Source organism: Paenibacillus piri (assembly GCF_004354045.1).
In the GTDB taxonomy this organism is placed as follows: Bacteria; Bacillota; Bacilli; order Paenibacillales; family NBRC-103111; genus Paenibacillus_S; species Paenibacillus_S piri.
In genome coordinates this window covers 173,015-230,685 of the sequence record NZ_SMRT01000007.1, presented here as the reverse complement: position 1 = coordinate 230,685, position 57,671 = coordinate 173,015, and the positions used below count along the sequence as shown (strand labels likewise).

52 protein-coding genes and 1 other RNA gene (1 of these 53 cut by a window edge) are annotated in these 57,671 nt (G+C 52.3%); 46 read left to right on the top strand and 7 right to left on the bottom strand.

What is annotated here, in order from left to right; all coding sequences use genetic code 11:
* The 5 genes from rpoD to rnpB all read left to right on the top strand — a co-directional run.
* Nucleotides 1-889, top strand: partial view of an RNA polymerase sigma factor RpoD gene (rpoD, locus tag E1757_RS16715; RefSeq protein WP_133230104.1) — the 3' portion only. 230 nt of this gene lie to the left of the window's left edge; only the last 889 of its 1,119 coding nucleotides appear in the window; the start codon falls outside the window, past its left edge; the stop codon is at nucleotides 887-889.
* A gap of 149 nt (nucleotides 890-1,038) precedes the next feature.
* Nucleotides 1,039-1,875: a hypothetical protein gene (locus E1757_RS16710; protein WP_133230102.1), complete on the top strand. Its 837-nt coding sequence runs from the start codon at nucleotides 1,039-1,041 to the stop codon at nucleotides 1,873-1,875.
* Nucleotides 1,876-2,646, top strand: a complete 771-nt coding sequence (locus E1757_RS16705) for a tRNA (adenine(22)-N(1))-methyltransferase (protein WP_133230100.1) — start codon at nucleotides 1,876-1,878, stop codon at nucleotides 2,644-2,646. It begins immediately after the preceding gene.
* Complete coding sequence (locus E1757_RS16700) at nucleotides 2,613-3,728, top strand: Nif3-like dinuclear metal center hexameric protein (RefSeq protein ID WP_133230098.1); 1,116 nt, start codon at nucleotides 2,613-2,615, stop codon at nucleotides 3,726-3,728. Before E1757_RS16705 ends, E1757_RS16700 begins: the two co-directional genes overlap by 34 nt.
* A gap of 134 nt (nucleotides 3,729-3,862) precedes the next feature.
* Nucleotides 3,863-4,272: RNase P RNA component class A (gene rnpB, locus E1757_RS16695), an RNA gene on the top strand.
* 167 nt (nucleotides 4,273-4,439) lie between these two features.
* On the opposite strand, the gene E1757_RS16690 is transcribed toward rnpB, so the two are convergent.
* Nucleotides 4,440-6,347, bottom strand: a complete 1,908-nt coding sequence (locus E1757_RS16690; RefSeq protein ID WP_133230096.1) for a S8 family peptidase — start codon at nucleotides 6,345-6,347, stop codon at nucleotides 4,440-4,442.
* Nucleotides 6,348-6,536: 189 nt separating this feature from the next.
* Between E1757_RS16690 and E1757_RS16685 the strand changes: the two genes are divergently transcribed.
* The 12 genes from E1757_RS16685 (at nucleotide 6,537) to E1757_RS16630 (ending at nucleotide 15,944) form a co-directional block, all read left to right on the top strand.
* The gene (locus tag E1757_RS16685) at nucleotides 6,537-7,037 is read left to right on the top strand and encodes a YpuI family protein (protein ID WP_133230094.1); all 501 of its coding nucleotides are present in this window, start codon (nucleotides 6,537-6,539) and stop codon (nucleotides 7,035-7,037) included.
* Between the two features lie 221 nt (nucleotides 7,038-7,258).
* The gene (locus E1757_RS16680; RefSeq protein ID WP_133230092.1) at nucleotides 7,259-7,462 is read left to right on the top strand and encodes a DUF1540 domain-containing protein; all 204 of its coding nucleotides are present in this window, start codon (nucleotides 7,259-7,261) and stop codon (nucleotides 7,460-7,462) included.
* A gap of 27 nt (nucleotides 7,463-7,489) precedes the next feature.
* A complete protein-coding gene (locus E1757_RS16675; RefSeq protein WP_133230090.1) occupies nucleotides 7,490-7,900 on the top strand; it encodes an MFS transporter in 411 nt (136 codons plus the stop codon).
* Between the two features lie 241 nt (nucleotides 7,901-8,141).
* The gene (locus tag E1757_RS16670) at nucleotides 8,142-8,846 is read left to right on the top strand and encodes a lytic transglycosylase domain-containing protein (RefSeq protein ID WP_133230088.1); all 705 of its coding nucleotides are present in this window, start codon (nucleotides 8,142-8,144) and stop codon (nucleotides 8,844-8,846) included.
* Nucleotides 8,847-8,927: 81 nt separating this feature from the next.
* Complete coding sequence (locus tag E1757_RS16665; RefSeq protein WP_133230086.1) at nucleotides 8,928-10,097, top strand: cysteine desulfurase family protein; 1,170 nt, start codon at nucleotides 8,928-8,930, stop codon at nucleotides 10,095-10,097.
* A 2-nt stretch (nucleotides 10,098-10,099) separates the two neighbouring features.
* Entirely contained in the window at nucleotides 10,100-11,323 is a 1,224-nt protein-coding gene (gene thiI / locus E1757_RS16660; protein ID WP_133230084.1) for a tRNA uracil 4-sulfurtransferase ThiI, read from the top strand.
* An 85-nt stretch (nucleotides 11,324-11,408) separates the two neighbouring features.
* Nucleotides 11,409-12,077 carry a TerC family protein gene (locus E1757_RS16655; protein WP_133230082.1) on the top strand — a complete coding sequence of 223 codons (669 nt, stop codon included), beginning with the start codon at nucleotides 11,409-11,411 and terminating at the stop codon, nucleotides 12,075-12,077.
* Between the two features lie 210 nt (nucleotides 12,078-12,287).
* Complete coding sequence (gene typA / locus E1757_RS16650) at nucleotides 12,288-14,135, top strand: translational GTPase TypA (RefSeq protein WP_133230080.1); 1,848 nt, start codon at nucleotides 12,288-12,290, stop codon at nucleotides 14,133-14,135.
* 166 nt (nucleotides 14,136-14,301) lie between these two features.
* Nucleotides 14,302-14,574: a YlaH-like family protein gene (locus tag E1757_RS16645; protein WP_133230078.1), complete on the top strand. Its 273-nt coding sequence runs from the start codon at nucleotides 14,302-14,304 to the stop codon at nucleotides 14,572-14,574.
* Nucleotides 14,575-14,589: 15 nt separating this feature from the next.
* Entirely contained in the window at nucleotides 14,590-15,033 is a 444-nt protein-coding gene (locus E1757_RS16640; protein ID WP_133230076.1) for a hypothetical protein, read from the top strand.
* 5 nt (nucleotides 15,034-15,038) lie between these two features.
* Nucleotides 15,039-15,314 (top strand): hypothetical protein, encoded by a 276-nt coding sequence (locus E1757_RS16635; protein WP_133230074.1) that lies wholly within the window; start codon nucleotides 15,039-15,041, stop codon nucleotides 15,312-15,314.
* Between the two features lie 177 nt (nucleotides 15,315-15,491).
* Nucleotides 15,492-15,944, top strand: a complete 453-nt coding sequence (locus E1757_RS16630) for a pyridoxamine 5'-phosphate oxidase family protein (protein ID WP_133230072.1) — start codon at nucleotides 15,492-15,494, stop codon at nucleotides 15,942-15,944.
* Nucleotides 15,945-15,999: 55 nt separating this feature from the next.
* Here the strand turns inward: E1757_RS16630 and E1757_RS16625 are convergent, their stop codons facing one another.
* Nucleotides 16,000-16,545 (bottom strand): YhcN/YlaJ family sporulation lipoprotein, encoded by a 546-nt coding sequence (locus tag E1757_RS16625; protein ID WP_133230263.1) that lies wholly within the window; start codon nucleotides 16,543-16,545, stop codon nucleotides 16,000-16,002.
* Nucleotides 16,546-16,652: 107 nt separating this feature from the next.
* On the opposite strand from E1757_RS16625, the gene E1757_RS16620 reads away from it, so the two are divergent.
* Nucleotides 16,653-17,987 (top strand): PhoH family protein, encoded by a 1,335-nt coding sequence (locus tag E1757_RS16620; RefSeq protein ID WP_133230070.1) that lies wholly within the window; start codon nucleotides 16,653-16,655, stop codon nucleotides 17,985-17,987.
* A 131-nt stretch (nucleotides 17,988-18,118) separates the two neighbouring features.
* Here E1757_RS16620 and E1757_RS16615 read toward each other — a convergent pair whose 3' ends face one another.
* The 4 genes from E1757_RS16615 to E1757_RS16600 form a co-directional block, all read right to left on the bottom strand.
* A complete protein-coding gene (locus E1757_RS16615; RefSeq protein ID WP_133230068.1) occupies nucleotides 18,119-18,622 on the bottom strand; it encodes a hypothetical protein in 504 nt (167 codons plus the stop codon).
* A gap of 235 nt (nucleotides 18,623-18,857) precedes the next feature.
* Nucleotides 18,858-21,065 carry a hypothetical protein gene (locus E1757_RS16610; protein ID WP_133230066.1) on the bottom strand — a complete coding sequence of 736 codons (2,208 nt, stop codon included), beginning with the start codon at nucleotides 21,063-21,065 and terminating at the stop codon, nucleotides 18,858-18,860.
* Nucleotides 21,066-21,177: 112 nt separating this feature from the next.
* On the bottom strand, nucleotides 21,178-22,275 hold the full coding sequence (locus tag E1757_RS16605) for a hypothetical protein (RefSeq protein ID WP_133230064.1): 1,098 nt from the start codon (nucleotides 22,273-22,275) through the stop codon (nucleotides 21,178-21,180).
* 198 nt (nucleotides 22,276-22,473) lie between these two features.
* Entirely contained in the window at nucleotides 22,474-23,451 is a 978-nt protein-coding gene (locus E1757_RS16600) for a hypothetical protein (protein ID WP_133230062.1), read from the bottom strand.
* 177 nt (nucleotides 23,452-23,628) lie between these two features.
* On the opposite strand from E1757_RS16600, the gene E1757_RS16595 reads away from it, so the two are divergent.
* Nucleotides 23,629-24,756 (top strand): class I SAM-dependent methyltransferase, encoded by a 1,128-nt coding sequence (locus E1757_RS16595; protein ID WP_246079225.1) that lies wholly within the window; start codon nucleotides 23,629-23,631, stop codon nucleotides 24,754-24,756.
* Between the two features lie 42 nt (nucleotides 24,757-24,798).
* Here E1757_RS16595 and E1757_RS16590 read toward each other — a convergent pair whose 3' ends face one another.
* On the bottom strand, nucleotides 24,799-25,029 hold the full coding sequence (locus E1757_RS16590) for a DUF2626 domain-containing protein (protein WP_133230060.1): 231 nt from the start codon (nucleotides 25,027-25,029) through the stop codon (nucleotides 24,799-24,801).
* Between the two features lie 346 nt (nucleotides 25,030-25,375).
* Between E1757_RS16590 and E1757_RS16585 the strand changes: the two genes are divergently transcribed.
* The 27 genes from E1757_RS16585 (at nucleotide 25,376) to sigG (ending at nucleotide 57,671) form a co-directional block, all read left to right on the top strand.
* The gene (locus tag E1757_RS16585; protein ID WP_133230058.1) at nucleotides 25,376-26,023 is read left to right on the top strand and encodes an RsfA family transcriptional regulator; all 648 of its coding nucleotides are present in this window, start codon (nucleotides 25,376-25,378) and stop codon (nucleotides 26,021-26,023) included.
* A gap of 143 nt (nucleotides 26,024-26,166) precedes the next feature.
* On the top strand, nucleotides 26,167-27,171 hold the full coding sequence (locus E1757_RS16580; protein WP_165972154.1) for a ketopantoate reductase family protein: 1,005 nt from the start codon (nucleotides 26,167-26,169) through the stop codon (nucleotides 27,169-27,171).
* A 22-nt stretch (nucleotides 27,172-27,193) separates the two neighbouring features.
* Nucleotides 27,194-27,589, top strand: coding sequence for a DUF3397 domain-containing protein (locus E1757_RS16575; protein ID WP_133230054.1), 396 nt, complete (start codon nucleotides 27,194-27,196; stop codon nucleotides 27,587-27,589).
* 15 nt (nucleotides 27,590-27,604) lie between these two features.
* A complete protein-coding gene (locus E1757_RS16570) occupies nucleotides 27,605-27,880 on the top strand; it encodes a late competence development ComFB family protein (RefSeq protein ID WP_220446506.1) in 276 nt (91 codons plus the stop codon).
* Between the two features lie 291 nt (nucleotides 27,881-28,171).
* Nucleotides 28,172-29,812, top strand: a complete 1,641-nt coding sequence (gene bshC, locus E1757_RS16565; protein WP_342774573.1) for a bacillithiol biosynthesis cysteine-adding enzyme BshC — start codon at nucleotides 28,172-28,174, stop codon at nucleotides 29,810-29,812.
* Nucleotides 29,813-29,870: 58 nt separating this feature from the next.
* On the top strand, nucleotides 29,871-31,133 hold the full coding sequence (locus E1757_RS16560; protein WP_133230050.1) for an adenosylhomocysteinase: 1,263 nt from the start codon (nucleotides 29,871-29,873) through the stop codon (nucleotides 31,131-31,133).
* 274 nt (nucleotides 31,134-31,407) lie between these two features.
* Entirely contained in the window at nucleotides 31,408-32,523 is a 1,116-nt protein-coding gene (locus E1757_RS16555; protein WP_133230048.1) for a DUF4349 domain-containing protein, read from the top strand.
* A 111-nt stretch (nucleotides 32,524-32,634) separates the two neighbouring features.
* Nucleotides 32,635-33,072 (top strand): division/cell wall cluster transcriptional repressor MraZ, encoded by a 438-nt coding sequence (mraZ, locus tag E1757_RS16550; RefSeq protein WP_133230046.1) that lies wholly within the window; start codon nucleotides 32,635-32,637, stop codon nucleotides 33,070-33,072.
* Between the two features lie 31 nt (nucleotides 33,073-33,103).
* The gene (gene rsmH, locus E1757_RS16545; RefSeq protein WP_133230044.1) at nucleotides 33,104-34,054 is read left to right on the top strand and encodes a 16S rRNA (cytosine(1402)-N(4))-methyltransferase RsmH; all 951 of its coding nucleotides are present in this window, start codon (nucleotides 33,104-33,106) and stop codon (nucleotides 34,052-34,054) included.
* A gap of 40 nt (nucleotides 34,055-34,094) precedes the next feature.
* Complete coding sequence (ftsL, locus tag E1757_RS16540; protein ID WP_133230042.1) at nucleotides 34,095-34,532, top strand: cell division protein FtsL; 438 nt, start codon at nucleotides 34,095-34,097, stop codon at nucleotides 34,530-34,532.
* A gap of 63 nt (nucleotides 34,533-34,595) precedes the next feature.
* Nucleotides 34,596-36,959: a peptidoglycan D,D-transpeptidase FtsI family protein gene (locus E1757_RS16535; protein WP_133230040.1), complete on the top strand. Its 2,364-nt coding sequence runs from the start codon at nucleotides 34,596-34,598 to the stop codon at nucleotides 36,957-36,959.
* 177 nt (nucleotides 36,960-37,136) lie between these two features.
* Nucleotides 37,137-39,089: a stage V sporulation protein D gene (locus E1757_RS16530; RefSeq protein WP_133230038.1), complete on the top strand. Its 1,953-nt coding sequence runs from the start codon at nucleotides 37,137-37,139 to the stop codon at nucleotides 39,087-39,089.
* A gap of 90 nt (nucleotides 39,090-39,179) precedes the next feature.
* Nucleotides 39,180-40,673: a UDP-N-acetylmuramoyl-L-alanyl-D-glutamate--2,6-diaminopimelate ligase gene (locus E1757_RS16525; RefSeq protein WP_133230036.1), complete on the top strand. Its 1,494-nt coding sequence runs from the start codon at nucleotides 39,180-39,182 to the stop codon at nucleotides 40,671-40,673.
* A complete protein-coding gene (locus E1757_RS16520; protein ID WP_133230034.1) occupies nucleotides 40,666-42,066 on the top strand; it encodes a UDP-N-acetylmuramoyl-tripeptide--D-alanyl-D-alanine ligase in 1,401 nt (466 codons plus the stop codon). Before E1757_RS16525 ends, E1757_RS16520 begins: the two co-directional genes overlap by 8 nt.
* Nucleotides 42,067-42,135: 69 nt before the next feature.
* The gene (mraY, locus tag E1757_RS16515) at nucleotides 42,136-43,098 is read left to right on the top strand and encodes a phospho-N-acetylmuramoyl-pentapeptide-transferase (protein ID WP_133230032.1); all 963 of its coding nucleotides are present in this window, start codon (nucleotides 42,136-42,138) and stop codon (nucleotides 43,096-43,098) included.
* A gap of 3 nt (nucleotides 43,099-43,101) precedes the next feature.
* Complete coding sequence (gene murD, locus E1757_RS16510; protein WP_133230030.1) at nucleotides 43,102-44,526, top strand: UDP-N-acetylmuramoyl-L-alanine--D-glutamate ligase; 1,425 nt, start codon at nucleotides 43,102-43,104, stop codon at nucleotides 44,524-44,526.
* A gap of 54 nt (nucleotides 44,527-44,580) precedes the next feature.
* On the top strand, nucleotides 44,581-45,678 hold the full coding sequence (gene spoVE / locus E1757_RS16505) for a stage V sporulation protein E (RefSeq protein ID WP_133230028.1): 1,098 nt from the start codon (nucleotides 44,581-44,583) through the stop codon (nucleotides 45,676-45,678).
* A 37-nt stretch (nucleotides 45,679-45,715) separates the two neighbouring features.
* Nucleotides 45,716-46,780 carry an undecaprenyldiphospho-muramoylpentapeptide beta-N-acetylglucosaminyltransferase gene (locus E1757_RS16500; RefSeq protein WP_133230026.1) on the top strand — a complete coding sequence of 355 codons (1,065 nt, stop codon included), beginning with the start codon at nucleotides 45,716-45,718 and terminating at the stop codon, nucleotides 46,778-46,780.
* A gap of 308 nt (nucleotides 46,781-47,088) precedes the next feature.
* Nucleotides 47,089-47,994 carry a UDP-N-acetylmuramate dehydrogenase gene (gene murB / locus E1757_RS16495; RefSeq protein ID WP_133230024.1) on the top strand — a complete coding sequence of 302 codons (906 nt, stop codon included), beginning with the start codon at nucleotides 47,089-47,091 and terminating at the stop codon, nucleotides 47,992-47,994.
* A gap of 15 nt (nucleotides 47,995-48,009) precedes the next feature.
* Nucleotides 48,010-49,278: a UDP-N-acetylglucosamine 1-carboxyvinyltransferase gene (murA, locus tag E1757_RS16490; protein ID WP_133230022.1), complete on the top strand. Its 1,269-nt coding sequence runs from the start codon at nucleotides 48,010-48,012 to the stop codon at nucleotides 49,276-49,278.
* Nucleotides 49,279-49,840: 562 nt separating this feature from the next.
* Entirely contained in the window at nucleotides 49,841-50,782 is a 942-nt protein-coding gene (locus tag E1757_RS16485; RefSeq protein WP_133230020.1) for a cell division protein FtsQ/DivIB, read from the top strand.
* Between the two features lie 184 nt (nucleotides 50,783-50,966).
* On the top strand, nucleotides 50,967-52,220 hold the full coding sequence (ftsA, locus tag E1757_RS16480) for a cell division protein FtsA (RefSeq protein ID WP_133230018.1): 1,254 nt from the start codon (nucleotides 50,967-50,969) through the stop codon (nucleotides 52,218-52,220).
* Nucleotides 52,221-52,266: 46 nt separating this feature from the next.
* The gene (gene ftsZ, locus E1757_RS16475) at nucleotides 52,267-53,406 is read left to right on the top strand and encodes a cell division protein FtsZ (protein ID WP_133230016.1); all 1,140 of its coding nucleotides are present in this window, start codon (nucleotides 52,267-52,269) and stop codon (nucleotides 53,404-53,406) included.
* 102 nt (nucleotides 53,407-53,508) lie between these two features.
* On the top strand, nucleotides 53,509-54,213 hold the full coding sequence (locus E1757_RS16470; RefSeq protein ID WP_165972153.1) for a stalk domain-containing protein: 705 nt from the start codon (nucleotides 53,509-53,511) through the stop codon (nucleotides 54,211-54,213).
* 750 nt (nucleotides 54,214-54,963) lie between these two features.
* Nucleotides 54,964-55,881, top strand: coding sequence for a sigma-E processing peptidase SpoIIGA (gene spoIIGA / locus E1757_RS16465; protein WP_133230012.1), 918 nt, complete (start codon nucleotides 54,964-54,966; stop codon nucleotides 55,879-55,881).
* Between the two features lie 112 nt (nucleotides 55,882-55,993).
* Nucleotides 55,994-56,716: an RNA polymerase sporulation sigma factor SigE gene (gene sigE, locus E1757_RS16460; RefSeq protein ID WP_133230010.1), complete on the top strand. Its 723-nt coding sequence runs from the start codon at nucleotides 55,994-55,996 to the stop codon at nucleotides 56,714-56,716.
* Between the two features lie 172 nt (nucleotides 56,717-56,888).
* Nucleotides 56,889-57,671 (top strand): RNA polymerase sporulation sigma factor SigG, encoded by a 783-nt coding sequence (sigG, locus tag E1757_RS16455; RefSeq protein WP_133230008.1) that lies wholly within the window; start codon nucleotides 56,889-56,891, stop codon nucleotides 57,669-57,671.

The window sequence follows — 57,671 nt, the reverse complement described above, 5'->3', positions numbered from 1 at the left end:
GATCGATCAGGAGCACGACGATTTTCATTTCGATGACGATTTGTCGCTTCCTCCTGGCATCAAAATCAACGATCCGGTGCGGATGTACCTGAAGGAAATCGGACGGGTTCCGCTGCTGTCCGCCGAGGATGAAGTCGGCTTGGCCAAAAGAATCGAGCTGGGCGACGAAGAGGCGAAGCGCCGTCTGGCCGAAGCCAATTTGCGTCTGGTCGTAAGCATTGCGAAGCGGTATGTAGGGCGCGGCATGCTGTTCCTGGATTTAATCCAAGAAGGCAATATGGGATTGATTAAAGCCGTTGAGAAATTTGACCAATCCAAAGGGTTTAAGTTCAGTACGTATGCGACATGGTGGATTCGTCAAGCCATCACCCGCGCCATTGCCGATCAAGCGAGAACCATCCGGATTCCGGTACATATGGTTGAGACGATCAACAAGCTGATCCGGGTTTCCCGCCAATTACTGCAGGAGCTTGGACGCGAACCGACGCCGGAAGAAATCGCAAAAGAGATGGATTTGAGCACCGACAAAGTGCGGGAAATTATGAAAATTGCGCAGGAGCCGGTTTCTTTGGAAACGCCGATCGGGGAAGAGGACGACTCGCACCTGGGTGATTTTATCGAGGACCAGGAAGCGTTGGCTCCAGCCGATGCCGCGGCTTACGAGCTGTTGAAGGAACAGCTGGAGGATGTGCTGGACACACTTACGGAGCGTGAGGAAAACGTGCTTCGGCTTCGCTTTGGCCTGGACGATGGCCGCACGCGTACGCTCGAGGAAGTCGGCAAAGTTTTTGGCGTGACCCGCGAGCGGATTCGCCAGATTGAAGCCAAGGCGCTGCGCAAGCTGAGACATCCGAGCCGCAGCAAGCGTTTAAAAGATTTTCTCGAATAAAAAGAATGTATGGAATGCGTTGTGACCTTGCTGCAGAACATGCGGTAAGGTCTAATTTTTTGTTTCGCCTCAACCGATAAAAAGTAATAATATATGTACGGGCAGAATCCATCGGATTTGTTCCGTTAAAGAGGTGAACCGTCGAGCGTATGGATGAAAAGCGTAAAACGATCGTCCGCGAAATTGAGCATTGGCGTAGAAGCAAGCTGCTGCCGGAGCAATATTGCGATTTTTTGCTGCGCATTTATATGGAGGATTCGCCGGCAGCTTCAACCTCCGAAAGCCGGATTCTGGGCGTTGCATCCTCTGCAATAAAAAACAGTAATTGGAAAATATGGATTGTCATTATCGCGGTCATCGGCTTTATTTCGTTTGCTGCTCTTCATTTTACAGCTTTTGAATTACCAATGCAAATTGGCATCGCTTCGGCCTTTTTATTCGCCTGTTATGCGATAGGGAGCGTCCTCAACCAAAAGGATCCGGTAAAGGCTCAAATCTTATTCGGGATGGCTTCTTTATTCCTGCTGTTTATCGGAATTTTTCTGTTGAGGCAGCATGGCATTCACGCTGCGGTGCCGGCTGTCGGTTATGTCGTATGCTGCAGTCTGGTGTGGATGCTGACCGGGCTGTTAGCCAGAAGAATACTGTTCCAGCTGAGCGGCTGGGTCGTTCTCGTATTTTGTTACGGTTGGCTGCTGCATAACCGGCTTGCCGACATTAACTGGGTTATGCTAGAGCTGAGCTGGGTACCGCTATCGCTGCTTTTCGGCTGGCTTGGGTGGATGATTCTGGATAAAAGCAAGCGGACCGGAACGGTATTTCTAATGCTTTGCTGCATCGTTTGGTTTATGCCGGAATTGTATGCTATGCTGTATGCCGAAGAGTATGGAGCGCAGACGGTGCAGCTTGCGTTTTTGGGCAAGCTGATTGTGGAAGCGGGCATCTTGTTTAGTTCGCGAAAAAAATGGACAGAGTGGGTTGCTTAAATGATACGATTGTCAAGACGGCTGGATAAAATCGCCAGTTTGGTTCCCCATGGCAGCAGACTGGCGGATATAGGCTCCGATCACGCGCTGCTGCCGTCGTATTTGGCGGAGCGGGGAAGGATCAGCTCGGCGGTCGCCGGCGAGGTGAATCCGGGTCCTTATCAAGCGGCTGCGAAGCAGGTGCGCGACGCGCTGCTGCATTCGCGGATCGATGTACGGCTGGGCGATGGCCTGGCTGTGATCGAGCCCGGTGAAGTCGACGTAATAACGATTGCCGGAATGGGAGGCGCTCTCATAGCCTCCATCCTGGAGGCGGGCCGTGATAAGCTGGCAGGCGTACGTACGCTGATTTTGCAGCCCAATGTGGGCGAGAGCTTCGTCCGGTTATGGCTGGCGGAGCATCGGTGGGTGCTGACGGCCGAACATATTTTGGAGGAAGATGGCAAGATTTACGAAATATTGACGGCAGAACCGGAAAGCTCGGCCCGGACGACGAACGAACAGGTATATAGGGATCGGGCGTTAGGCTGCGGCATAACGGTAAGCCGGGAGCTGCTGCTCAAGCTTGGGCCGTATTTGATACGGCAGGCTGAGCGGGTCTGGTTTGACAAATGGAAGCTGGAGCTGCAAAAGCTGGAGCGAATCCGGAGCCAATTAGAGCTTTCCGGGCTGCCGGAATCGCTGCGCAAGAAGCGGGAGCTTGAGACGGAAATCAACGAAATCAAGGAGGTATTGGCGTGCTTGCAAAAGGACAAACCGTCATCCAACTAATGGAGGAGCTGGCACCGAAGCATTACGCCGTGCCGGACGATAAAATCGGCCTGCAGCTCGGCACGCTGCAAAAGGAAATTAGCGGCGTGCTGGTTGCACTTGACGTAAACGAACCGGTCGTCGACGAAGCGATCCGTCTGGGCGCGAATTTGATCATTGCCCATCATGCGATCATTTACAGACCGCTTGCACATCTGCAAACCGATTCGCCGGCCGGTCGACTGTATGAAAAACTGATCAAGCACGATATTGCCGTTTATATTGCCCATACGAATCTGGATGTGGCAGAGGGCGGCGTTAACGATATGATGGCCGAAGCACTCGGCTTAACCGGCCTGTCGCCTTTGGAAGATATTCATACCGACAAGCTGAAGAAGCTGGTCGTGTTCGTGCCTGTGGACCATGTGGAGCGCGTCCGTCAGGCGCTGTTTCAGGCGGGGGCCGGCTGGATCGGACAATACAGTCACTGCAGCTTCAATATGGAAGGGACGGGGACGTTCGTACCGGAAGCGGGAAGTGAGCCGTTCATCGGCAACGAAGGCAGGCTGGAGCAGGTCAAGGAGATACGGCTTGAAACGATTGTGCCGCAAAGCGCGGAGCGAAGAGCCGTACAGGCGATGCTCAAGGCGCATCCGTACGAGGAGGTCGCCTACGACTTGTATCAGCTCGATCTGAAAGGCCGCTCGTTCGGCCTTGGGCGGGTCGGCAAGCTGGCGCAGCCTGTTACTCTGGACCGCCTTTGCGAGCGGGTTAAATCGGCATACGACGTGCCTGCGCTGAGAGTCGTCGGCGATTCGCAGCGGCAAGTATCGAAAATTGCCGTGCTCGGCGGATCCGGCAGCCGCTATGTCCGACATGCGCTGTTTGCGGGGGCGGATGTCCTGATCACAGGCGATATCGACTATCATACCGCTCAGGATGCCGAAGCGGCAGGGCTTGCGCTCATCGATCCGGGTCATAATGTCGAGAAAATCATGAAGCGGGGCGTCGCCGATTATTTGCTCGGCAAGCTGCAGCACAAAAAATATTCAACCCCTGTTCATGCTTCGCAAATCGATACGGAGCCGTTCCGGTTCGTTTAATGTGCTTAGGCGGATATAAGCTGAACTGGCAGCTATAGCCATAATAACAGCCAATAACGGCCATGGTAATAATGGCAAACAGCTTACAGTTGTTTTTTGTTGCGATTCGCTGTATACTAGCAGATGCACTCAGGAAAGCTTGACAGACAATCGCTGGTGAGAAATCACGAGAGGAAAGTCCGGGCTCCACAGGGCAATGATGCTGGATAACGTCCAGTCAGCGCGAGCTGAAGGCTAGTGCCACAGAAATGGACCGCCGATGGCGCGGGTTTGCCCGCGTACAGGTAAGGGTGGAACCGTGGTGTAAGAGACCACGAGGACCTATGGTGACATACGTCCTGGTAAACCCCATCTGGTGCAAGACCTAATGGAACGCAAGTCTCCTTCAAGGAGTCAGTCCCGGCCCGGGACGCGTTCGGGTTGGTCGCTTGAGCCAAGCAGCAATGCTTGGCCTAGATAGATGATTGTCGCTTCAATGGTGGGAGGGTGGTACCCGTTTCGACCACTGGAAGTACAGAACCCGGCTTATGCGCAAGCTTTCCTTAACCAAAGAAAAACCGCCTGTTGGCGGTTTTTGTGCTGTGTAAAGAAAATTTAAGTTTTTCTACTTTGCTTCATACAATCTTGACAAACGCGCTCGTGCTCGATGGACGGCGAAGCCGTTTATCCTGTATTTGGACAAATAATATTGCAGATTTGATCGGCTGCCGATCATCGGCCGGAAAGCAGATTCCACAGCCGCTGCGTCCATGAAACTGTATCAGACTCAGGCTGCGGCCGCTCCGAGGACTTCGTGGTCGGCTTATAGCCTTCGGCTCTTTTTAGCGCGGCGACCACATCGATCAGGCCGTAGCCAAAATAGTTGTCTTTTCCTTTAGGGCCAATATCCTGTGCCGTTTCGCGCATAATCTGCATCACTTCCGAATTTTTCAAGGAAGGATTGACGGAGCGGATCAACGCGGCAAGCGCGGTGACATGCGGGCTGGCCATGGAAGTGCCGGACAGAGCCGCATATTGATTGTTCGGATAGGTGCTTGCTATGCTGACGCCCGGAGCGGCCACGTCGATATAATTGCCGTAATTCGAGAAGGAGGCTTTGCCCTTTCTGGCATCCGTCGCCGCTACGGCGAATACTTCCGGATATGCGGCCGGATAGCCGGGACGATCGGTATTATCGTTGCCGCTGGCCGCGATCAGCACGACATCGTGGTCATAGGCGTAGCGAATCGCATCATGCAGAAAATTGGCTTCCGCGTAATTGCCCAGACTGAGGTTAATTACTTTGGCCCCGTGGTCCGTCGCCCAAATAATTCCTTGAGATACGGAATAGGTACTGCCCGCTCCTGATTGATCGAGCACCTTCACCGGCATGACGCGGTTATACCAGCTCATGCCCGCGACGCCCAGGTTGTTGTTGACGATTGCGCCGATCACGCCCGCTACATGCGTTCCATGGCCGACGTCGTCGAGCGGCGGCGCGCCGTCGTTGACCACGTTCGTTCCTGAGACGAGCTGATCTTTCAGGTCGGGATGGTTTATATCCACACCGGTATCGACGACGGCCACGGTCACATCCTGCGAGCCTTTGCTGACGTTCCAGCCCAACTCGGTCTCTATCTGCGGCAAGTTCCATTGATACCGATGGTAAAGTGAATCGTTGGGCGTAATAGCCCCGGCCGCATCGGTATTTGCTTCGCGTTGATTAACTTCCGGAGCGTTGAATGGAACCGCGGAATTCGTTAAATATAAGAAATGGGGTTCCGAATACGCTACATCCCATTTTTTGAAATAATTCATCAGCTCCTTCGCTTCCATATGCTCGGATTCGAATACATACGTATACCCAAGCTTATGATGAGGGCGCGTCGTACGAATATCCGATTGGATTTGGGCCAGCTCGGCCGCGCTCGGCTCTTTCTTAAAACGGACGACGACTTGATTGACGGTGTAATGGCTGGTGCCTTCATTTTGCTCGGGATGGTCCACCTGGACATCCTGCAGCGTTCGGGAATCGACGGATTCCACTTTGTATTTGCCTTCGCGCGGGTATGTGACAAGACGTAAATTTTTGAGCTGATGATCTTCGACATGCTTGACGATGCTTTGCTTCACAACGCCGACGAGACCGGAGCCTGCTTGCTCCGCAGGAACGCCGAGCACAAAATACGGTTCTCCCTTGCTTTGCAGCAATGCGGATTGATAGCTGTCGCCGCGGTCCACCGCCGCTTTCGCTTTTCTCAGTTCAGGCACGGCAAGTGTACGAATTTCATCCTGCAAGCCGCCGACGCTGATGCCGTTATCGACCGGCTGATCTGCGGTAACCCAGATGAGCTGCTCCATATGAGGGTGCTCCTTTTGCAGCTCCTGCAAGCCCTTCAGCTTGCCGTCTGCGGATTCCCGGCTTTTCTGCTGCAGCACGCGATGCAACTCAAGGCTGCATTGGCTGCGGCACAAATCGCCTGTCAGCTGCATGTCCTGCTGTAAGGTTTGCTGCTTCATCTGCATTTCGGCTGCGGGCGATAAGGCGAGACCTTCATAGTGCGGTTCATTTCCGCTGCGGGGAAACAGCATCGCGCCGAAGGCGAGCAGTAAAACGAATGACAACGCATATTTCCACATGGAATAAGCTCCTTTGCCTTAAAAATGATGAGGTTAGTGTCTCCGGTCCGAAAATTTCTTACTACCGGAAAACTTCGCCTATAGGCATGGTCATTTTCCTTATTACTTTTAAGAACGATTTGTGGTAGGATGGAAGAGAGTATGTTTACCTTAACAAAATAGGTATGGTTGAAAGAGGAGGTCTTTCAGATGGCGGTATTTAATGTGAAAAATGTATGTGAATCAACCAAAACCAAACTAAGCGAAGCAATTGTAAAAATGGAACAGTTTTTAAACGAAAACTCCTTGTCGAAGCTGAACACGGAAGTGGATGCAGCGATGGAGGATTTTTACAAAGGGTATTTATCGGATACGAGACACCTGCTTGTTTTTTCCGAGGTTGCTTACGAAAAGCTGGGCGTTTGCTTGCGTCGTCCGACTTTTAATGTGGAGTATGCGGAAAAGGTGCTCTATGAAGTTTATCATAGCTGTGTCAACAATTTCTTTTATCCGAAAAACGAGTGCTATTCCGAGGACGGACGCTATGCATATACCGGTCAGGATGCGATCCGCTTCCGGAAGAAACCGGTCCGTGCCGCGCGCGATTTGACGATTGAGCTTTCCAAAATTTTTGAAACGCTTCGTGAGGATCTGGCCTACTACGAAACGGATTATATTACTCAAAAACGGATGCAGGGCGAGCGGGTTTAGCTTTGTACATGCAAGAGATGCCGAGCGCATCTCTTTTTTTGTTGTTTAGGAAATTATGCGCAGCAAATTTCTGTGGATGACCGGGGGCTCCTCCAAAAGTAATAGGAATTGGCTTCGGAGCTTCACGTCCTTTTGGGGGACTTTGTTGTGTCCTCATTTCCCAGCGTTTGAGAAGAATACTCCCTTATCGAGCCGGGCAAATTGAGATAGGGGTGATGAAGATGCCAGACGTAAAATGCAGCGTAGCGAATTGTGAATATTGGGCTCAAGGCAATAATTGCTCCGCTAATTCGATCGCCATCGATATCGACCAGCACGCAAAAGCCGACTTAAGCGCCGAATTTGCGGAAGATCTAGGCGGTCATCAGGACCGGGCGTCCAGCGCGGCAAATACATGCTGCCACACGTTCAAAGCAAAAAAGTAGGAATCCGATTATTGGGAGGCTAAACCCGTGAATGAGCACAAAGACCGGCACACAGGGGAGCAGCATCCGCATCATTCGAATCAATTGTCCATGGACCAGCTGCGCAAGGAGACCGGCCAGGAAAACCGCGAAGAATATGCAGCCGAGCTTTCGCCTTATGGAGCGCCTGTTCAGGCCCCGATGGAATATAAACGATCCGTACAGCTATCGGAAGCTCAGGAAGAGCCTTTGGAAACAGGCAGCAAATGGGTAGGATATGCGGGACTGATTATCGGAATTTTATCCCTCTTCGCTTTGCCTGTTCTGTTCGGCGTGTCCGCCGCGCTGCTTGGCGTGATCAGTTATCTCCAAGGAAACCGTGCGTTGGGCGTCAGTTCCGTTATTCTCGGCATTATCTCTTTGGCAGGCTATTTTCTTCTTGTCCCGTTATACGCGTAATAGTTTCCGGTGTCCGAATCAAAAACCAAGCCATCAAGCCCGATATGGGCTTGGTTTTGTTAGAGTACTGCAGACTGATTGTTACGGTGATTTTTTGTCCGTTATTCATCGACAATCAGGCAGTCCGGAAATACAAGCGGAGCTGACCGGTAAAATCGTCCGATATTAAAAAAAACTGGATGGCGCGTCCGAAACAGTGTACAATAGTGAAGATACTGTTGGACGGGGAGTATATGTACATATGAACATTGATCCAAGAACGTTGAAGGAATTGCTCCAGCTGCAAATGCTGAATAAAATGGATTTTATTACTGGCGGCTCTGCGGCAGGCAGCGAATCTTCCGGCTCGGAATTTTCCCAACTGTTGAACAGCTTATTGGAGCAAGCTTCCGGAGGACAAGCCGCTGCGAATGGTTCGGTCAAAGCCGCATCTGCAGCGCTGAAACCGGAGCAGCAGCCGACAGCCATGACTTCTCCTTTCTTCGGAGTGTTCCCGTATCGCGAAAGCAATTTGCGCGGACCGGCGAAGGCAGCCGAGCTGGATCCGCTTATCAAGGATGCCAGTCGCCGCAACGGCGTGCAGCCAAGTCTGGTGAAAGCGGTAATCGACGCGGAATCCGCCTTTAATCCTTACGCCGTATCGAGAGCGGGAGCGAAGGGATTGATGCAGCTGATGGACGATACCGGGCAGGAGGTCGGCGTGACCAATCCGTTCGATCCGGTGCAAAACATTCACGGCGGCACCCGATATTTGTCCCGGCTGCTGAAGCAATTTAACGGCAATGAAGGGGTAGCTCTGGCCGCATATAACGCCGGATCAGGCAGGATAACCCGGTTGGGCATCACGAACGATCAAGAATTGCAGGAGAAGCTGCACTTGCTTCCGACGGAAACCCGGAATTACGTAAGCAAAGTGATGAGGCTTCAGCGTCAATACGAAGCTTAGATCTAATATAGACAAGACCTGCAACAAGCCCGCTCATTAACGCGCTTTTTGCCGGGTCTTGTTTTTTGTGAGGAGAGAGCGATGCTATATTTGGATTATGCCGCAACGACTCCGCCCTACGGTGAGGTCGTAGATACGATGGCCGAGGTTCTGAAGACGCATTTCGGCAATCCGTCCTCGCTGCATCGGATTGGGGTCGAAGCCGAGCAGCTTGTCAAGCAAGCAAGAACCGTTATTGCAGACAGTCTGGATGGCCGACCGGATGAAATTATTTTTACGTCGGGCGGCACGGAAAGCAATAATTTGGCAATTCAAGGCGCCGTTCGAAAGTTTCGGAGACGGGGCAACCATATCATTACGACGGCGGTCGAGCATGCTTCGGTATTCGAGACGATCCATATGCTGGAGGAGCAAGGCATGCGGATTACCGTCCTGCCTGTCAATGCGGCCGGCGTGACCGATTTGACCGCTCTGGAGGAGGCGCTGTCCGAGGAGACGATTCTGGTCAGCGTTATGGCGGTTAATAACGAGGTAGGCACCCTCCAGCCAATCGCACAAATCGGCGAGCTGCTGAAAAGCCGCAATTCCAGGGCTCTGTTTCATGTCGATGCGGTGCAGGCTTTTTGCAAGCTGCCGATTTCGCCGGCTCGCTGTGGAATCGATCTGATGTCCTGCTCCGCGCACAAGCTGCGCGGGCCCAAAGGGAACGGGTTGCTCTATTGCAGGCACGGCTTGGAGCTGGAGCCGCTTGTATGGGGCGGAGGTCAGGAAGGCGGAAGACGGCCAGGAACGGAAAACGTCGCGGGCATAGTCGGAATGGCCAAGGCCGTGCGGATGGCCGCCGAGCGGCAGCCGGATTTTGTCCGGCATACCGCCGCGATCAGGGAGCGCATCGTCGAGGGGATACGGCAAATTCCGGAACTCGTATTAAACGGGGCCGACGACGCTTCCATCATGGCACCGCATATCATCCATTTTTCATTCCCGGGTATGAAGTCGGAAGTGCTGGTTCATGCTTTAGAACAACAGGGCGTTTATGTATCCACACGCTCCGCCTGCTCCTCGGCCGCCGCTCAGCCGAGCAGAGTGCTGAAAGCGATGGGCTGCGACGATGCGGTAGCGACGAGCGGCATCCGGATCAGCTACTCGCTCGACCAATCGCTTGAGGACGCGGAATCGTTTTGCCGCATCCTGAGCCAGGCTGTGGAGCAATTAAAGCCAGCGATAACACCGCAGCGAAGACGGAGGTAAGAATGATACCCGATTTAATCGTGCTACGGTTAGGAGAACTTACGCTAAAAGGAAAAAACAGGCATCGCTTTGAAAAGGCGATAAACGAACAGGTGCGCAGAGTGCTGCGTCCGTTTCCGAAGCTGAACTTTATCCGCGAGTTCGGCAGAGTTTATATCGAGCTGAACGGCGAATCGTTTCCGCACATCGCGGAAAAGCTGAAAAAGGTGCTCGGACTCGGTTCGTTCAGTCCCGTGCTTACCGCTCCGCTGGAGCTTGAAGCCGTACGGCTGGCAGCGCAGGAGGCGATGCAGGCTGCGGTTACGGATTATCGGACAAAAGAGACGGAAATCAAGTTTAAAGTAACGGTGCGAAGGGTCAATAAAAGCTTCCCCTATGATTCGCAGCAGATGAACAAGCTTGTCGGCGGCTCTATTTTACGGGCGGTTCCCGGCTTGAAGGTCGATGTCAACAACCCGGATATCGAGTTGAAGATCGAGCTGCGCGACGAGCGGGCGCTGATCTTTTCTCAAGTAGTCGAAGGAACCGGCGGCTTCCCGCTTGGGACGAACGGCAAAGCGATGCTGATGCTGTCGGGAGGCATCGATAGCCCGGTTGCCGGTTTTTTGGCGCTCCGCCAAGGCTTGAAGCTGGAGGCCGTACATTTTCACAGCTATCCGTACACCAGCGAGAGATCGCAGCAAAAGGTGAAGGAACTGGTCGGCAAGCTGTCTGCTTATGCGGGGGATATCAAACTCCACATGGTTCCGTTTACGTCCGTGCAAACGAAAGTGCATCAGGCGTACAAGCAAAATTTACTCATTACGATTTTGCGGCGGGCGATGTTCCGGATTACGGAAAAGCTGGCCGACGGCAGCGGAGCTTCCGCCATAGTTACGGGGGAAAGCCTGGGTCAAGTCGCAAGCCAGACGCTTGCAAGCATGAATGCGATCGGACGAGCAGTCGGAATTCCGGTTATTCAACCGCTGATTTGCATGGAGAAGCAGCAAATTATCCGGATTGCCGAGATGATCGATACGTTCGATATTTCGATTCAGCCGCATGAGGACTGCTGTACGCTGTTTTTGCCGCCGTCGCCGAGCACGAATCCGAATCTCCGCGTCGTGGAAAGCATTGAAAGCAAGATGGAATGGCTCGAGGCGGAGCTGGATGAGGCGGTTAAGCAGACGGAAACGATCTGGATCCAGGAGGGCGGGCAGCGGCACTCGCATGCATCATTTTTCTAAAACAAATATATTAAAAACTTATTCGTCATAAGCTTGTATAAGAGAGTATGGCGTGGTGAGTCGAGCATAAGTGGAGGGTATTTACATGTGGGAATGGTTCCTGTTATTTTTGCAAATTATGCTGATTAATATCGTACTCAGCGGCGATAATGCGGTTGTCATTGCGCTCGCCAGCAAAAACCTGCCGCTCCATCAACGGAAAAAAGCGATTTGGTGGGGGGCCGTCGGTGCGATCGGCTTGCGGCTCATCCTGACGATTATAGCGGTTTATGTGCTGAGCGTCCCGTACATCCAGGCGGCAGGCTCGCTGCTTCTTATCTGGATCGCGGTAAAACTGCTCATCGACGACGACGGTCATTCCAATGTCAAGGAAGCGTCCACGCTGGGCAAAGCGGTCTGGACGATCATTATCGCCGATTTTGTCATGAGTCTCGACAACGTGCTGGCTATCGCGGCCAAAGCGGAAAACGATTTGACTGTTATCATATTGGGGATTGGCTTAAGCGTTCCGATTATTATATGGGGCAGTACGCTCGTCATGAATTTGCTGACCCGCTTTCCGGTACTTGTCTATATCGGAGCCGGTATATTGGGCTATACGGCCGGCGAAATGTTCGTGAAGGACGAGACGGTATCCCATATCGTATTGCAAAGCGTTCCGCATTGGGTCGTTCCGATCGTTTGTACAGTAGTCGTGATCGGGGCCGGATTGTTGAAAAAATTGGCAGGCGGACCGAAGCCGAAGCATTCTTAGGCAGGCCGACAGCGGAACGGAGACATAATCCGCGCTTCCCACTTTGTCAGTTCTTTGTCGGTTCTCCTTGCGTTTTGCAACAAATTCGCGTATACTATTTATAAATGTCAAGCGTCGGCGCTTATGTCCGACGCTTGTTTTATGAACGGACCCCGACCCTGCCTGCTCAGGGCAGCCGGAGAGTCTAATAAGGAGAGGTAAGGAAACCATATGCATGCAAGAGATAAAATTCGCAACATTGCCATTATAGCTCACGTCGATCACGGAAAAACGACTTTGGTGGACAAATTGCTGCAGCAATCGGGCACGTTCCGCGAGCATGAAGCGGTTCAAGAGCGGGCCATGGACTCCAACGATTTGGAACGGGAACGCGGCATTACGATTTTGGCCAAAAATACGGCCATCAAGTATAAGGATTATTTGATTAATATCGTGGATACGCCGGGCCACGCCGACTTCGGCGGCGAAGTGGAGCGGATCATGAAGATGGTTGACGGCGTTCTGCTGGTCGTGGACGCTTTTGAAGGTACGATGCCGCAAACCAAGTTCGTGCTGCGCAAAGCACTGGAACAAAATTTAACGCCAATCGTCGTCGTCAACAAAATCGACCGCCCGAACGCGCGTCCTGCCGAAGTCGTCGATGAAGTGCTGGATTTGTTTATCGAACTGGGCGCCAACGACGAGCAGCTGGATTTCCCTGTCGTCTATGCGTCCGCTTTAATGGGGACTTCAAGCATGGATGCCGATCCGGCAAAGCAGGATGCCAATATGCAGGCCATTTACGATACGGTTGTGGAGCATATTCCTTCGCCGTCGGAAAGCATCGAACAGCCGCTGCAATTTTTGGTTACGCTGATGGATTATAATGAATATTTGGGCCGCATCGCGATCGGACGCGTTAACCGCGGCGTCGTGAAACAGGGTCAGCCGATCGCTGTCATTAACCGCGAAGGGGTAACGAAGCAGGCGAGAATCGAGAAGCTGTTCGGCTTCCAAGGATTGAAGCGGATTGAAGTCGAAGAAGCCGGAGCCGGCGATATCGTAGCTATTTCGGGGATCAAGGATATCAACATCGGCGAAACGTTGGCCGACCCTGCGAACCCTGAAGCGCTGCCTGTGCTCAAAATCGACGAGCCGACGCTGCAGATGACGTTCCTGGTGAACAACAGTCCGTTTGCCGGACGCGAAGGCAAATGGGTCACATCGCGCAAGCTGCGCGAGCGCCTGTTCAAGGAGCTGGAAACCGACGTCAGCCTGCGGGTCGACGAAACCGACAGCCCGGATGCGTTTATCGTATCCGGCCGCGGAGAGCTGCACCTTGGCATATTGATCGAAAATATGCGCCGCGAAGGCTTTGAACTGCAGGCGTCGAAGCCGGAAGTTATTATCAAGTTGATCGACGGACAAAAGAGCGAGCCATTGGAACGGCTTATCATCGACATTCCCGAGGAAAGCATGGGAGCGGTGATGGAGAGCCTCGGAACGCGCAAAGCCGAAATGGTGAATATGATCAACAATGGCACAGGCAACGTGCGCCTGGAATTTCTGATTCCGGCCCGCGGCCTGATCGGTTACCGCACCTATTTTCTAACCTTGACCCGCGGCTACGGCATCATGAACCATGCGTTTGACAGCTACGGTCCTTATCTTGGTTCCGGTGTGGGCGGACGTCATGAAGGCGTACTTGTATCCAGCGAGACCGGCACTTCGACGTTGTACGGCATGCTTTCCGTCGAAGATCGCGGCATCTTGTTCCTGGAGCCGGGAACCGAGGTATATGAAGGGATGATCGTCGGCGAGCATACGCGCGATACCGATATTATTGTCAACATCTGCAAAGAAAAGCAGCTGACCAACATCCGTTCGGCAGGTAAAGACGATACGGTGAAAATGAAAACGCCGCGGCTGTACTCGCTGGAGCAGGCTCTGGAATATTTGAACGACGACGAATACTGCGAAATTACGCCGAAATCGATTCGTTTGCGCAAAAAAATTCTGAACAAAAGCGAACGCGAGCGTGCGGAAAAACACCGCAAAATGGCAGAAGCGAACGCATAAAGACGATTGCCGGAAAGCTCTGAGGATTCAGAGCTTTCTTTTTAAACATTATAGTATTTATAAGTTTCGGGGCTCCCCGCAAAGTACCTGAATCAGCTTCGAAGCAAGGCCCCGCTTTGTGGGGATATTTAACAAGCAGCGCTACAATAAAAGGAGGTTTTCGCCCATGACCGAATGGTTTCGTGCCCATCCTTACATTACTTACATAATCATTTTCGTGCTGATTACGTACGTGTATAATAAAGTGTTTAAAACACGCAGGCTGCCTATCCTGAAAGAAGCTGTTATTTATTTGCTGCTGGGTGTCGGGGCGCTCATGCTGCTGATGTTTCAACTGGGAGCGCTGCCGATTATTCCGAGTCTGGCTGTGGCGGTCGCGCTTATGCTGATGGTGAAAATCCGCTATTTTTTCCAGGAACGGCAAAACAGAAAGTCATAAGATGAGGTGAGCTGAATGAGCACACTGTGGCTGACCCCTGTATCGATCGATGAAACGGAACCATCCGTGACATTGCTGTGCGAACGGTTGGAGCTGGCGCCTGGTGCGGCTGCCGACCGTTTTTTGGCATTGATGAAATCTGTTCATCCGCGGCTGCTCGTGAGCTTTAAGGCGAATTTGCTGCTGAGCGAGGACTCCGAGGCATGCGGCATCGACGAGCTGCCGTTTGAGCTGGCTGGCGGCGGGCAGATCGTGTTTGGGGAAGGGGCGTTGGAGCTGTCGCATTGCGCGCAGGCTTATTGGGACCGGCTGCCGTCGGCGGCCGAGCTGGAGGGATGGCTTGGGGAAGCGGTACGGCTAGCTGAAAACAACCCCGATCCGGTTGTCGGGCAATGGGTGGCCGCAATGCAAAATTGGCATCGGCAAGGATTCGCAATCGCTCTGCTGAGAGGGGAGTAACGAAGATGAGGCTTGAGGATGCGCTGTTTAATTGGCTGCAGATCAAAATAGTCGCGGAAGCCAGACGGGACGATCAGGCGGCGGAAGAGACGCAGCGGTTTTTTGAGGAGATTTTGCGGGAGGACCACACATTAACGGAGTTTGAAGCAACCGAGGACGAAACGATGGTGCATATTCATTATGTCGTCGACGGCAAGCGCAAACGGCTGATGTTCGATAAAGAATCCGCCGGGCAGCTGCTGGAAGATATTAATTCGAATCCGAAGTACAACAATGAATGACATAACTAACGAGAATATCAATAAAATAAAATATAAAGCATGAAAGGGAGTGGCTGGCGTAGAAACCGTGTTCAGAATGGACATCCACAAGTGTCTGTGGTTGCCGATACATACCTGTGCTATAATATAGTCATCAACACAGCAACACACAAAGATAAAGACGCAGGAGGGGTAGCCATGGCAGAAACGATCACACTACTGCCGGAACCATTATTCGCAGCCATGCAAAAGGAATCGTTTGCACTTCTCAGCACAATCGATTATGAATCCGGCGGACCGAGCATGAATGCGATCTCCTGGCTGTTTGCCAAAGATCCGGGAACGGTTCGCTTTGCCGTGGACCAGCGTTCGCGAATTGTCAGCAACATCAAACAAAACCCGCAGGTGAATTTAACGTTCATCGGGGCGGGGTCGGTCCATGCGATCTATGGAAAATGCAGTATTGTAACGGAAGCGCTCGAAGGCGTGCCGTTCAAATTGGTTTGTTTCGATATCGACATCTCGGTCGTACGGGATGCGATGTTTTACGGAGCGCGTATTTCCACTGCGCCCGAATATGAAAAAACGTATGACAAGCGCGCAGCGGAGAAATTGGATAATCAAGTTTTTGATGCGATGAAAAAAGCCTAGAATGTTTTGGATTCTAGGCTTTTTCTCCATTTTCTAAATGAATCGACTTCACGCTTTACAGATTAGGGTTCTGCATTTGCGGTTCTTTGCTTTGCTCGGATGGAGGCGGTTCGACATCCCGCGGAAGCTGCGGAATAATGCGTCCGATAATTTCCGCCATTTCCTCGGCAAAACCTCTGACGGGTCTGCCGTTGCGGATATTATCTCTGATTTTACCGATTCTTGCAGCAAGATCCATATCCGCCGTTACGATAGCATCGACACCGTAAGGATCTTTTTTCAACGCTTCAGCAACCGAGAGCTTGATGGTACCCACTTTGGCCCGGTCCATCTCCGGCGGCACATTGATTCCGACTACCGCTGTGTTTCCAAAAACGACGCATTTGGCGTTTTCGACATACGGAACGCTGGTGGCAATTTGCTCCAAACGTGCGGAGACGGCCTGCGAATCGACAATTTCCTTTTTTTGAGGCGCCGTTTGTTGGGCCTTCACTTGCCGGTTTGCATCGTTGGCCGGAGCGGGGGAAGCTCCATTCTTTGGTGATTGGTTACATCCTACCAAAATGAACAGCAGCAGGATACAGTAGACAAATATTCTCATCATTGATCGTTCCTTTCTATCCCTTTAATAGCTTTGGTTAGTTTGTCCTTGACTGTGAATTCCTATGTATTGCGAACAGCCAAACACCAAACCTGGGAGGGACTCATATGAAAAAAATTTTTGTACTGGACACGAATGTGCTCTTGCAGGATCCGAATGCGATTTACGCTTTTGAGGATAATGAGGTTGTAATACCCGCCATCGTGCTGGAAGAAATTGATTCAAAAAAACGCAATGCCGATGAGCTGGGCCGAAATGCGAGACAAATCTCTCGCATGATGGACGGCATGCGGAATCAAGGCAGGCTGTATGAAGGCATCAAGCTGCCGAACGGCGGCAAGCTGAAGGTCGAATTAAACCACCGGAGCTTTGCGAAGCTGCAAGAAACGTTTGCCGAAGGCACAAGCGATAACCGTATTTTGGCGGTCGCGCTCAATTATCATATGGAAGAACAGGAAAAGCCCGACCCGAGACCGGTTATTATGGTGAGCAAAGATACGCTGGTCCGGATTAAAGCCGACGTGCTCGGCTTGACGGCGCAGGATTATTTGACAGACCGGGTCGTCAATGTGCCCGGGGATATGTACATGGGCTACTTGACGATACATGCGCATCCGGCTATTATCGACGAGTTTTATACGTACCGGCATTTAAGCGTCAATTCGTTGAATTTGACTTACCCGCTGCATCCTCATGAATTCGTCATTTTGAAGGACGAGATGGGTACGTCCAAATCGGCATTGCTGAAGGTGAATGCGGAAGGGAAAAGGCTGGAACCGCTGTTTTTGAGCAACGATCCGATCTGGGGTATCGGCGCCCGCAATGCGCAGCAGCGCATGGCGCTGGAGCTGCTGCTCAATGACGAGATCCCGCTTGTAACTTTGACGGGGAAAGCGGGTACGGGCAAAACGCTGCTCACGCTGGCATCCGGTCTGATGAAGGTCGAAGACGAGCGGAAATATAAAAAGCTGCTGATCGCCCGTCCCGTCGTTCCGATGGGTAAAGATATCGGGTATTTGCCGGGGGAAAAAGAAGAGAAGCTGCGTCCGTGGATGCAGCCGATCTACGATAACCTGGAGTTTCTGTTCGATACGAAAAAGCCCGGCGACATCGATAAAATATTGGCCGGACTCGGCAGCATCCAGGTTGAAGCACTCACCTATATTCGCGGCCGCTCCATTCCGGGCCAGTTCATCATTATCGACGAAGCCCAAAACTTGTCGAAGCACGAGATTAAAACGATTGTTTCGCGGGTCGGCGAAAACAGCAAGATCGTTCTGCTCGGCGATCCGGAGCAGATCGATCACCCCTATCTGGATGCTTCCAGCAACGGGTTGACTTATGTGGTCGAGCGGTTCAAGGACCAGAACATCAGCGGTCATATTACCCTCGAGCGGGGGGAAAGATCGCATCTGGCCCAGCTTGCGGCCGATCTGTTGTAATAATTGAAAAAAGCAGGGAGACGGTCTGCAATGACTGTCTCCCTGCTTTTTTTGCCGTTGCCCCGATTTCGCCTTTTTGGCGTTCTAAAGGACCGGATGGACCTTATCTGGTTCGCCGGACACGAACGAAATCAGTCGGCGATCAAGAAGTCAACGGCCTCGCAGCGGTAGGCGCGGGCTATTCGACGTGCAAGCTCGTCCGAAGGCGAGTCCGTCACATAGACGGCTTCTTCCCCCTGCACAAATGAGGCGAGCAAATGCTCTTCAAGCTGTTCAGCCGCCTGTGCGGGCTCGGCTCCCGCCTGACCGGCATGAAGCGTAAACAAATATACCTCGTCAGCATAAACGTAGCTATTGCCGGACCTGCTGACAAACCCATAATCCGTGTAGACGGGCCGGGGTTTGACGGAGTCGGGAAGCAGCAGCAGCGCCATAAGCTCGTAAGGAATACGGTACTGCTCCATAATGGGGTGAGCCGCCAGCCGCTCGTCCGCAGACGAGAAAATAAGCAGCTCCTTATCCCTGTCGAATAGGGGGGCTTTTGCGGCGAGCGCCTTGATCACCTGGGCATAAAAGCCAGGCAGCTTATGATCCGGCATATCCATAAGCAGACCGAATTTATGTGCGGTTGCCATCACGCGGCGCCTCCTTTCTAACGTACAATTATGATGATCGTAGCATGAAGGACCGGCGCGCCGCAAGCAACCGGAAAAAGGGAACGCTTGCCGCAGGGGCCGCAAGCGCAATAAAGCTGCTGCAGACTACAGCAAAGCTTTAAGCCGGCCTGAAACTTTTTGGGCAAGCCGTTCTGATAATCAGTATATAGCATACCCTGCTTTCAAGAAGCTGAATTCGTAATTTCTTCAACAGCTATTTTTTGCTTGGGATGATCGCTTTCAACTTATCGGGCAATTCGAACAGTCCGAGCCTTATTGTAGCGCTGTTGCCGCGATGAGGCTTTATATGCGCGCCGGAGCCGTATGGATGCTCCGCGCTCGCTTTTGCGCCAGGATGATAGTGGGCGACGAAATTGCCGATGACGGTGTTGGTATCGTCTTTTATTGTGCAGATCCGTTCGAATGTATTAGGGCCGGAAAGAGCGAAGGAATCGCCGACGTCGACGGTATAACCCTTATCTTCGATTAAGATGCCGAGCGTATGGATCCATAGCCTGAAACGGGTATCGCGCTCGAACACCGACAGCTTTTGATTATACATATGGGCAGTCAGCTCTCCGGCCGTCCGTCCTGGCGGCAGCGCGGTTATTTGCTGCAGCAAAATGGCTTGATTCCAGCCCATTCTGCGAGCCAGCTTCAGACAGGCCCCCAGATCCCCGGAGGAAGCGGCGTACGGCTGCAGCTGCAGCAGCACTTCCAGGCCCGTACTACCCCCTTGCGGGACATCGACCATCAGAAACTCAATCTGGATCGGCGTGTAATGAAGCAATAGCCGGGAAAAATCGGCGGCAAATTCAGGCTTGTTATAGGCGGCCAGGGTAGAGCTTTGCAGCAGCTGCTTGATCCGGTTCACAGGCACTTGATCGTTATGCATAGTCTGCAGCAGCTTCAGGCAAGATTCGTTAGCCGTAAAGCCGAGCAGCGTATCGCAGTCGATCTGAGTCAGAATGGCGTTGAGCTTATCCGGTCCCAGCACCTTGAGACACCGCTGATAAATCGCCATTTTTATTTGGCCGTGCTCAATCAATTCGAGCATTTTCGGCGCTTGGCGAACGGTTTTAATGATCTGCTTGGCGGTTTGGAAGCTTTGTCCGCCCAGCTCTAATGCAGGAATGGCTGCCGGGTCGTAATGGACCTCCTGGAAAAACGTCAAATATTCCTGTCTCCGTTTTTCATAGGCTGCGGGTCCTATGGACAAAATGACCTCCAGTTCCGCCTGCCGGGCTTGCTCGTCAATCTCGTCGATGTTGCTTTGCGACAGCTTTTGCTGCCTCTCATTCACGATCTTTTCAATCTCCGCTTTTTTAACGGATATGCCATGATCTTTTTTTTGTTTGCCGGTCAAACTGCCGAATGCCTGTTTGTAGCTGCTGTCCTGAACCGCTTGCTTCTTAATGCCGGTATGCTCACGAATTTGTTCCAGATGCTGTTCCCTGACGCGGTCCGCATGCTCGCTGGAGCCTGCCACCGCGGTCAAAGCAAACTCAATATCGTAATTGTACTCTCTCACCGTCTCGATATGTTGACGGGCTTCTTTCGGGGTTGGCGAACCGCTGACAATCGCCATTACCCGCCGCAATGCCGGATCGTTGCCGATCAGGTCTGGCCGGTACGTGTCAATGACATCATATTGGGCTACCGACAACGTGTGAACCGGCAATTCCAGCAGCCGGCGCAGCCAATCCAGATTTTCCTTCGTATCGCCCCGTTGAAGAACAAGCTGCTTCAACTCCTGCATCGGGATCGGCGAACGGTCCTCCCACTGATTCAGGAAGCTTCGCTGCAGCGGCGAGAGTCCGTCCGACAAGAGCTGCAAATCAAGGGTATCTTCGGTTTCCCGCACATAACGGATCACAAGATCCTCCAGCCGGTCCCAGCCTTTGTTCTGAGCCATCTCCAACAGCCGTATCGCCTCCGGCAGCATCCGGGCATCTGACAAGTCCCAGCCTTGAAACCGTTCAATCGCAACCGTTTCACTCTGACTCCGGGCGTATTCGATTCTTTCCTGCAGATCCTCCCAGCCTTGCCTGCGGGCCAGCTGCAGCAGCTGCTCTACCTCCTGGGCATGCTCCGTAAACAAGCTGTCTTCATCCCAAACCTCGAAATAAAGGATCGCTTCATTCTCGTTTTTAAATTTCGGCATCATCTGTATCAGCCGTTTGCCCTGTACGGCAGAGAGCTGCGGATGCTGCAGGCCGGCGGCCGAATTTCGCATGAGCTGGGCGACGGCCCGGTTTCCAATGGTTGCTTGCAGTCTCGTTATTTCGGCAATGCCGGCATTCCCCGCCCGCCTGGTCTGAAGGGCAAGGGGCCGGGCGGATCGATGTTGGGATGAAGCGGAATAAAGTCCGTTCGAGGACTTGTGAAATCCGTTTCCGGTTTTGGAAAATAAACGCGTCATCGGTTCCCCTTTCTTGAACGCATCGTTCACTTAAAGCTCTGCCAAGGGCAGTCCTTCGAACGTAAACGGCCCTCTTTCCCGGACAAATTCGAGATATGAGCTCTTCGGCTGTCTATAAAGCGAGCTTCAGCATCAGGCTCAGCCTGTTGGCCTCAAGCTTGACCCCGGTAACGACTAAAAAGGGAGCCAGCGATTGCGGATATATCCCGAGATCGAACTCCTTTTCCATCGCCTCGATCGTGGTGGAGGGAAGGTCGAATCCGTTGAACTGCAGCCGCTCGATCCGGAAACGGACGTAAGACTTGCCTTGTTGATCATCTTTGACCGCCAATTCATATTTTCCTTGAATAAATGCTTCCATGCCGTCCTGCGTGCCTGTGGCGACGACCCGCGAATCGCTGAACCGGAACGTCATATTCCGGAACAGCTCATTTTTGCCCCGGAGAAACTGGTTCAGCTCCTGATCGGTAATTTGAAACGTGTACTGCAGACCGTTAATAATAAGATGATTATTTTTACCATTGCTCGTATCGGAAATAATTTCAGGAAGCTGCTTCATCGCCTTGCCCATCGCTTGGAAATACATTTTAAACAACGGGATGCCCTTTTCCTGCCACTGTACGGTCAGATTCGCCATCTGCTGAATAATGGCCGCAGCTTCACTCTGCTTGGCCAAATCTTCATCCAGCTGCTTCTGGAGCTGAACGAGCTTTTCCTTTTGCACGATATAGCGTTCCTTCGTCTGCTGCAGCGCGGTTTTGGAGGAGATCAGCGACGCTGACAGCGTCTGCAGCTGCTTCTGATTATCCGAATACCGCTTCAAAGCGGTGTGGTCGTTACGGATGATCATCTGCAAATATTCGAACGTCGACAATGCGTCCTTGAAGGAGGAGATCGAGAAGAGCAGCATCCACAGCGATTCGCGATCGCCCATGTAATAGGCCCTCAGCACTTTGGCGGCATGCCGTTTCGCCTCGGCGGACAACGCCTGTTGGGCTGCGAGTTCCTGTTCGGTCGAAGCGAGCCGGCGGACCAGCTCGTTCTCCTGCTTTTCGATCCGGGCGATTTCCTGGTCGGCCTCGTAAACGGTCAACCCTTTTTGAAGCAGCTGCTTTGTTTCTTCCGTATTGGCCGCCGCGGCGGGCCGGCACAAGGACAGCGCGACAGCCAGGCAGAGGATGAGACAGGCGGCCTGATAAATTAGTCTCATCAGAGTGGGTCCTCCTCCAAACTTTCCGAAGGAAAGTTACTTCGAAAGCGTTGACTCCAAACCTTCAGCAGGAAAGTTTGGAGCAAGCGGGACAACTTAAGATTATCACAACTTTATGATCGGAAAGGAAAAAAAATACTTCTCCGCAGGAAGAAGCATAAGTTGATTCCAAAGTAAGCAAGCGGATGATGGCGAAAATTATTTTTTGGCAGCGGGCGCGGAAGCAGGCTTCGTAAGCTTTAGCAGCTCATCCAGCGACTTTTGCTTGGCGGGAATGTCCTTGGTGAAGGCCGGATTTTGATTGATATCGGTTAAAGATTGCTTCCAAACGAGATGATTTTCGTTCGTGCTGGCGCCTGATGTGAAAGCTACATCCCATTTTTGCTCGTGAATGTAGCCGTCTTTGTCAATAAGAATCGTGACGGAAGTGGGCGCACGGAACTTGATCTGCTTCAGCGCAGCCTGCCAGACATCCAGCGACGATCCGGAGGCGAGGCCGTTCGTTTTGAACAGCTCTATGAGCCCGGGAAGCGATTTGTCCCAGTTTTCGGATAGTGCCTGTTCATTTTTGCCGGTTATCGTCAGCGTAATTTGTTTGGCGCTTGTTCCGTCGGCCAGCGTGACAGGTTCTTTGGACGGCTGCAGCCAGTTTGGATCAATGCCGTCCAGCAGCTGCTGCTGGATAGCCGAGGATAGACGACCGGTATTTTTTAAAGGCTCCGTATTGCCGGAATCGGTCCCCGGCGTTTTAGGCTGCACGGGCAGCATCATATATTCATCGTCTTTATTTAAAGCTGGCATATGAAAAAACAATTTGCTATCTTTAATGAGGACGGGGATGTCAATCGCGCTGCCTCCGGAAGGCGTCACTTTCAGCGTCGTTTCCAATCGGGACGGCTCCATAGCGCTAATACCGTCGTATTCGATTTTACTGTCTTTGAGGATGGCAAAGAGTGCAGCCGCAAAAGGACTGGCTTGACCTAGCAGCGATGCGTCCGCTTTCAGTTCGATGGAGCCGGTGAAGCGATAGCTCTTGATTTCCTCCTGCTTATGAACTGCCTGCAGCAGATCGGTTTTCAGCTGTTTATTATCCGTACAGCCGGTTACGAGCAGCATGAGCGCGGCGGAGATCAGCACGGTTGCACGTGCGGTATGTTTTCTTTTTTTTACAGCCACAACGCGGATGGCTCCTTCCAGGTTACATTTTACGTCTAAATATAGCGGTATTTGTCTCGACGCTCCATCTATTATAGCGGTTACGCCTTGCTTTGTCTTTAGTGAAAAGGTTGCATCTGTAACGAAGCTGTGAAATCGATATGCGGCGTCTGGAAAGATAATGGGGGAAGGTGAAAAGTGTCTAATCAAAGCGATTTAATTGGATTGATTCGCCATCATATTGAGGAAAGTCCCGACCGGGCGATTTCTTTTGAAGCCTATATGGAGCTGTGCCTGTACCACCCGCTGTACGGATACTATATGAAGAATAAGGAGAAGGTCGGGACATCCGGCGATTTTTACACAAGCTCGGCGATCGGGGGCTTATTCGGCGAGGTATTGGCGCAATATATAGCCGGGCAAGCGAAGTTGATGGGGCTTGAGCAGCCGATAACGCTCATTGAGTGGGGAGGAGGCAGCGGTCAGCTGGCGCAGCAGCTGCTGGACGAGCTCAGACGAAGCTGGAATCCGGTTTACGAGCGGCTGACTTACATTTCGGTGGAAACGAGCTCCTATCATCGCGAGCTTCAAGCCGTACGGCTCGCTTCGCATGAGAAGCGGGTATCGTGGCGGACCGGGCGTCAGTGGCTGGAAGAAGGGCCGTGGAATCGCGTCATCGTCTTTTCCAACGAGCTGATCGATGCATTTCCTGTACATCGCGTTCAAATAAAAGACGGCCAGCCTTATGAAATATTTACGGAGTGGGATGAGGCGGGCGGACATTTCCGCGAAAAGCTGCTGCCGCTGAAAGACGGCTCGTTGGCGGCCGCACTGGAGGAGCTGCGCAGGCAACGGATCAAGCTGGCGGAAGGGCAGCGGCTGGAGCTGAATTTGGCGGCGTCGGCCTGGATCCGGCAGATCGCGGGCGCGATTCGCAGCGGTCAGCTGGTAACGATCGATTACGGCGACCGCGCGGAGGAATTGTACGCTCCGCATCGGATGCAAGGGACGCTCATGTGCTACCGCAATCATCTGGCGAACGATAACCCGTATGCCGATCCGGGCCATCAGGATATAACGTCCCATGTCGATTTCAGCGGATTGATTCGCGACGGTGGCGCTGCGGGCTTGCGGCTCGCCCATTACATGACGCAGAAGCAGTTCCTCGTCGAAAACGGGCTGCTGCAGAAGCTGCAGGATACTGCTTCCCAGGATCCGTTCAGTCCTGCGGCGCGCCGTAACCGGGCGGTTCGTCAGCTGCTGCTGAGCGATCAGATGAGCGAGCTGTTCAAGGTGCTGATCCAAAAAAAAGATGAACTGCCGTGAGGCAGTTCATCTTTTTTTGGGGAAGCTTGCTGCGGGCACAGGTTACACGGACATTTTGAAAAATGACCAGTAAGTGAAACCGGTGAACGAAAGAAGCATATACCCCCAAAAAATAAATATGTAGGCACGCTCGGACAATTTCAAATATCCTAACAGTACGAAAATTGCTGTCTGGGCGAAAAAGAGCATTGCCATCGGTACCATTTCCCCGGCTAATGCCGCGAGGCCTATAACAAGCGTCCAAAAGCCAAGAACGCGAAACATGCGATCCATTCCGAACCCCCCTCTCTGCCTGCACTACTTTACTATTGACCATTATAACCGTTGCATCATACAGTGTAAATGTCAAATCGGTGACGAAATTGCTACTTTTGCGGCTTTGCCGGCAGCAGCTGCAGAAGTAAACGACCGCAGATTTGCATGCTTTCAGCATAGCTTGCCCTTTTGCAGCCTATACCATGTATGAGTCCCTAAAAAAATGGCAATACAAAATAGTAGAAAACGATTCTATGAACTCTATTATGGGCATAGAGATTAATTAACTCAACTTTTCCATGCCTTGCTTTCAATAGATGGGTGAGGGCAACTGATTACAAGGGGTTAGGAGGACTGCTATTGTATGACAGCCATAAGACAGGACGCTTGGAGCGAAGAGGACGATTTAATATTGGCGGAGGTGACCCTGCGGCATATTAGGGACGGCAGCACACAGTTATCCGCATTTGAAGAGGTAGGCGAAAAAATAGGCAGAACATCGGCCGCATGCGGCTTCCGCTGGAATAGTTTTGTCAGGAAAAAATACGAGGCCGCCATTCAGATTGCCAAAGCGCAGCGTCAAAAACGAAACCAGCAAAAAAAGCATACCGCATTTGCCGCCGTATCGGGCAGCGTCTCGGTATTGGAGCATGGCGATCCGGTCAAATCGATCGATTCCTTTACGGAGGAGTCTATTTCCATCGACGCGGTAATACGTTTTCTTCGCCAATGGAAGGGCAATTATCATGAGATGGCCCGTCATATCCGTCATCTGGAAAAGGAATTGAACGAGAAGCAGGATGAGCTGGACCGTCTGCGCGGCGAAAACGACGTGCTGAATAAGCAGGTGAACGATGTGGAAACGGACTACCGCGTAGTCAACGATGATTATAAAGCGCTTATTCAAATTATGGACCGGGCCCGAAAGCTTGCGTTTCTCGTGGAAGAAGAGGATGAAAACAAGGCGCGGTTTAAAATGGACGCAAACGGCAATTTAGAAAGAATAGATTGAGAGAAGCCCTGCAGGCGCTGCGCTTGCAGGTTTTTTCTTTTTTTATGGCGATGGTAAAGCTTTTCAGACACAACCGGACGTTGCTATGATAGGAGCAGCAAATACAAGCTGCCTAGTACACTGGGATGGAAGGAAGGATTCGAATGAAACTCAGAGTGATCGGAGCCGGAGCGATGGGAATGCTGCTGACCGCAAAGCTGGCGATATCGGGAGCGGAGGCGGAGCTCGTAACGAGGACGAGCGAGCAGGCTCTGCTGATACGGGAGCAAGGCTTGCGGATGAACGCCTATGCCGCTCCCGGAAATTTCGCAGATGAAAGCGGTCGAGTCGCCGAAGCCGATATTCACGTTTATCCGGCCGCGCTGAGCTTTGATGAGGCAGCCGCCGCGGCTAGCGTCGCCAATCCGGCGGAGTTACCCGATGTAGTCCTGCTGATGGTGAAGCAGACGGCGATTACGGACGACATGCTCGCAGTATTGTCCAGGCAGCTGAAGCCCTCCGCCAGGCTGGTCTGCTTTCAGAACGGGATCGGCCATATGGAGAGGCTGCGGCGCCATATTCCGGCCGCCCGGCTGCTGACCGCCGTTACTACGGAAGGGGCGCGCAGGCTGTCGCCGCGGCATGTAGCCCATACCGGCGTGGGCATAACATGGCTTGGCGCTGAGGAAGCGATACATACGACGGAAAATGATCAAGCTTTAGTCAAAAAAATACAAAACATGTTGAGTCATGCAGGATTCAGTACTTCTGTGTCGAACGATATCACTAGCAAAGTTTGGAATAAATTAATGATCAATGCGGTTATTAATCCGCTCACTGCCGTGCTGCAGGTACCTAACGGGCTGCTTCTCGAGCTTCCCGCCGCGAAAGCGCTTATGCGTTCATTATACGAGGAAGGCCGCATGCTGGCCGAACGGCTGGGCATCGAGCTCGCTCCCGATCTATGGGAGCAGTTGGAGAATGTATGCAGACTTACGTCGGGCAATCATTCCTCGATGCTGCAGGACGTGCAGGCGCGAAGGCCGACGGAAGCCGGGGCCATCACCGGGGGGCTGCTGCATAAAGCCCGCGAAACGGGCGTCCCGATGCCGGTGCATGAGACGATGGAGCAATTGATCCGGTCCATCGAGCAGCAGTGGGAACTATAATATAATAAAGCAGGTGGTCTGCTTGAACGGACTCTTGGCTGTATTGCAAGCTATTTATACGTTTTTGGCATTAGTGCCGTTTGTTTCTTTTTTCGCGGTATGGGGAATTGCTTATTGGCTTACCCGGGATAAGAAGCGGTCTACGCATGCGGCGATCGACGTGACGACGATATTTTTAATCGGCTCGGTATCGGTCATGACGCGGCAATTGTTCGGCACCGGCTTCGGATTGTGGGCGGTGGTGCTGCTTTTTCTCATTGCGGGCGGTCTGATCGGCAACCTGCAAAACCGGACCAAGGGCAGAATCAATCTGTACAAAATCGTCAAATCGCTGTTGAGGCTGGGGTTTGTCGTATTATCCGCCAGTTATGTGCTGCTGCTTTTCATCGGCATCGGCAAATATATTGTCTCAAGCTGAGAAGGGGGCCAAGTGATGAACGTACATAATTTGATGGAAGATATCGTGAAAAGCTGCTTGAAAGATTTGATGCTGCATCAGCAGCAGGTTAGCGATTTGAACGAAAAGCTGCAGAGCGATATCATCGCGATTGCGCTCAACCATTTGCCGCCCAAGTACGTTTCGACGGACCAGGGCGAGGTTTTCGCCAAAACGCAGCTGCGTGCCCAGGTGGAGACGGACGTCTATAGAGAGCTGGCGAATGCCATCGAAAAGGTGTTGAAATTCAGCCGCAAATCCGAGTTGGGATGAAGGCGGATATGAATTATTTGCGAAGCAGGGGCCTGGTGCGCAGGCTCTTTTTGTAATGACGCCAGAAAGTATAAGTTTTCAGCGGAGCTGTAGCTTTCTGATATCGCAAGAAAAGCAACATCCAAAACACGTATGTGTCTTCATCGAAAGGGCTTCGATCAGAAGCTTTTCTTTCATTTTCGGGGCAATGCCGCGGTACCGCGGAAGGACCCGGCTCCGCTTTGACGATTTCATCCAACATGTGTACAATCAAGAAGAAAGTGATACTAGGGGAAAAGCGAGGCTGCTGCCGTGTTGAAAATAGAATCGATTCAATGGAAATCCAGCCAGCCTTTGACCGAGGATTATATACGCCGATACGACTTGGTTGAAGCCTTATTTGAGTATAATCCGCAGGACGTCACATCATGGGAGCGGCGCGCCGGTTGGTTGGACCGGGAACGCCGTTTGCAGGCGGATCGCGGACGGCTGGCGGAAGCGTTGCGCCAGTTTAATACGGAGATTGGCGGCGCGCCGCAGGCGCTGCAGGCCGTCGATCTGCTCGGCGACGAGCGGACGCTGTGCATCGTCGGAGGACAGCAGGCAGGCTTGTTTACCGGCCAGGCGCTGGTCATCTATAAAGCGGTTACGCTGATCCGGACGGCGCAGATCGCCTCCGCCAGGCTTGGCCGGCCGGTAGTGCCCGTATTCTGGATTGCCGGCGAGGATCATGATTTTGACGAAGTGAATCATATGTACTATATGTCTCAGGACGCGCAGGTGAATAAAATTAAGCTCGATCACCCGAGCGGTGTCCGCAGCTCCGTAAGCCGGCTGGCGATTTCGCCGGAGCAATGGGAGGAAGCTTTGGAGCAGCTGGACGCATCCTTGATGCCGACCGAGTTCAAGGCGGACTGGATGGGCTCGCTGCGTGCGATCGCCGAGGAGTCGCGCAGTCTGGTCGATTTTTTCGCGAGAATGATGGCCCGCTTGTTCGGCTCGCGCGGTTTGGTGCTGATGAACGCGGACGACCCGCGTCTGCGCAGCTTGGAATCCGCCATGTTCCACAGGCTGATCGAGGAGCATGGTCCCTTGCAAGCCGCCGTGTTGAAAGGAAAAGACAAGGTGGAATCGCTCGGCTACGCGTCGCAGGTCGAGATGCAGCAGCGCAACGCGAACCTGTTCGTCATCGACGGCGGGGAGCGCATCCTGCTTTATGCGGATGAAGCGTCGGACGGATTCACCGACCGCAAGCGCGAACGCAGCTACTCGAGGCAGCAGCTGCTCGACTGGGCGGATTCGGCTCCGGAGCGGTTAAGCAATAATGTCATGACCAGGCCGCTGATGCAGGATTATTTATTTCCGGTGCTGGGAACGGTGCTGGGCCCCGGCGAGATTGCCTACTGGGCACTGACGCGCGAGGCGTTTCACCGGCTCGGCATGCAGATGCCGATCGTTATACCGCGGATGGAATTTACGCTGCTCGAAGGCACTGTGCAAAAAAATATGGCCAAATACCATTTGTCTCTCGACGATGTGCTCTGCCGGCTGGAGGAGAAGCAGCAGGAATGGCTGCGCGAGCAGGACGCTTTAAACCTGGAAGACCGGTTCGGTCAGGTCAAGACGCAGTTCAAGGACATGTACCAGCCGCTTGTACAGCTGATCGCCGGCGTTAATCCGGGACTCGGCAAGCTGGGCGATACGAATATGACTAAAATTATCGAGCAGATCGAGTTTCTCGAGCATAAAGCGTCCGACGCGGTACGCACCCAATTCGATGCGTCGCTCCGGCAGTTCCAGCGCATCGGCGCGTCCGTGCTGCCACTAGGCAAACCTCAGGAGCGGGTGTATAATGTATTAGCGTATTTAAACAAATATGGAACCGTTTGGCTGGAAGAGCTGTTGGACAGCGAGCTGGAGCCAGACGGACGGCATAACATCGTTTATTTGTGATTTGGGCTTTTGGGCACGACCAATCCTTATCGAATATACCATGCAGGAGGATGTTCAAATGAACACAAAGGAACGCAGCATCATCAGAGATTTGTCGTTAGCGCCGGAAGGCCACTTGAAAATCGATTGGGTAAACGCCCATATGCCGGTTTTAAACCGGATTCGCGCGCAGTTCGAGAAAGAGCAGCCGTTTAAAGGGCTGAAAGTCGCAATCTCCCTCCATCTCGAGGCAAAGACGGCTTACTTGGCCAAGGTGGTACAAGCCGGCGGCGCCGAAGTGGCCATCTGCGGCAGCAATCCGCTGTCCACCCAGGACGACGTATGCGCGGCGCTGGTCGAGGACGGTATTACCGTATTCGCGAAATATAACCCGGACCCGCAGGAATATAAAGATTTGCTTATTAAAACTTTGGAAACCGAGCCGGATCTGATTATTGACGATGGCGGCGATCTTGTTTCGGCCCTGCATTCGGAACGCAAAGACTTGCTCCAAAAAGTGCGCGGCGGCGCCGAGGAAACGACAACCGGCATTTTGCGCCTGAAGGCGATGGAAAAAGACGGTTCGCTGCAGTTTCCGATGGTGGCCGTTAACGATGCGTTTTGCAAATATTTGTTCGACAACCGCTATGGTACTGGCCAATCCGTATGGGACGGCATCAACCGGACGACGAATCTGGTCGTTGCGGGCAAAACGGTCGTCGTCGTAGGCTACGGCTGGTGCGGCAAAGGCGTGGCGATGCGCGCCAAAGGTCTTGGCGCCAACGTCGTCGTAACCGAGGTTGACGCAATTAAAGGCGTTGAAGCGTACATGGACGGCTTCGCTGTCATGTCGATGACGGAAGCGGCAAAAGTGGGCGATTTCTTCGTCACCGTTACAGGCAACCGCGATTGTATCCGCGGCGAGCATTACGAAGTGATGAAAGACGGCGCGATTTTGTCCAATGCGGGTCATTTCGACGTGGAAGTGAACAAGCCGGAGCTCGAGGCTTTGTCCGTATCCAAGCGTACCGTTCGCCGCAACATTGAAGAATACCAGCTGAAGGACGGCCGTAAATTTTATTTGATCGCCGAAGGACGTCTCGTCAATCTGGCGGCAGGCGACGGTCATCCGGCGGAAATTATGGATATGACATTCGCCCTTCAGGCGATGTCTCTGAAATATGTGAACGACAATTACAAGCAGATCGGACAAAAGGTCGTGAACGTCCCTTACGAGCTGGACGAGCAAGTAGCGCGCTTTAAGCTCGCTTCATTGGGTATTTCCATCGATGCGTTGAGCGAGGAACAAAAAGCGTACCTGGACAGCTGGACCGAGCATTGATCCGCTAGCGGAAGGGCTATCCCCAAAGAGCAGCCCCCCCCAAAAAAAAATTGAATCCCGCCATTCATGCAAAGAACCTTAAAAACCACTGTGAGGTGGAGTTTAAGGTACTTTGCCGTTTTAATGCAGGTTTCCGCTTGGAATAATTTTCGCCGTATGCTAATAACTTGCAACAATCCTTCTTGCTGCGGCGTTTATTAAATAGTGTCGGCTGAATCGCGGCAGCGATGCCGCTTCAACTGTCACAGGTTTGATTTCAATAGGGGGAATCCGAATGAAACGAACGGGGGTATTGGGAAAAAATGCGCTTCTCAAAAAGAGAGAGAAGCGTACGCTGCGGGCGAATGCAAAGCGCTTGGCCGTGCTGGCGCTGCTGGCCGTAGTCTTGTCGGGCTGCGGAAGCGCGCAGCAGCACAAAGACGCCGCCGGGTCCACGAGCGGGATGGCGATGGAAAACCTGGCCGTCGCCGATCAAAAGAGCGTCGGCAGCGCCGCAGCGGCGGGCGGCTCCGCATCGCTTCAGTCGGCCGACACCGCAAGCACGGCCAAGCAAGAGTCGGGCACAGCCGCCGCCAAGCCGGCGGACAGCTTTAACGGCGGGGCGGTCCCGGACAGCGGCGTCAACCGCAAAATTATTTACAAAGCGAATGTGACGCTGCAGGTGGAGAAGTATGCCGAGGCGCAGGCGCGGATCGAAGAAGCGGTCAGTCGGTCCGGCGGCTACATTTTGCAATTTAGCGAAGGCGAGACCACTTATGAAAAGAGCGGTACTTTTGTCATTAAAGTGCCTGTCAACGGTTTCAGCTCGCTGCTTGGGGAATTGGAGAAAATGAGCCCGTCGGCGAAAAAGAGCATGCAGGGGCAGGACGTATCCGAGGAGTATGTCGACTTGACCTCGAGGCTGAAGGCGAAGCAGGTTGTGGAGAGCCGTTTGATCTCGTTTATGGAGAAGGCGGCGAAAACCGACGAGCTGTTGGCGTTTTCCAATGAATTAAGCAAGGTTCAGGAAGAAATAGAGCGGATTAAAGGCCGGATGAGGTACTTGGAGCAAAATGTGGCTTTCTCCACGATTGAAGTCCGAATGTCGCAGAAGCTCGGCTCCGCCGCCGTCATTCAAGCCCGGGACGGCGGACCGTTGTTTCAAAGGGCGGCAGCTGCGCTGAACGGGAGCGCGGCTATCCTGTCCCTGGCTTTCCAGTGGTTGATCGTTGCGATTGCCGCGGTTTTGCCGGTTGCGCTTGTTTTGGCCGTGATCGGGGTGCCGTTATGGCTATACAGGAGATCCAGGAAGAAGAAATTGGTCGAAATCCGCAAAAAACTGGCTGCGGAAAATAGCGAGGCATTGCCGGCCGTGTCGAAACATGAAGCTTCGTCGAACGAAACCGAATAAAAAAAATTGTGAAATCCTGCTTCCCGGCAGGATTTTTTTGTTTTGTGGAGAATTTATCCTATACAAGTGGTGGAAAGTGGGGTAAAGTGGTGGAAAGGGGTGAAGGTTCTTATGTTCATGGGCGAATACCAGCACAGCATCGACGATAAAGGACGTATGATTGTGCCGGCCAAGTTTCGTGAATCTCTGGGAACATCCTTCATCGTCACCCGCGGCTTAGACCAATGTTTGTTCGTTTATCCGATGGAGGAATGGGCGGTGCTTGAACAGAAGCTGAAGGCGCTGCCGCTTATGAAGTCGGATGCCCGCGCGTTCACCCGGTTTTTCTTCTCCGGAGCGACGGAGTGCGAGCTGGACAAACAGGGCAGGATGAATCTGCCGAACAATCTGATTGAGCATGCCAAGCTGGAAAAGGACTGCATTGTTATCGGTGTTTCTAATCGTGTTGAGATTTGGAGCAAGCAAATGTGGGAATCCTATTCCCAGCAATCGGAAGAATCGTTTAACGAAATCGCCGAAAAGCTTGTTGATTTCAATTTCGATCTCTAATGCCGCATAACACATACAGGAGGACTGCAGCATGTTTCATCACGTTACCGTATTAATGAACGAAGCTATAGAAGATTTGAATATAAAGCCTGACGGCGTCTATGTGGATTGTACTTTAGGAGGGGCCGGACACAGCTCGGTTATCGCATCGAAGCTAAGCGAGCACGGGCTGTTGATCGCATTCGATCAGGACGATGCCGCGCTTGCCAATGCCGAGGTTCGGCTGGCTCCTTACAAGGACCGGGTGAAGCTGGTCCGCAGCAATTTTCGCCATCTGGAAGAACAGCTCAGGCTGGAACCGAGGGCAATGATAAACGGACAGCCTCAAGTCGACGGCATCCTGTTCGATCTAGGTGTATCCTCTCCGCAGCTTGACGAGGCGGAACGCGGCTTCAGCTACAACCACGAGGCGGAGCTCGATATGCGGATGGACCGCACCGCCGGGCTGACTGCCAAAGATATCGTCAATCAATGGTCCGAGCAGGAAATCGCCAAAATACTTTTTGAATACGGCGAGGAGAAATTTGCCAGGCGGATTGCTGCGAATATTGCGGCCGCACGGGCAAAAGGGCCGATCGAGTCGACCGTCCAGCTCGTTGAATTGATCAAGGAAGGGATTCCTGCCGCAGCGCGGCGGAGCGGTCCGCATCCGGCCAAAAGAAGCTTTCAGGCGCTGCGCATTGCCGTCAATGATGAGCTGGGGGTTTTTGCGGAGGCGTTGGAGCAAACGATCCGTTGTTTGGCCCCCGGCGGCAGAGCGGCCGTTATTACATTCCATTCGCTGGAGGACCGAATTTGCAAGCAAACGTTCGCCAAATATGTGGAACGATGCACTTGTCCGCCCGATTTTCCGGTGTGCGTCTGCGGTAACAAGGGCGTAGTAAAGCTGGTGAACCGCAAGCCGATCGAAGCGAGCCCCGAGGAGCTGGAAGCGAATCCGAGAGCGCGGTCGGCCAAGCTGAGAATAGCCGAAAAACTGTAATTTGAATGATTTCAATCGTACGATAGAGGAGGATTAAAAGATGCCTGCATACATGCATGGGAATTTGGCGGTGGAGCAACGAACAGAGCAAAAGGCGGCAGTTAAAGAGACCAAAAAAGTCGTATACCGCAATAAATCGATTCCAGTTCAAGAAAAGCTGCTTTATTTGTTTACGGTGCTCGTTTGCGTTGCCGTGGCAAGCCTCATTATTTGGCGTTATGCTCAGATTTATGAGATGAACACGAAAATATTGAAGCTTGAAAACGATATCCAGCTGCTGCAGGCGGAAAACAGCGTGTTGAAGCATAAGGTGGAGTCGTTGTCGACTCCCGACCGTTTGCGTCAGGAAGCCCAGAAGCTCGGGATGGTACCGCCGGAAGACAAGCAAATCAGCAAGGTGCCGATCAAGTCGACAGCTAACGCCAAGGATAATGCAGCGACAGCCGCCAACCAGAAAAAAACCGAGACGTCTCCATAAAGGGCAAGCCGCGGACGAAATACTTCAAACCGAAACTTTTCTTACTGGGAGTGTGAGATCAGCATGAACAAGAAGGTGAAGTTGAGATCTTTGCTAATAGGGGGGGTATTTACCCTCCTTTTTGTTGCTCTAGTGGGCAGATTGTATTGGGTTCAAGTCGTGCAAGGGGCGGGGCTGCTGTCCGAGGCGCAGGAAAAGTGGGAAGCCGAGGAGGTGCTCCGCCCGGTTCGCGGCTCGATTGTGGACCGCAACGAAAAAATGATGGCGGAGGATGCGCCTGCTTTTACGGTAGCGCTTGTTCCGAAAACGATCAAAAGCAAAAACATCGAAACCCAGGTTGTAAAAGGGCTTGCGGACATTTTGAAAACTTCCGACGATCCGGCTGCGTTGGCGGCCTTGGAAGATAAAATCAGGGCGAGAATCAATAAAACCCGCGATGACGGGACATTGTTCCCGCAGGTGGAAATCCGCAACGAAGGATGGAAGGTCGACGCCGAAATCGCGGATCAAATACGCAAGCTTATCGAAGAATTAAAGGCTCAAACTAATCAGAAGTATGTAGGCATTAACCTGCAAAAGGAACAAAAGCGGTTTTATACCGGAGGGACGATGGCCTCTCATCTTCTTGGATACAGCGATAAAGAAGGCAAGCCGGTCATGGGACTCGAAGCGCTGCTTGATAAATATTTGAAAGGGACGCCGGGCAACCGGAGCTATGAGAAGGACCGCAACGGCGTAGAGCTGCCGGATGCGAAAGTGAATTACCAGCCGGCCATAGACGGCAGCAACGTAAAGCTGACGATTGACAAAAACGTCCAATTTTACATAGAGAGTGCGCTGGAGAAATATTACAATAAATATCGTCCCAAAAGCTTGATGGCCATTGCGGTCGATCCGAAAACGATGGAAATTTTGGGCATGTCGAACTTCCCGAATTTTAATCCGAACCGGTACTGGGAAACGACGAACCAATCGGACTTTATCAATCATACCGTCGCTTCGCAATATGAACCCGGCTCCACATTCAAATTGGTTACCTTGGCGGCCACGGTTGAGGAAGGCTTGTTTAATCCGACGGAAATGTATCAATCCGGTTCGATTCAAGTGCCGGGGCAGCGGCTGCATGACTGGAATATTTCCGGCTGGGGACCTATTTCGTATTTGGACGGCTTGAAGCGTTCGAGTAACGTTGCTTTCGTCAAGCTCGGCACCGAGAAGCTCGGACAAACCAAGCTCAGGGAATATATCGATAAATTCGGCTTCGGCGTCAAGACGGGCGTCGACCTTCCCGGCGAGGTTGCGGGAATCGTCAAGATGAAGTATCCGGCCGAGTATGCAACGGCAACTTACGGCCAGGGACTGACCGTAACGGCTATCCAGCAGACGGCTGCCTATGCGGCGATCGCCAACGGCGGGAAATTAATGTGGCCCCATATCGTCAAAGAAATTTACGATCCGAAAACGAAGCAGCCGATTCAGACGTTCGAGCCGAAGGTGGTGCGCCAGGTCGTATCGGAGAAAACCGCCCGTCAGGTCAGCGAATATTTGGAACAAGTAGTTAACGACAAGGCAATCGGTACAGGGAAAAACGCTTATATCGATGGCTATCGCGTCGCCGGTAAAACCGGCACGGCGAATAAGGTGGACCCGGGCGGCAAAGGGTATGCCAGCGGCAAGTGGGTTATTTCCTTTATCGGCTACGCGCCTGTGGAGGACCCGAAAATATTGGTTACGGTCATTGCGGACGAACCGGATCTCGGCGGGGACTTCCATGGCGGCAGCGAGGTCGCGCCTCCGATATTTAAAGAAATCGTATCCCAGACGCTTCGCTATATGGGAGTGCCGTCCTCGTCGCAGCAGATGAAAACGACCGATAAAGAGACGAAAACGACGGTGCCCGATCTTGCCGGCATGACGGTCGAACAGGCCAAAACGACAATGAATAAGTACGGGGTCATCGTTGAAACGGTCGGCAAAGGGAGTCAAATTATAGCCCAAACTCCGCTGGCAGGTACTGAAATAGGTTCGACGCAACGAATTTATGTATCGATGCAGGATTCCGGCGATGTGTCGATTCCGGATATGACCGGCAAATCGTTAAGAGACGCGCTGGAGGTCTGCTCCTTTATGAAGCTGAAATGCCAATCCGTCGGGGAAGGCTATGTCGCATCCCAGTCGTTGGCCAATGAAGGGGACAGCAAGCTGCTCACTTTGCAATTGAAGCCGTATCAGGAGCTGCTGCAAACGCCGGTATCCGACGGTACGCCGGCCAAGTCCGATAAATTGCCGGATAAGCAGACCGGCGGCAGCGATAAACCCGACCCGAAAGATTCGGCCAAACGAAACGAAACGGCCTCGGCCAAGCAGCCGGATGCGTCGAAATCCCAGGAGACGGCCAAGAAGGCGGTTCATCCGCCTAAACAGTAAGGAGAAGGGCATCCGGACAGCGTTTGACAGCCGCCGTCCGGTACAATTTATAGGACAGCTTGTTCTAACCCCTGGTTGTCCCGAATAATCTGGAATGAAACTATCTATAAGTCTGACCGGCAAATGCCTTTGCCGCAATGACTTCCAGACAACCATTCGGGAGGGGATAGAACGGTTATGAGGGCATCGAATGTTACAGTTCGCCGTCGACTATTCGCCGCATTGATTGTGGGAACGGTTCTGTTCTTCGCACTGATCGTGCGGCTTGGTTATGTTCAAATATGGATGGGACCGGAATTGGCAGCCAAGGCGGAGGATTCATGGAGGCGCAACATCCCGTTTGCGGCCAAACGGGGCGAGATTCTCGACCGGAACGGCGAGAAGCTTGCTTACAATATCAGCTCGCCAACCGTAATGGCGATTCCGGCGCAAATCAAGGAGCCGCAAGCGACTGCGGCTCAGCTCGCAGCCAGCCTTCAGGTTCCGGTTGAAAACGTGCTGAAGCAAATTACCCAAAGACAATTAATCGTCCGCATCCAGCCGGGAGGACGCAAAATAACGCAGGAAAAAGCGAACGAAATCCGTTCCATGAAGCTGCAGGGCATTGTCGTCGCCGAGGATAATAAACGCACATATCCGTTCGGCGGGCTGGCCGCTCACGTTCTCGGATTTACCGGCATTGATAATCAAGGTTTGACGGGCATAGAATTAAAATATGATAAGCTGCTGACCGGCGTTAACGGCAGCATTTCCTTCTTGTCGGATGCGGCGGGCAGACTCATGCCGAACTCGAACGACACATACTCCAAGCCGCTGGACGGAATGAACCTGCAGCTTACGATAGACGGCCATCTGCAATCGGTTTTGGAGCGGGAGCTCGATCAGACGATGCTTAAATACCAGGCCGATCATGCGATTGCCATTATGATGGACCCGAACAACGGGGAAATATTGGCGATGGGTGCAAGACCGGGCTACGATCCGGGCAATTTCAGAGAATTTCCGAAGGAAAGCTATGACCGCAATCTGCCGATCTGGATGACCTACGAGCCGGGTTCCACGTTTAAAATTATTACGTTGGCCGCAGCTCTCGAAGAGAAGAAGGTAAAGCTGACCGATCCGTTCTACGACCCGGGCTGGATCGAGGTTGCCGGAGCGCGTCTCCGCTGCTGGAAGCGTCAGGGACACGGCAGCGAAACGTTCCAGCAGGTCGTCGAAAATTCATGCAACCCCGGCTTTGTGGCGATGGGGCAAAAGCTGGGCAAAGAGAAGCTGTTCGAGTATATTTCAAATTTCGGCTTCGGCAAAAAGACGGGAATCGATCTGGGCGGCGAAGAGAACGGAATTATGTTCAAGCTGCCGAAGGTAGGACCGGTCGAGCTGGCGACGACTTCGTTCGGCCAAGGGGTATCGGTGACGCCGATCCAGCAGATTGCCGCGGTTTCGGCTGCAGTGAACGGCGGCAAGCTGTTCAAGCCGCATGTCGCCAGAGCCTGGTACCATCCGGTCACCGGCGAGCTGGTGGACTCGGTTAAACCGGAAATGGTGCGGCAGGTCATTTCGGAGCAGACGTCCAAGCAGGTTAGAGAAACGCTGGAAAGCGTCGTAGCCAATGGAACGGGACGCAATGCCTTCATCGACGGTTACCGGGTCGGGGGCAAAACGGGTACCGCGCAAAAGGTGGTAAACGGACGCTATTCCGCCGATCAGCATATCGTATCGTTCATCGGGTTCGCGCCTGCCGACGATCCGAAGGTAGTCGTCTATGCGGCTGTCGATAACCCGCAGGGCTTGCAGTTCGGCGGGCTGATTGCGGCGCCGCTTGTGAAGAACATCATGGAGGATGCGCTGCGCTATATGAATGTTCCGCAGCGCAAAGATCAAATGCCGCGCAAATACGTGTACGGAGACATTCCGCTTGTCGATGTACCGAATCTGGTAGGCATGAGCGTAGCGGATATTTATGAGGATTTGAATTCGAATTTCATGCTGGCCAAATCGGGTGTCGGCAATTATGTCGTCAACCAGGTGCCGAAAGCGGGGACACGGGTCGACCAAGGCTCCACCATTCGGGTGTATCTATCCGACAAGGATCCGGGGCCGCAAAACCCGCCGGCCAAGTCGCAATAGATGAAAAAAACGTTTTCGAAAATTTAGGCTTTTCATCGGCGCTTTTTTTGTCCATAATAGATACCATGTGTAAAAAACGGAGGAGAGCTCATGCAGCTTAAGGAACTGGCTTCCCTGCTTGCGGTAAGCCGTATTTCGGGAGACGGCGAAACGGTCTTTACCGGTATACAAACCGATTCCCGCAAAGTGCAGCCGGGCGATTTGTTTCTTTGCATTCCCGGTTTCGCCGCTGACGGACATATGTTCGCTGCGGCAGCTGTAGAGCGCGGAGCGGTCGCCTTGGTGGCGGAGCATGAAGTCGAAGCGGATGTGCCGAAGCTGATTGTGAAGGATTCGCGGTTTGCAATGGCCGTTATCGCCAACCATTTTTACGGTTATCCGAGCAAGGAATTGAAGGTCATTGGCATAACGGGAACGAACGGCAAGACGACAACGACCTATTTGCTGGAGCGAATTCTGAGCAGCAGCCGCTACTCGACGGGACTTATGGGCAATATCGAAATTAAAATCGGCTCCGAGCGCATTCCCAACCAGGCGACCAATACCCAGGAAGCCTCGGAGCTGCAGCGCCTGCTCCGGCGTATGGCGGATCAAGGTGTGGACTATTGCGTAATGGAGGTTTCCTCGCACGGACTGGATTTGGGCCGAGTGAAAGGCTGCAGCTTCCGGACGGGCGTTTTCACCAATTTGACGCAGGATCATCTGGATTATCACGGCTCGATGGAACGTTACCAGGCAGCCAAAGGGCTGCTGTTTGCCCGGCTCGGCAACGATTATTCGGGCAGCGCGGACGAACAACGTTATGCCGTGCTGAATGCGGATGATGCGGCTTCCGCGGAATTTGCCCGGATGACGGCAGCGCAGGTCATTACGTATGCCATCGACCGGGAGGCCGATGTGCGGGCTGACGGGATCCGGATGACGTCAAAGGGTACGGCGTTCCACTGCACGACGTTTCGCGGTACGGTCGACATTCAAACGAAGCTGATCGGCCGGTTTAATGTGTATAACTCGCTTGCAGCCATCGCCGCCGCTTTGGCGGAGGGCATTCCGCTCGAAGCCGTCAAGCAGGGACTGGAGTCGGTCGCTTCCGTCGACGGGCGGATGGAAGTGGTGGACGAAGGGCAAGATTTTCTTGTCCTTGTCGACTATGCGCATACCCCCGACGGCTTGGATAAGGCATTGTCCGCCATCAAGCAGTTTGCCGAAGGGCGCATTATTAGCGTATTCGGCTGCGGGGGCGACAGGGACCGTACGAAACGTCCGGTCATGGGCAGCGTGACGGCACGTTACAGCGATTATTTATATGTCACCTCCGACAATCCGCGCAATGAAGACCCGCAGCGCATCGTGGAGGATATCGAGCCGGGCATTAAGGAAGCCGGTCTATCGGGCGAAAGCTACGAGCTTATCGTCGACCGGAAAGAGGCGATTCATAAAGCGATTGCAGCCGCATCTTCCAAGGATGTAGTATTGATAGCGGGAAAAGGGCATGAAACGTACCAGGAAATCATGGGGAAAAAGCATGCTTTCGACGACCGCCTCGTGGCCAAGGAAGCGATAAGGGGGCGATATCGTGATTAAACGAACCTTGGCACAACTAGCCGCAATGGCGGGCGGCACAGCCGTCGGCGGCACCGACGATTTGCTTATTCGAGGCGTTTCCAATGACACGCGGACGCTGAGTCCCGGCAACCTGTATGTGCCGATTATCGGGGAAGTGTATGACGGCCATCTGTTTCTGGAGGATGCGGTTGCCAAAGGCGCCTCGGCTTCTTTATGGCAGAAGGACCGCGAGCTGCCGGCGCAGTCCGTACCGCTGATTCTTGTAGACGATACTGTCGCCGCGCTGCAGCGGCTCGCCAAGTCGTACCGCTCTCAGCTCGACGTCCGGGTAATCGGCATTACAGGCAGCAACGGCAAGACGACGACCAAGGATATGACGGCCTCCGTGCTGTCGACGGGCTTTAAAGTGCACAAGACGATCGGCAATTACAACAATCATATCGGACTGCCGCTAACCCTTCTGCAGCTTGAGGAAGATACGGAGATCGTCGTGCTGGAAATGGGCATGAGCGGGCGCGGCGAAATCCGGTTATTATCCGAGCTTGCGGAGCCGGAGGTTGCGGTTATAACCAATATCGGCGAAGCGCACTTGCTGCAGCTCGGCTCCCGGGAAGAGATCGCCCGGGCGAAGACCGAGATTTTGGCAGGGCTTCAGCAGGACGGCACGCTTATTTATTTGGGCGATGAGCCGCTAATCGGGCAGATGCTGCCCGAGCTGCGGATGAATCATGGGATGAAAGCAAGCCGTTATGACCGTGTAAGCTTCGGTTCCGGCCGTCATCATGCCTATTACCCGGTGGCGGTGAAAGCGGAGAAGACAGGAACCCGTTTCGGTCTGAACCGTTTTGCGGGCGTGGAATTTTATATTCCGCTGCTCGGGCTTCATAATGTGATTAACGCGCTGGCCGCCATAGCGGTAGGCGTTCATTTCGGAATACCCGCGGCGTCCATCGCGGAGGGACTCCGGGCGAGCGTTATGACAAGTATGCGCATCGAATTACTCAAAGCGTCTTCCGGCTTGACGATTCTTAACGATGCGTACAACGCCAGCCCCACTTCGATGCGGGCGGCCGTCAAGCTGCTGACCGAGCTGGAGGGTTATGGCCGAAAAATCGCCGTTTTGGGCGATATGCTTGAGCTGGGCGAGCAGGAGGCCGAGTTTCATCGCGAAATCGGACGCATGCTGGACCCGCAGCAGATCGAACGCGTGTATACGTTCGGTCCGCTCGCCAAGCAGCTTGCCGATGAAGCGGCGAAGTCGTTCGCGCCCGGCCGGGTGTATGCGTTCGACGACAAAAGCCGTCTGGCTCAGGCAGTGGCCTCTTTTGCCTCGCCTGACGACGTCGTGCTGGTCAAAGGCTCGAGGGGCATGAAGCTGGAGCAGGTCGTAGAGCTGCTCCGGCAAGTATAACGGCCTGCACGCGATAGCGAGGTCGGGGCGAAAATGATTGCGTAGTATAAGTTTTAGGGGGAAACAACAGTGGATTTTAATGTGGTCATGATCGCTCTGGGGGCGGCATTTTTGCTGACCGTCATCATGGGGCCTTTATTTATACCTCTTTTGAGAAGGCTGAAATTCGGCCAGCAAATCCGTACGGACGGACCGCAGGGACATTTGAAAAAAGCAGGCACGCCGACGATGGGCGGTACGATTATTTTGCTTGCGCTCGCTCTTGTTGTACTGAGATTTGCCGATAAGAGCATCGAAACGGTCATTCTGCTGGTCGCGTCGTTAGGTTACGGACTGGTCGGTTTTTTGGACGACTATATTAAAATTTTACTGAAACGTTCCCTGGGGCTGACGGCCAGACAAAAGCTGCTCGGTCAGCTGATCGTATCGGTCATCGTTTGTATATTGCTGGCGCAAATCGGTCACAGCACCGATTTGCGCATTCCGTTGATCGACTATACCATCCCGATGGGCTGGCTGTATTACCCGTTTGTTGCGCTCATGATGCTGGGGACTTCCAACGCCGTCAACTTTACCGACGGACTGGACGGCCTGCTGGCCGGAACGAGCGCAGTGGCGTTCGGCGCTTACGCGATCATTGCCTTGAACCTGACGCAGCACGACACCGCTATTTTCTCCGCTGCGATGGTCGGCGCGGTGCTCGGTTTTCTCGTATTTAACGCGCATCCGGCCAAAGTATTCATGGGCGATACCGGCTCGCTCGGCATTGGCGGGGGGTTGGCGCTCGTCGCGGTATTGACGAAATCGGAAGTGCTGCTCATTCTGATCGGCGGCGTGTTCGTCGTCGAGGTGCTGTCCGTCATTATTCAAGTCATTTCCTTTAAAACGAGAGGCAAGCGCGTATTTAAAATGAGCCCGATTCATCACCATTTTGAATTGGTGGGCTGGTCCGAATGGCGCGTCGTTATAACTTTTTGGGCGACAGGCATCGTGCTGGCGGGTATCGGACTTTATCTGAATGAGGTGTTATAGACAATGAAGCATCCCCGGACGTACAGAAACGAACATGTCGTCATTCTGGGATTGGCGCGCAGCGGCGTGGCTGTAGCGAAGCTGTTCCATGAATACGGCGCGAAAGTGACCGTCAACGATAAAAAAGAGCTGGACCAATGCCCTGAAGCCGAACCATTGACGGCTCTGGGTATTTCTGTTATTTGCGGCGGTCATCCGCCCGGCATCATACACGAGGATGTAAAGCTTGTCGTCAAAAATCCCGGCATCCCGTACACCGTGGAACCGGTGGAACGCGCGCGGCAATTAAACATCGAGGTTGTAACCGAGGTGGAGGTCGCTTATCACGTCTGCCGGGCTCCGATGATCTGCGTTACGGGCTCTAACGGCAAAACGACCACCACCACATGGATCGGCTTGATGCTGGATGCTGCGAACAAGCAGCCGATTGTAGCCGGCAATATCGGTCGTGCGCTGACGGAAGCGGCTTTGGAAGCCGGACCGGAGAATACGATGGTGGTTGAGCTCAGCAGCTTTCAATTGAAAGGCACGCGCGATTTCCGGCCCAAGGTGGCGTGCCTGCTGAATGTATATGAAACTCATCTGGACTACCATGGGACGATGGACGATTACATAGACTCCAAGGCGAAGCTGTTCGCCAGCCAAACGGCGGAGGATACAGCGGTGTTGAACTGGGATGCCCCCGTTTGCCGGCGGCTTGCCGGCGAAGTGAAGGCGTCGGTACTGCCTTTCTCGATTAAGGAGGAGCTGGCGTACGGTATGTTTGTGCAGCCTTCCATGAACGCTCCCGGCGTTTCTGCAGCCGATCGGCGAATTGTATACCGGGACAAACAAGGCGTCCTGCATCCTGTTCTGACAGTTGCAGAGCTGGGCATTCCTGGCAGCTTTAATATCGAGAACGCACTGGCGGCCGTCTGCGCGGCGTTTACGGCCGGCGTTTCGCTGGATGTCATTGCCGGAGTGCTCCGCGAATTCCGCGGGGTAGAGCACCGGCTGGAGTATGTCGCCACAAAGGACAGCGTACAGTTTTACAATAATTCGAAGGCGACCAACGCTACGGCGACGATCAAAACGATCGAATCGTTCGAGCGGCAGGGCATTATTCTCATTGCGGGAGGATTGGATCGGGGCTCGGATTATATGGAGCTGCTGCCGGTTTTCCAAGATCGCGTGAAAGGCCTAGTCGCCATCGGGGAAACGAAGCAGAAAATTACCCATGTCGCCGCTTTGGCAGGCATGAGTCTTGTGAAATCGGTCGATACTGCTAACAATGTGCAGGATACGGTCGATACGGCGGTTCGCGAAGCGATGGCTATGGCCGAAGCCGGAGATATTGTGCTCCTCTCGCCGGCATGCGCCAGCTGGGACATGTTTCCTTCCTACGAGGAAAGGGGAAGAATGTTTAGGCAGTCCGTGCATAACCTGTAAAAGGGGGGGATACAAGCCTGCCCCTACCATTTTTATAAGGTTGAGGTGGCATGTATGGGAAAAGCACGGTCTGCTCCGGATGCAACGATGTTGATATGCACGCTGATGCTGCTGGTCATCGGCGTCGTGATGGTGTACAGCGCCAGTGCGGTGCTCGCTTTTCATGAATTTGGCGATTACTATTACTATTTGAAAAGACAGCTTTTGTTTGCCGTTCTCGGCGTCGCAGCGATGATTTTCACGATGAACGTCGATTACTTAATATGGAAAAAATATGCCAAAATCGCCCTGATCGTCTGCTTCATTTTATTGGCTGCGGTACTCATTCCGGGCATCGGGGTTATTCGCGGCGGCGCGCGCAGCTGGCTCGGCATCGGCTCCTTCGGCGTACAGCCGTCCGAATTTATGAAGATCGGCATGATTTTATATTTGTCCAAGCTGTTGTCCGAACAGCAGAACAAAATCACATTATTTACCAAAGGGTTGCTGCCGCCGCTCGGCCTTGTTGCCTCTGCGTTCGGGCTGATCATGCTTCAGCCGGATTTGGGGACGGGAGTCGTGCTTGTCGGAGCGGCGCTGCTTATTATTTATACATCCGGCGCCCGTTTGCTTCATTTGTCTTATCTCGCCATGGTAGGGCTCGCCGGATTTGTCGGGCTTATTATCGCCGCGCCATACCGGTTAAAGCGGATTACCTCGTTTCTTGATCCGTGGCAGGATCCACTCGATACCGGCTATCAGATCATCCAGTCGCTTTATGCGATTGGACCAGGCGGCCTGGTCGGCCTAGGACTCGGCATGAGCCGTCAAAAGTACAACTACCTCCCCGAGCCGCAAACCGATTTCATATTCTCGATCATTGCAGAGGAGCTGGGGTTTATAGGCGGAACTTTCGTTCTTATCTTGTTTATGCTGCTCGTCTGGCGCGGGATACGCACGGCAATTACGGCGCCGGATACATTCGGAAGCCTGCTGGCCACAGGTATTGTCGGTATGATTGCCGTTCAGGTGGTTATAAATATCGGCGTAGTCATCGGGATGTTCCCGATTACCGGCATTACGCTGCCGCTTATTAGCGCGGGCGGTTCGTCTTTGACGCTTATGCTGACCTCGCTCGGCATTCTATTAAATATTTCCCGCTATTCAAGATGATTGTTTCTTGCTGCGCGGCTGGACGGAGGTGATAGATTTGAAGACCATCGTTTTTACGGGGGGCGGCTCGGCAGGTCATGTGACACCCAATTTGGCGCTCATTGCGAAGCTGCGTCGTCTCGGCTGGCACGTTCAATATATCGGTTCCAGGGACGGGATTGAGAACGATATTATCGGTCACACCGACATTCCTTTTTACCATATTTCTTCGGGCAAGCTGCGCCGGTATTTCGATTTGAAAAATGTGAAAGATCCGTTCAAGGTTGTGAAAGGAGTCGGTGAGGCGTATATGCTGCTGCGGAAGCTGAAGCCGGCGATCGTCTTTTCCAAGGGCGGCTTCGTATCCGTACCGGTCATTGTGGCCAGCTGGCTGAACCGGATTCCCGTGATCAGCCACGAGTCGGATATTACGCCCGGCTTGGCAAACAAAATTTCGCTTCCGTTTGTGACGCGCATTTGCGTCAATTTTCCCGAGTCGCTGAAGTATATCAAGGGCGGCAAGGGCGTCTGCACGGGACTGCCCATCCGCGAGCAGCTCATGCAGGGCAAAGCGCTTCGCGGTTACGATTTATGCGACTTTCATAAGCAGAAGCCGGTGCTTCTCGTCATGGGGGGCAGCTTGGGCGCGCAAAAAATAAACGGCGCCGTCCGCGAATCGCTAGATAGGTTGCTAGAAAAGTATCAGATCGTCCACATATGCGGCAAAGGGCAGACCGACGCGGCTTATGCCAAAAAACGCGGCTACAAGCAGTTCGAATATATCAATGAGGAGCTGCCCGACATATTGGCGATGACGGAGCTGGTCGTTTCCCGTGCGGGTGCGACGTCGATTTTCGAGTTTCTGGCGCTCCGCAAGCCGATGCTGCTTATTCCGCTGACGCGTCAGGCAAGCCGCGGCGATCAGCTGCTCAATGCCGACTCGTTTCAAAAGCAAGGATATGCGCAAGTCCTTTTCGAGGAAGAGCTGACGGGCGCATCCTTGACGGCAGGCATCGACGCGGTGTACGAACGTCGTGAGCAGATGGTGGAGCGGATCCGGACGACCGAACAGACCCATGCGTCGGATTTGATCATCCAATTGATTCAAGAGAGCAGCTTGTAAATAATTTGAACGGAACTAACGACGGCGAAGAAGCAGCGGAGAGGGCGGGTCCTTTGCCGGCGCGCATTGCCGGATTTACGATACATACGGCACTTTTTGCGAACCGTAAATAGGCTATTGTCACACTCTATCCGATTTTACATACACTACACTATAACCGTGACAGACACCCTGAGAAGCGGCAGGAGACGGATGCGGGGGGACGAAAGACAGCGGTTGACTCCGCGCTCCCGTGCCGGTATTTGCCCGAATCGGTTTCGGCCTCGCGCCGTTGCCGGAGCCTGAAGGTTCTGTGAAGGAGGTTTCCCATGCAACAGGTCATTTCACAATTGCAAAGCGGTTCATTCGGCGAATGTTTATTGAATGAGCCGTTAGCGCCTCATACGACTTGGAAGATCGGAGGGCCGGCCGATGTGCTGCTGACTCCCGAGTCCAAAGCTCAATTGGTCGATGCCGTCAAGCTTTTGTACCGGCATTCGGTTCCCTGGATCGTACTGGGGCGCGGTTCGAACACGCTGGTCGCCGACAAGGGGATCCGCGGCGTTGTCATCAAGCTCGGTTCCGCATTGGAAACGCTCCGGTTTGAAGGCGACACGGTCATTGCCGGAGGGGCTTATTCGTTTATTAAGCTATCCGTCATGGCCGGCAAGGAGGGATTGACCGGATTGGAGTTCGCCGGAGGCATACCGGGAACGGTGGGAGGCGCCATTTACATGAACGCCGGAGCTCACGGGTCAGATGTGTCACGCATACTCAAACGAGCAGAAGTGTTGCTCCCGACAGGTGAATTAGTGACCATGCAGCAAGCCGATTTTGAATATGCTTATAGACATTCCCTTTTGCAGCGGCAGCCCGGTATCGTTACGGAAGCGGTCTTTCAGCTGCAGTTCGGCGACCGTAAAGAAATTGCCGGAGCCATGGCATCGTACAAAGACAGGCGTTTGCGTACCCAGCCACTGCCATTGGCCTGCGCGGGAAGTGTATTCCGCAACCCGGAAGGACATTTCGCCGCAAAGCTGATTGAAGAGGCCGGTCTAAAAGGCTGCAGAGTCGGAGGTGCGGAGGTTTCGCCGCTGCATGCTAATTTCATTGTCAACACCGGGAAAGCGACAGCTCATGACGTGCTCACCCTCATCGCAAAAGTGCAGCGCACCATAGCTGAAACCTATGGCGTTACACTGGTAACGGAAGTATTGGTAGTAGGGGAGCGGTAAATCGGAGGTGGGACTTTGGAAAAGTTGGTTATCGAGGGCGGGAGACCTCTATCGGGAGCCATCAAGATTCACGGAGCGAAAAATGCGGCGCTGCCTATAATGGCGGCCGCAATGATGGCGGAAGGCACGGTCCACATTCAAAACGTGCCCAATCTGTCGGACATCCAGGTGATGCTGAACATTCTTCAGGCACTGGGCTGCCGCACCGGGCATGTTGGCGAAACGGTAACCGTCAATACGTCGACAGCGCACTCGCATCACATCCCGGAAGATCAGATGAGTCAGATGAGATCGTCGATCTTTTTGATGGGGCCGCTGCTGGCACGTTTCGGCAAGGTTCAAGTCTATCAGCCGGGCGGGTGCGCGATTGGCGAGAGAAAGATAGATTTGCATTTAAAAGGGCTATCGGCTCTGGGAGCGCACATCGAAGAGACCGGCAACATGATTGTATGCACGGCGCCGAAGCTGGTCGGAACCGAAATCGTCCTTGATTTTCCGAGTGTAGGCGCCACGGAAAATATTATGATGGCCGCTGCGATGGCGCAAGGCTTTACCACCATTTCTAATGCAGCCAGAGAGCCGGAAATACAAGACTTGCAAAATTTCCTGAATTCGATGGGAGCCAAAATAATAGGAGCGGGAACCGATACGATTACGATTAAAGGCGTGTCGACTCTAACTCCGTGTACTTACCGTATCATTCCCGACCGCATCGTGGCAGGTACGATGATGATCGCCGCAGCGGTTACGCGGGGCAATATTACGCTGGAGGATGTTTGTGCCAGCCATTTGACCTCCGCCATTCATGTTTTAAAGCGCGCGGGTGTTCAAATCGCAATTAACGGTGATATAATAAACGTAAGCTCACTATCAAGGGCCAAATCGGTCGACCGTATCGTAACTTCGCCTTACCCGTCGTTTCCGACGGACTTGCAATCGCAGGTGATGGTGCTGCTCTCCCTGGCGTATGGGGCCAGCATATTGAAGGAAACCGTGTTTGAAGGCAGGTTCAAGCATGTGGATGAGCTTACGCGCATGGGCGCTGACATTCGGGTTGATTTGAACTCGGCGTTTATTCGCGGGGTTCCGAGATTGTACGGAGCTACCGTGGAAGCTACCGATTTACGAGCCGGAGCCGCCCTGGTTATTGCAGGCCTGGCAGCTCAAGGGACGACGATTATTGAACAAATCCATCATATCGACCGCGGTTATGACCGCATCGAACAAATGCTTTCACATTTAGGCGCCAACATTCATCGCGTCACTCCGGTTACAACAGAATAAAGCCATTATACGTCCATACATTCAATCATTCCATTTGCCTCAGTAATGAGGCCGGCTATCGCCCAGCTCTATTCATCCTTATGACCACTGCCGCTGAAATATCCCTTTTCTTTTGCGGAAGGGGATGTTTAGCGGTTTACATAGTCCTCCTTGCGATAACGGCATGTCCTGTTTCAAATGTCGCTAATAAGTTTAATAAGTTTTTTAAGGCTAGAGCCAAGCATGCTGATACAGAAAACGCCCGGCAATTCCCTGCGGAGCAAGCTATATGGAAGATTCCGGTTTCGCCAATGCGGAACGCAAGCGGATGCTGCGAATTCAGTTTTTTACTGTCGCAAACTTAAGCGACTGTTACGAAGTCAGTTTTGCTAAATGCAAACTTAGCGGATGCTTACGAAGTAGGCTTTCCATGCGGAAAGCCAGGCGGATGCTTACGAAGTTAGTTTTTGCTATCGCAAAAACTTAAGCGACTGCTTACGAAGTAGGCTTTCCATGCGGAAAGCCAGGCGGATGCTTACGAAGTTAGTTTTTGCTATCGCAAAAACTTTTAGGAGGTACACCCTTGCAAGCGGAAGAAAGACTGCCCGTCATTCACAAGCCAAAGACCAAAAGCCGCAGCAACAAAAAGCTGCTTGTGTTTCTGATCCTTTTTTTCATAACGCTCTTGTGTGTGTTGTTCTTCCAGTCTTCTTTCAGCAAAATTACTTCGATTGAAGTTGACGGGCAGGAATTATTATCGCCTGAATCGATCGGACAAGCTTCCGGGGTCAAGGCCGGAGATCATTTTTTTTCCGTATCTTCTTCTTCGATTGAAAACAAGGTGAATGCACTGAAAATGGTCGAATCCGCAACCGTGACGAAGCATTTTCCCGGCGTCATTCACATTCAGGTAATGGAATATCCGAAAGTTGCCTATCAGTTCGGCGATAACAATCAGCCGCAGGCGATTTTGGCGGATGGCAGCATAGTGAGCGTATCGAGCGACATGAACTTTGTGCTGGACAAGCCGATTTTGTCGGGATGGGCCAACAACGAATCTTTGAAAATTAAACTGTGCCACATTCTGGAAAACATTCCAGCCTCCTTATTGACGGATGTTTCCGAAATCAAGCCGGAGCCGTCCGAATCTTACCCGGATAAAATTAAAATGTACACACGGTCCCAGTACGAAGTCGTAACGACGGTAGGTTATTTGCCGGAAAAGCTTAAGTACCTGGATTCGTATATCGCCAATCTAAAAGAAAACAAGATTAACACAGGCGTGTTAAGGCTGCTGGAAGCCGATACTCATGCTCCTTTCGAGCAGGATGCCAAATCATCCAAGGATGCCGCAGGCAAGGGCACAGCGGGCAAAGACAACGCGCAGGACAAGAAGTCTTCCTCGACAGGCGGCGCTGCGCAGGATCCAAAGAAGGATACGTCCAAAGATTCGTCCAAGGATACATCCAAATCTTCGTCAGCGAAAGAAAATAAGCCCTCCGGAAAAGAAAACTCGAGAAATTGATAGTGTTGACACTACTCAATCATGTAAATTAATGATAGAATTGGTTCTATGTATATTTTGTTCCCAAAAGATGAAAAATCTTTTCAAAAAAAGAGGGAAATTCCCAATCATGTTGAATATGTACAAAGGCTTTTATTTCTATTAAGCACTTTATCTATTTTAAAGTCACAGGAGGTGCCACGGGTTGAGCAGCAATGACATCATTGTTAGTTTGGACATCGGTACATCCAAGGTTCGTGCTATTATTGGGGAAGTCGTTAACGGCGCCATTAATATAATAGGAGTTGGATCGGCCGACTCGGAAGGTATTCGTAAAGGAGCTATTGTCGATATCGACCAGACGGTTCAGTCCATTCGCAGCGCGATCGATCATGCAGAACGGATGGTAGGTATTCAAATAGCAGAGGTTTACGTCGGAATTTCCGGAAATCACGTCGCTTTGCAATCCAGTCACGGTGTTGTGGCGGTATCGAACGGAGACCGCGAAATCGGGGACGAAGACATCGAACGTGTAATACAAGCCGCCAAGGTGATTCCTTTGGCTCCAGAACGCGAAATCATCGGCGTAGTGCCAAATCAGTACTTGGTTGACGGGTTGGATGAAATCCACGATCCCCGCAGCATGATCGGCGTACGCCTTGAAGTTCAGGCCACGATCATTACCGGAGCGAAAACGTCCATACATAATTTGCTTCGCGTAGTTGAAAAAGCGGGAGTGAAGGTTTCAGGCCTCATCCTGATGTCATTGGCTTCCGGTCATTTATGCTTGTCGAAAGATGAGAAAGCGATCGGGACCGTACTCGTTGATATCGGAGCGGGTCAAACGACGATTGCCGTATTCGAACAGAACAATCTGGTTGCAACCTCTACCTTGCCTATAGGCGGAGAATACATCACGAACGATATTTCCATCGGTCTCCGTACCCAGGTTGATATCGCCGAGAAAATCAAGCTGAAATTCGGCTGCGCCGTTATCGAGCATGCGGCGGCCGACCAGGTTTTTAAAGTAAATCGGATCGGCAGCAATGTGGACAAGGAGTTTTCACAGGTGGATTTGGCGAATATTGTCGAGCCACGCGTGCAGGAAATTTTTCATTTGATTCGTTTGGAAGTACAGCGTCTCGGTTACATGGAGCTTCCGGGCGGTTACGTATTAACGGGAGGTACGGTTTCGATGCCGGGCATGCTGGCTGTCGCGCAAGCGGAACTGGCAGCCTCCGTCAGAATTGCCGTCCCTGATTTCATTGGCGTACGCGACCCTTCTTATACAAGTGGAGTGGGCATTATTCAATATGCTTGCAAGTACCTGAAAGCTACCAGGCAAACGACCAGCAGCATAAAGAAGCCGTCAGCCGGCAAGAAGGTTGCGGCCTCCGGCAGCGATACGAAGCCTACAGCTATGGAACGGTTTAAAAATTGGTTGAGCGAATTTATTTAAGGGTACACCTAAGGCGTGAAGCTTAATGAGGGGGAAGAATAAGGCTATGTTTGAATTTGATATGGACATGGATCATTTAGCCAAAATAAAGGTTATCGGCTGTGGCGGAGGCGGCAGCAATGCGGTAAACCGTATGATTGAGAACGGAGTGAAGGGCGTAGAATTCATTACCGTGAATACGGACGCCCAAGCATTGCATTCCGCAAAAGCCGAACAAAAGCTGCAAATCGGCGATAAGCTGACTCGCGGTCTAGGCGCCGGTGCCAATCCGGAAGTGGGAAAAAAAGCAGCTGAAGAATCAAGAGAGCTGATTCTCAATACATTGAAAGGCGCGGACATGGTATTTGTCACTGCAGGTATGGGTGGAGGTACCGGTACGGGTGCAGCGCCGGTTATTGCCGAAATTGCCAAGGAATGCGGCGCCTTGACCGTCGGCGTCGTTACGCGTCCGTTCACGTTTGAAGGCCGCAAGCGCGCGACACAGGCTGAACAGGGAATCGCTGCCTTAAAGGAAAAGGTTGACACGCTGATTGTTATCCCTAACGATCGTTTGCTAGAAATCGTCGATAAGAAAACTCCGATGCTGGAAGCTTTCCGCGAAGCGGATAACGTTCTTCGTCAAGGGGTTCAAGGCATTTCCGATTTGATCGCCGTTCCGGGTTTAATCAACCTGGATTTTGCCGATGTAAAAACTATAATGACCGAGCGCGGCTCGGCATTGATGGGGATCGGAATAGCGACAGGCGAAAACCGTGCGGCAGAAGCCGCCAAAAAAGCTATTCAAAGCCCGCTGCTTGAAACGTCGATCGACGGGGCGCGGGGCGTTTTGATGAACATTACCGGAGGAGCGAACTTGTCTCTGTACGAGGTCAATGAAGCGGCGGACATCGTGGCTTCGGCTTCGGATCTCGAAGTAAATATGATTTTTGGTGCGGTAATTGACGAATCCTACAAGGACGAAATTATGGTTACCGTTATTGCAACGGGCTTTGAGTATAAAGCTGTCGTTCCTCCTGCGGCGCGCAAGCCGATTGGCAATCAATCGCAGCCCAATCAGAACCAGCAGACGGCTGAAAACAATGATCGTGCTAACAATTTACGCCCGTTCGGCGGTCAATCCTCGAACGATCAACTGGATATTCCGACTTTTCTCCGCAATCGCGGCAGGAACAATATGGATAAGTAAAGCTCATGAGGTTGAGTTTCCAAAATCCCCTTACCGGTTTAAGCCGGCAAGGGGATTTTTCATTAGAATGTATGAACGATATTATGAAAGGAGCATATTCATTTGGACAAAAAATACTCTATAGGTTTTCTGCTAACTGCAATTATTTCTTTATCGCTTGTTTTAGGGGTATATGCAGAAACGGATATAAAGCTACTTGTAAATAACAAAGAAGTTAATACCCCCATTGAGATCATTGATGGAAAAAGCTATATACCTTTACATGCAGTATCGGAGTATTTGGGTGCACAAGTGAATTGGAATGAAGCTGCCCGTACAATCAACGTAAGCAATTCCATTTCTAACAAGATTCATGTAAGTGAAGGTATTCAAACTGATGATGGAGGAAGTTATTTTCCAGTGGATGTACAGATTAACAGCGGTCCGATGATTATCAAAATATCGAAGATTACATTATCACCGAACTTCATATACGGCAAGAATAAGGAGGCATTGAAAGCTCTGATTTTAACTGTGGAAATAGAAAACACATCTGGTGATGAGGTTATTTGGAACTTAATTCATGGACAGATCGTTTTGAATACGAGGGAGCACATACCAACGGGTTCATCTTTTCTTTCCGATCAGGTAGACGGACAATTTTCCGGTAAACAAAAGAAACAAGGTAACATTGTTTTTGAATTGAAAGGCGCAATGGACAACATAACGAGCTTCACCTACATTATCGATAGTCCGCTTGGATTTCAAACCGACTATCCAGTTAGTTTAGGAATGGATGAGGCAATTCATTTTGTTTTGAGGAAATAATATTAATCGAGCCCCGATGATCCCGCTCTTTTCTCATCCGTGTGAGTGGAGGCGGTCGACGGAGTGGAATGGGGTGTGCCGGAGAGTTTACGTGTCTCCTTTGAAGCAGTGTTCCCTCCGCCATGTTCAATCAAGGAACACCGCTTCAACAGAGACCGCAGGCACACTTCATCCCGCAGGCGGCAGCAAACCCGCTCTACGCTATCCGCTACTCGCCTGCCCATAGATCGCTTCCAGCATTTTATCCCATTATTACTTCAGGGAGGGGGGCCGATGGAGTTGGTTGTTGAGGCTTGTTCATTGAGGGATCAAGCCTCGACGATCCAAATGTTTTCTACCTCCCTCACCCGTGTGAGTGGAGGCGGTCGACGGAGGGAATGGGGTGTGCCGGAGAGTTTACGTGTCTCCTTTGAAGCGGTGTTCCCTCCGCCATGTTCAATCAAGGAACACCGCTTCAACAGAGACCGCAGGCACACTTCATCCCGCAGGCGACCGTGCACCCACACAATCGTACCCACACAATCACCCGCATACAATCGCCCGCATACAATCGCCCGACCGCCTGCCCATAGACCGCCTCCACACACACGCCTTCCCTCGACAAAAATAGTTACATCCAATCGGCAAGTTTAGACAGACTTTGGAATATGATTACTATATACTTGTCTCATTCGCGTTTAACCCAGCAGTCCCGAGAGGCATGTGAAGCCATGTCTGCACGATGCGAAACTCTTAGGAGGTAATAGGGAAATGATTGTTTACATCGATATCATTTTCCTCGTCAATGTGCTGATCGATGGGGCGCTGCTATGGACAACGGCCAAAAGCCGGAAGCTGAGCTTTCGTTGGTGGAGACTTGCCGCTTCGGCATGCTTGGGCGGTGGCTATGTCGTGTTTATGTTTTTTCCGCCGCTATCGTTTTTGTTTACATTCGCTGTAAAGTTTCTCCTCTCGCTGCTCATGCTGCTAACAGCGTTCGGGTTTGGCGGACTCACGTTTTTTTTAAGAAATATCGGCGCCTTTTATGTAGTTAATTTTGCTGCGGCAGGTACGGTGCTGGGGGTCCATTACTTTTGGATGTCGTCAAGCGATGTGATGAACGGCATATTATTTACACGGTCCGGAGGCGTGGAGCATAAGCTCCAGCTCGGCCTGCTGTTTCTTCTGGCGATGCTGCTGGCTGCTGTCTGGTTGTACCGTACCGTTCACCAGGCTGCCAAACGGAAAGAGGAGCTGGCCTCATTCATGGCCAAGGTGGATGTACATATCGATGAGTTTGCTTCAAGCTGCACAGGTCTGATCGACACCGGCAACCAGCTTTACGACCCGTTGACGAAGACGCCGGTCATGGTCATGGAATTGTCGCAATGGAACGGAAAGTTTCCGGACGCTTGGAAGCAGAAAATTGAAAGCTCGGAAGTCGAACAAATACTAATGGCAATAGGGACAGAGGAGTTTGAATGGCAGGATCGTCTCAGGCTCGTCCCGTATCGGGGGGTTAACCGATCTACACAGTTTATGTTGGCGATCAAGCCGGATCGCGTCGTCATTACAATGGGCGATAAGCAGTATGAGACCTTGAAAGTGCTGATCGGATTGGATGGCGGCAAGCTGAGCAGCGACAATGCGTACCAGGCGATCATTCACCCGAACTTGCTGAACCTGTAGAACAACGTTGCATGCGATCAGGCATCCATGACAACAGCAAGAGAATTCAAACCGCAGTTCATGCTTACGGAGTAAGCAGCAGCTGCGTAAAACTCTAAGGAGGAACACAACTATGCTCGTGAAGTGGAAGCTGATTCTGCAAATCTATTATTTCCGTCTTTTGCTGTTGTTGGGACTGAAGGGGGAGGAAATCTACTATATCGGCGGAAGTGAAGCGCTGCCGCCTCCGCTCTCCCGCGAAGAGGAAGAATATTTGCTGGAAAAGCTGCCGTCAGGGGATGCCGCAATCCGGGCTATGCTCATTGAAAGAAATTTGCGGTTGGTTGTTTACATAGCGCGTAAATTCGAAAATACCGGAATTAACATCGAGGACCTTGTTTCGATCGGTGCGATCGGATTGATCAAAGCGGTCAACACTTTCGATCCCGAGAAAAAAATCAAGCTGGCGACCTACGCGTCGCGCTGCATCGAAAATGAAATTTTGATGTATCTCCGCCGCAACAGCAAGATTCGCACGGAGGTTTCGTTTGATGAGCCGTTGAACATTGACTGGGACGGAAACGAGCTGCTGTTGTCCGATGTGCTGGGGACGGAGAACGATACGATATACCGCAACATCGAGGAGCAGGTCGACCGGAAGCTGCTGCATAAAGCGTTGGATAAGCTGTCCGAACGCGAGCGGACGATCATGGAGCTCAGGTTTGGGCTGCAGGACGGGGAAGAGAAGACGCAGAAGGACGTAGCCGATATGCTGGGCATTTCCCAATCCTATATCTCCAGACTGGAAAAGCGCATTATTAAAAGACTTCGCAAGGAATTCAACAAAATGGTTTAAACTGGAAAAAACAATTTTCGAATCAAATTGTAAGCGAATCCGCGCTTGCTCCGATTGACTTTGAGCGATATTTGGCATCTCCAAACCGGTATCTGGGGCCGCAGCCATGCGCATAAAAATGAGTTCCAAGGAGATAATTAACAGTAATGTTTCTCTTTGGGAGGTAATCACAGTGACCCGAAACAAAGTCGAGATTTGTGGTGTGGATACTTCAAAGCTTCCTGTTCTGACCAACGCGGAAATGCGTGAATTATTCGTTCAGCTGCAAACCAACAATGAGCGGTCGGCAAGAGAGAAATTGGTAAATGGCAACCTGAGGCTGGTTCTGAGCGTCATTCAACGCTTTAACAACCGAGGCGAGTTTGTGGACGACCTGTTTCAGGTAGGATGTATTGGACTGATGAAGGCGATAGATAATTTTGATTTAAGCCAAAATGTGAAGTTCTCCACGTATGCCGTACCTATGATCATCGGCGAAATCCGCCGCTATTTGCGGGACAATAATCCGATTCGGGTATCCCGCTCACTGAGGGACATTGCCTATAAGGCGCTGCAGGTTCGCGACAGCTTGACCAATCAAAATTCGCGCGAGCCGACGATTTATGAAATTTCCGAAGCGCTCAATGTGCCGAAAGAAGATGTCGTATTTGCTTTGGATGCCATTCAGGACCCGGTTTCGTTGTTCGAACCGATCTATCATGATGGTGGAGATCCGATTTATGTGATGGATCAAATCAGCGATGACCGCAACAAGGACATTTCCTGGATCGAAGGAATAGCTCTTCGCGAGGCGATGCGCAAGCTGAACGACCGGGAGAAAATGATTTTATCGATGCGCTTTTTTGACGGCAAAACCCAGATGGAAGTCGCGGACGAAATCGGCATATCGCAAGCGCAGGTGTCGCGGCTGGAAAAATCGGCCATCTCGCAAATGCAAAAGCATGTCAAAAACTGA

Coding starts and splice junctions, on each gene's coding strand:
- E1757_RS16710 (WP_133230102.1), top strand. CDS start 1,039: ATGGATGAAAAGCGTAAAACGATCGTCCGCGAAATTGAGCATTGGCGT.
- E1757_RS16705 (WP_133230100.1), top strand. CDS start 1,876: ATGATACGATTGTCAAGACGGCTGGATAAAATCGCCAGTTTGGTTCCC.
- E1757_RS16690 (WP_133230096.1), bottom strand. CDS start 6,347: ATGTGGAAATATGCGTTGTCATTCGTTTTACTGCTCGCCTTCGGCGCG.
- E1757_RS16685 (WP_133230094.1), top strand. CDS start 6,537: ATGGCGGTATTTAATGTGAAAAATGTATGTGAATCAACCAAAACCAAA.
- E1757_RS16680 (WP_133230092.1), top strand. CDS start 7,259: ATGCCAGACGTAAAATGCAGCGTAGCGAATTGTGAATATTGGGCTCAA.
- E1757_RS16670 (WP_133230088.1), top strand. CDS start 8,142: ATGAACATTGATCCAAGAACGTTGAAGGAATTGCTCCAGCTGCAAATG.
- E1757_RS16665 (WP_133230086.1), top strand. CDS start 8,928: ATGCTATATTTGGATTATGCCGCAACGACTCCGCCCTACGGTGAGGTC.
- thiI (WP_133230084.1), top strand. CDS start 10,100: ATGATACCCGATTTAATCGTGCTACGGTTAGGAGAACTTACGCTAAAA.
- E1757_RS16655 (WP_133230082.1), top strand. CDS start 11,409: ATGTGGGAATGGTTCCTGTTATTTTTGCAAATTATGCTGATTAATATC.
- typA (WP_133230080.1), top strand. CDS start 12,288: ATGCATGCAAGAGATAAAATTCGCAACATTGCCATTATAGCTCACGTC.
- E1757_RS16645 (WP_133230078.1), top strand. CDS start 14,302: ATGACCGAATGGTTTCGTGCCCATCCTTACATTACTTACATAATCATT.
- E1757_RS16640 (WP_133230076.1), top strand. CDS start 14,590: ATGAGCACACTGTGGCTGACCCCTGTATCGATCGATGAAACGGAACCA.
- E1757_RS16635 (WP_133230074.1), top strand. CDS start 15,039: ATGAGGCTTGAGGATGCGCTGTTTAATTGGCTGCAGATCAAAATAGTC.
- E1757_RS16630 (WP_133230072.1), top strand. CDS start 15,492: ATGGCAGAAACGATCACACTACTGCCGGAACCATTATTCGCAGCCATG.
- E1757_RS16625 (WP_133230263.1), bottom strand. CDS start 16,545: ATGAGAATATTTGTCTACTGTATCCTGCTGCTGTTCATTTTGGTAGGA.
- E1757_RS16620 (WP_133230070.1), top strand. CDS start 16,653: ATGAAAAAAATTTTTGTACTGGACACGAATGTGCTCTTGCAGGATCCG.
- E1757_RS16615 (WP_133230068.1), bottom strand. CDS start 18,622: ATGGCAACCGCACATAAATTCGGTCTGCTTATGGATATGCCGGATCAT.
- E1757_RS16610 (WP_133230066.1), bottom strand. CDS start 21,065: ATGACGCGTTTATTTTCCAAAACCGGAAACGGATTTCACAAGTCCTCG.
- E1757_RS16605 (WP_133230064.1), bottom strand. CDS start 22,275: ATGAGACTAATTTATCAGGCCGCCTGTCTCATCCTCTGCCTGGCTGTC.
- E1757_RS16590 (WP_133230060.1), bottom strand. CDS start 25,029: ATGGATCGCATGTTTCGCGTTCTTGGCTTTTGGACGCTTGTTATAGGC.
- E1757_RS16585 (WP_133230058.1), top strand. CDS start 25,376: ATGACAGCCATAAGACAGGACGCTTGGAGCGAAGAGGACGATTTAATA.
- E1757_RS16580 (WP_165972154.1), top strand. CDS start 26,167: ATGAAACTCAGAGTGATCGGAGCCGGAGCGATGGGAATGCTGCTGACC.
- E1757_RS16570 (WP_220446506.1), top strand. CDS start 27,605: ATGAACGTACATAATTTGATGGAAGATATCGTGAAAAGCTGCTTGAAA.
- E1757_RS16560 (WP_133230050.1), top strand. CDS start 29,871: ATGAACACAAAGGAACGCAGCATCATCAGAGATTTGTCGTTAGCGCCG.
- E1757_RS16555 (WP_133230048.1), top strand. CDS start 31,408: ATGAAACGAACGGGGGTATTGGGAAAAAATGCGCTTCTCAAAAAGAGA.
- mraZ (WP_133230046.1), top strand. CDS start 32,635: ATGTTCATGGGCGAATACCAGCACAGCATCGACGATAAAGGACGTATG.
- rsmH (WP_133230044.1), top strand. CDS start 33,104: ATGTTTCATCACGTTACCGTATTAATGAACGAAGCTATAGAAGATTTG.
- ftsL (WP_133230042.1), top strand. CDS start 34,095: ATGCCTGCATACATGCATGGGAATTTGGCGGTGGAGCAACGAACAGAG.
- E1757_RS16535 (WP_133230040.1), top strand. CDS start 34,596: ATGAACAAGAAGGTGAAGTTGAGATCTTTGCTAATAGGGGGGGTATTT.
- E1757_RS16530 (WP_133230038.1), top strand. CDS start 37,137: ATGAGGGCATCGAATGTTACAGTTCGCCGTCGACTATTCGCCGCATTG.
- E1757_RS16525 (WP_133230036.1), top strand. CDS start 39,180: ATGCAGCTTAAGGAACTGGCTTCCCTGCTTGCGGTAAGCCGTATTTCG.
- murD (WP_133230030.1), top strand. CDS start 43,102: ATGAAGCATCCCCGGACGTACAGAAACGAACATGTCGTCATTCTGGGA.
- spoVE (WP_133230028.1), top strand. CDS start 44,581: ATGGGAAAAGCACGGTCTGCTCCGGATGCAACGATGTTGATATGCACG.
- murB (WP_133230024.1), top strand. CDS start 47,089: ATGCAACAGGTCATTTCACAATTGCAAAGCGGTTCATTCGGCGAATGT.
- ftsZ (WP_133230016.1), top strand. CDS start 52,267: ATGTTTGAATTTGATATGGACATGGATCATTTAGCCAAAATAAAGGTT.
- spoIIGA (WP_133230012.1), top strand. CDS start 54,964: ATGATTGTTTACATCGATATCATTTTCCTCGTCAATGTGCTGATCGAT.
- sigE (WP_133230010.1), top strand. CDS start 55,994: ATGCTCGTGAAGTGGAAGCTGATTCTGCAAATCTATTATTTCCGTCTT.